Origin of the sequence: Terrabacter sp. C0L_2, assembly GCF_036352015.1 — a bacterium.
GTDB lineage: Bacteria > Actinomycetota > Actinomycetes > Actinomycetales > Dermatophilaceae > Terrabacter > Terrabacter tumescens.
The window spans coordinates 2,270,800-2,328,470 of sequence record NZ_CP143557.1 but is presented as its reverse complement, the minus strand read 5'-3'; the positions used below and the strand labels follow the sequence as shown (position 1 = coordinate 2,328,470).

General features: G+C 72.3%; 52 protein-coding genes and 1 riboswitch (2 of these 53 only partly in view). Of the genes, 25 read left to right on the top strand and 27 right to left on the bottom strand.

What is annotated here, in order from left to right; translation table 11 throughout:
* Both U5C87_RS10750 and U5C87_RS10745 read right to left on the bottom strand, forming a co-directional pair.
* Positions 1–306: the beginning of a DUF1116 domain-containing protein gene (locus U5C87_RS10750; protein ID WP_330476557.1), read on the bottom strand. It extends 2,712 nt beyond the left edge of the window; the window shows 306 of its 3,018 coding nt (coding positions 1–306); the start codon lies at positions 304–306; the stop codon falls past the left edge of the window.
* Positions 299–1,231: an oxamate carbamoyltransferase subunit AllH family protein gene (locus U5C87_RS10745; RefSeq protein WP_330476556.1), complete on the bottom strand. Its 933-nt coding sequence runs from the start codon at positions 1,229–1,231 to the stop codon at positions 299–301. The genes U5C87_RS10750 and U5C87_RS10745 overlap by 8 nt, the downstream gene beginning before the upstream one ends.
* A 175-nt stretch (positions 1,232–1,406) precedes the next feature.
* Between U5C87_RS10745 and U5C87_RS10740 the strand changes: the two genes are divergently transcribed.
* On the top strand, positions 1,407–3,134 hold the full coding sequence (locus U5C87_RS10740) for a helix-turn-helix domain-containing protein (protein WP_330476555.1): 1,728 nt from the start codon (positions 1,407–1,409) through the stop codon (positions 3,132–3,134).
* Positions 3,135–3,300: 166 nt separating this feature from the next.
* Here the strand turns inward: U5C87_RS10740 and U5C87_RS10735 are convergent, their stop codons facing one another.
* Positions 3,301–3,795 (bottom strand): hypothetical protein, encoded by a 495-nt coding sequence (locus tag U5C87_RS10735; protein ID WP_330476554.1) that lies wholly within the window; start codon positions 3,793–3,795, stop codon positions 3,301–3,303.
* A gap of 426 nt (positions 3,796–4,221) precedes the next feature.
* On the opposite strand from U5C87_RS10735, the gene U5C87_RS10730 reads away from it, so the two are divergent.
* The 6 genes from U5C87_RS10730 (at position 4,222) to U5C87_RS10705 (ending at position 11,288) form a co-directional block, all read left to right on the top strand.
* Positions 4,222–5,709 carry a uracil-xanthine permease family protein gene (locus tag U5C87_RS10730; RefSeq protein WP_330476553.1) on the top strand — a complete coding sequence of 496 codons (1,488 nt, stop codon included), beginning with the start codon at positions 4,222–4,224 and terminating at the stop codon, positions 5,707–5,709.
* Positions 5,710–5,857: 148 nt separating this feature from the next.
* The gene (locus tag U5C87_RS10725) at positions 5,858–6,742 is read left to right on the top strand and encodes an FAD binding domain-containing protein (RefSeq protein WP_330476552.1); all 885 of its coding nucleotides are present in this window, start codon (positions 5,858–5,860) and stop codon (positions 6,740–6,742) included.
* Positions 6,735–7,286 (top strand): (2Fe-2S)-binding protein, encoded by a 552-nt coding sequence (locus tag U5C87_RS10720; RefSeq protein ID WP_330476551.1) that lies wholly within the window; start codon positions 6,735–6,737, stop codon positions 7,284–7,286. The genes U5C87_RS10725 and U5C87_RS10720 overlap by 8 nt, the downstream gene beginning before the upstream one ends.
* Positions 7,283–9,715, top strand: coding sequence for an aerobic carbon-monoxide dehydrogenase large subunit (gene cutA / locus U5C87_RS10715; RefSeq protein WP_330476550.1), 2,433 nt, complete (start codon positions 7,283–7,285; stop codon positions 9,713–9,715). Before U5C87_RS10720 ends, cutA begins: the two co-directional genes overlap by 4 nt.
* Complete coding sequence (locus tag U5C87_RS10710; RefSeq protein ID WP_330476549.1) at positions 9,712–10,362, top strand: SRPBCC family protein; 651 nt, start codon at positions 9,712–9,714, stop codon at positions 10,360–10,362. The genes cutA and U5C87_RS10710 overlap by 4 nt, the downstream gene beginning before the upstream one ends.
* A 2-nt stretch (positions 10,363–10,364) precedes the next feature.
* The gene (locus U5C87_RS10705) at positions 10,365–11,288 is read left to right on the top strand and encodes a carbon-nitrogen hydrolase family protein (RefSeq protein ID WP_330476548.1); all 924 of its coding nucleotides are present in this window, start codon (positions 10,365–10,367) and stop codon (positions 11,286–11,288) included.
* A 17-nt stretch (positions 11,289–11,305) separates the two neighbouring features.
* Here the strand turns inward: U5C87_RS10705 and U5C87_RS10700 are convergent, their stop codons facing one another.
* From U5C87_RS10700 to U5C87_RS10675, 6 genes are all read right to left on the bottom strand, one after another.
* Positions 11,306–11,695, bottom strand: a complete 390-nt coding sequence (locus U5C87_RS10700; RefSeq protein WP_330476547.1) for a winged helix-turn-helix domain-containing protein — start codon at positions 11,693–11,695, stop codon at positions 11,306–11,308.
* A gap of 4 nt (positions 11,696–11,699) precedes the next feature.
* Positions 11,700–12,443, bottom strand: a complete 744-nt coding sequence (locus U5C87_RS10695; protein ID WP_330476546.1) for a hypothetical protein — start codon at positions 12,441–12,443, stop codon at positions 11,700–11,702.
* Positions 12,444–12,549: 106 nt separating this feature from the next.
* Entirely contained in the window at positions 12,550–13,074 is a 525-nt protein-coding gene (locus U5C87_RS10690) for an RDD family protein (RefSeq protein WP_330476545.1), read from the bottom strand.
* Positions 13,075–13,118: 44 nt separating this feature from the next.
* Positions 13,119–14,129 carry a hypothetical protein gene (locus U5C87_RS10685; protein ID WP_330476544.1) on the bottom strand — a complete coding sequence of 337 codons (1,011 nt, stop codon included), beginning with the start codon at positions 14,127–14,129 and terminating at the stop codon, positions 13,119–13,121.
* Between the two features lie 150 nt (positions 14,130–14,279).
* Positions 14,280–15,440: an RNA polymerase sigma factor gene (locus U5C87_RS10680; protein ID WP_443082130.1), complete on the bottom strand. Its 1,161-nt coding sequence runs from the start codon at positions 15,438–15,440 to the stop codon at positions 14,280–14,282.
* A gap of 56 nt (positions 15,441–15,496) precedes the next feature.
* Complete coding sequence (locus tag U5C87_RS10675; RefSeq protein WP_030196873.1) at positions 15,497–15,937, bottom strand: YciI family protein; 441 nt, start codon at positions 15,935–15,937, stop codon at positions 15,497–15,499.
* Positions 15,938–16,132: 195 nt separating this feature from the next.
* Between U5C87_RS10675 and U5C87_RS10670 the strand changes: the two genes are divergently transcribed.
* The 3 genes from U5C87_RS10670 to U5C87_RS10660 are packed head-to-tail and all read left to right on the top strand — an operon-like array spanning position 16,133 to position 21,133.
* A complete protein-coding gene (locus tag U5C87_RS10670; RefSeq protein ID WP_330476543.1) occupies positions 16,133–18,262 on the top strand; it encodes a hydantoinase/oxoprolinase family protein in 2,130 nt (709 codons plus the stop codon).
* Between the two features lies 1 nt (position 18,263).
* Positions 18,264–20,294: a hydantoinase B/oxoprolinase family protein gene (locus tag U5C87_RS10665; RefSeq protein WP_330476542.1), complete on the top strand. Its 2,031-nt coding sequence runs from the start codon at positions 18,264–18,266 to the stop codon at positions 20,292–20,294.
* A gap of 2 nt (positions 20,295–20,296) precedes the next feature.
* The gene (locus U5C87_RS10660; RefSeq protein WP_330476541.1) at positions 20,297–21,133 is read left to right on the top strand and encodes an SDR family oxidoreductase; all 837 of its coding nucleotides are present in this window, start codon (positions 20,297–20,299) and stop codon (positions 21,131–21,133) included.
* Between the two features lie 20 nt (positions 21,134–21,153).
* On the opposite strand, the gene U5C87_RS10655 is transcribed toward U5C87_RS10660, so the two are convergent.
* Entirely contained in the window at positions 21,154–21,399 is a 246-nt protein-coding gene (locus U5C87_RS10655; protein WP_030196864.1) for a hypothetical protein, read from the bottom strand.
* Between the two features lie 239 nt (positions 21,400–21,638).
* On the opposite strand from U5C87_RS10655, the gene arcC reads away from it, so the two are divergent.
* Positions 21,639–22,586 (top strand): carbamate kinase, encoded by a 948-nt coding sequence (gene arcC / locus U5C87_RS10650; RefSeq protein WP_330476540.1) that lies wholly within the window; start codon positions 21,639–21,641, stop codon positions 22,584–22,586.
* A 5-nt stretch (positions 22,587–22,591) separates the two neighbouring features.
* Positions 22,592–23,728 (top strand): ring-opening amidohydrolase, encoded by a 1,137-nt coding sequence (locus U5C87_RS10645; protein ID WP_330476539.1) that lies wholly within the window; start codon positions 22,592–22,594, stop codon positions 23,726–23,728.
* A 101-nt stretch (positions 23,729–23,829) separates the two neighbouring features.
* On the opposite strand, the gene U5C87_RS10640 is transcribed toward U5C87_RS10645, so the two are convergent.
* The 3 genes from U5C87_RS10640 to purN all read right to left on the bottom strand — a co-directional run bounded on the left by U5C87_RS10640 (position 23,830) and on the right by purN (position 26,865).
* A complete protein-coding gene (locus tag U5C87_RS10640; RefSeq protein WP_330476538.1) occupies positions 23,830–24,096 on the bottom strand; it encodes an OsmC family protein in 267 nt (88 codons plus the stop codon).
* Positions 24,097–24,449: 353 nt separating this feature from the next.
* Positions 24,450–26,075 carry a bifunctional phosphoribosylaminoimidazolecarboxamide formyltransferase/IMP cyclohydrolase gene (purH, locus tag U5C87_RS10635; RefSeq protein WP_330476537.1) on the bottom strand — a complete coding sequence of 542 codons (1,626 nt, stop codon included), beginning with the start codon at positions 26,073–26,075 and terminating at the stop codon, positions 24,450–24,452.
* A gap of 72 nt (positions 26,076–26,147) precedes the next feature.
* Positions 26,148–26,224, bottom strand: a riboswitch (ZMP/ZTP riboswitch).
* Positions 26,225–26,232: 8 nt separating this feature from the next.
* Positions 26,233–26,865 carry a phosphoribosylglycinamide formyltransferase gene (gene purN / locus U5C87_RS10630; RefSeq protein ID WP_330476536.1) on the bottom strand — a complete coding sequence of 211 codons (633 nt, stop codon included), beginning with the start codon at positions 26,863–26,865 and terminating at the stop codon, positions 26,233–26,235.
* Between the two features lie 76 nt (positions 26,866–26,941).
* On the opposite strand from purN, the gene U5C87_RS10625 reads away from it, so the two are divergent.
* Positions 26,942–27,334, top strand: a complete 393-nt coding sequence (locus U5C87_RS10625) for a hypothetical protein (RefSeq protein ID WP_330476535.1) — start codon at positions 26,942–26,944, stop codon at positions 27,332–27,334.
* 46 nt (positions 27,335–27,380) lie between these two features.
* Here U5C87_RS10625 and U5C87_RS10620 read toward each other — a convergent pair whose 3' ends face one another.
* The gene (locus U5C87_RS10620) at positions 27,381–28,616 is read right to left on the bottom strand and encodes a cell division protein PerM (protein ID WP_330476534.1); all 1,236 of its coding nucleotides are present in this window, start codon (positions 28,614–28,616) and stop codon (positions 27,381–27,383) included.
* Between the two features lie 244 nt (positions 28,617–28,860).
* Here U5C87_RS10620 and U5C87_RS10615 point away from each other — a divergent pair, with 244 nt between their 5' ends.
* The gene (locus U5C87_RS10615; RefSeq protein ID WP_330476533.1) at positions 28,861–29,574 is read left to right on the top strand and encodes a polysaccharide deacetylase family protein; all 714 of its coding nucleotides are present in this window, start codon (positions 28,861–28,863) and stop codon (positions 29,572–29,574) included.
* Positions 29,575–29,715: 141 nt separating this feature from the next.
* Here U5C87_RS10615 and sucD read toward each other — a convergent pair whose 3' ends face one another.
* The 3 genes from sucD to U5C87_RS10600 all read right to left on the bottom strand — a co-directional run bounded on the left by sucD (position 29,716) and on the right by U5C87_RS10600 (position 32,592).
* Entirely contained in the window at positions 29,716–30,609 is an 894-nt protein-coding gene (gene sucD / locus U5C87_RS10610) for a succinate--CoA ligase subunit alpha (RefSeq protein ID WP_030196821.1), read from the bottom strand.
* Between the two features lie 31 nt (positions 30,610–30,640).
* Entirely contained in the window at positions 30,641–31,825 is a 1,185-nt protein-coding gene (gene sucC / locus U5C87_RS10605) for an ADP-forming succinate--CoA ligase subunit beta (protein WP_330476532.1), read from the bottom strand.
* Positions 31,826–32,121: 296 nt separating this feature from the next.
* Positions 32,122–32,592, bottom strand: coding sequence for a cobalamin B12-binding domain-containing protein (locus U5C87_RS10600; protein WP_373286709.1), 471 nt, complete (start codon positions 32,590–32,592; stop codon positions 32,122–32,124).
* Between the two features lie 79 nt (positions 32,593–32,671).
* On the opposite strand from U5C87_RS10600, the gene U5C87_RS10595 reads away from it, so the two are divergent.
* Positions 32,672–33,667 carry an esterase/lipase family protein gene (locus tag U5C87_RS10595; protein ID WP_330476531.1) on the top strand — a complete coding sequence of 332 codons (996 nt, stop codon included), beginning with the start codon at positions 32,672–32,674 and terminating at the stop codon, positions 33,665–33,667.
* A 297-nt stretch (positions 33,668–33,964) separates the two neighbouring features.
* Positions 33,965–34,720, top strand: coding sequence for a M23 family metallopeptidase (locus U5C87_RS10590; protein WP_330476530.1), 756 nt, complete (start codon positions 33,965–33,967; stop codon positions 34,718–34,720).
* Positions 34,721–34,918: 198 nt separating this feature from the next.
* Here the strand turns inward: U5C87_RS10590 and pcrA are convergent, their stop codons facing one another.
* A complete protein-coding gene (gene pcrA, locus U5C87_RS10585; RefSeq protein ID WP_330476529.1) occupies positions 34,919–37,408 on the bottom strand; it encodes a DNA helicase PcrA in 2,490 nt (829 codons plus the stop codon).
* A 79-nt stretch (positions 37,409–37,487) separates the two neighbouring features.
* Here pcrA and U5C87_RS10580 point away from each other — a divergent pair, with 79 nt between their 5' ends.
* Genes U5C87_RS10580 through U5C87_RS10565 form a run of 4 tightly spaced genes read left to right on the top strand, consistent with a single transcriptional unit; the run spans position 37,488 to position 42,002 of the window.
* Complete coding sequence (locus U5C87_RS10580) at positions 37,488–37,976, top strand: GNAT family N-acetyltransferase (RefSeq protein WP_330476528.1); 489 nt, start codon at positions 37,488–37,490, stop codon at positions 37,974–37,976.
* Positions 37,977–39,425, top strand: a complete 1,449-nt coding sequence (locus U5C87_RS10575) for a wax ester/triacylglycerol synthase family O-acyltransferase (protein WP_330476527.1) — start codon at positions 37,977–37,979, stop codon at positions 39,423–39,425.
* Positions 39,426–39,435: 10 nt separating this feature from the next.
* Complete coding sequence (locus U5C87_RS10570) at positions 39,436–40,419, top strand: quinone oxidoreductase family protein (protein ID WP_330476526.1); 984 nt, start codon at positions 39,436–39,438, stop codon at positions 40,417–40,419.
* On the top strand, positions 40,416–42,002 hold the full coding sequence (locus U5C87_RS10565; protein ID WP_330476525.1) for an amidohydrolase: 1,587 nt from the start codon (positions 40,416–40,418) through the stop codon (positions 42,000–42,002). The genes U5C87_RS10570 and U5C87_RS10565 overlap by 4 nt, the downstream gene beginning before the upstream one ends.
* An 88-nt stretch (positions 42,003–42,090) precedes the next feature.
* On the opposite strand, the gene U5C87_RS10560 is transcribed toward U5C87_RS10565, so the two are convergent.
* From U5C87_RS10560 to U5C87_RS10545, 4 genes are read right to left on the bottom strand one after another with little or no spacing between them, the layout of a single operon-like run.
* Positions 42,091–42,300, bottom strand: a complete 210-nt coding sequence (locus U5C87_RS10560; protein WP_030196787.1) for a hypothetical protein — start codon at positions 42,298–42,300, stop codon at positions 42,091–42,093.
* Positions 42,301–42,330: 30 nt separating this feature from the next.
* Entirely contained in the window at positions 42,331–42,684 is a 354-nt protein-coding gene (locus tag U5C87_RS10555; protein WP_330476524.1) for a hypothetical protein, read from the bottom strand.
* A 52-nt stretch (positions 42,685–42,736) separates the two neighbouring features.
* Positions 42,737–43,447, bottom strand: a complete 711-nt coding sequence (locus U5C87_RS10550; protein ID WP_330476523.1) for an NUDIX hydrolase — start codon at positions 43,445–43,447, stop codon at positions 42,737–42,739.
* Entirely contained in the window at positions 43,444–44,568 is a 1,125-nt protein-coding gene (locus U5C87_RS10545; protein WP_330476522.1) for a glycosyltransferase, read from the bottom strand. Before U5C87_RS10545 ends, U5C87_RS10550 begins: the two co-directional genes overlap by 4 nt.
* A 35-nt stretch (positions 44,569–44,603) precedes the next feature.
* Here U5C87_RS10545 and U5C87_RS10540 point away from each other — a divergent pair, with 35 nt between their 5' ends.
* The 3 genes from U5C87_RS10540 (at position 44,604) to U5C87_RS10530 (ending at position 49,765) form a co-directional block, all read left to right on the top strand.
* Complete coding sequence (locus tag U5C87_RS10540; RefSeq protein ID WP_330476521.1) at positions 44,604–45,425, top strand: PIG-L deacetylase family protein; 822 nt, start codon at positions 44,604–44,606, stop codon at positions 45,423–45,425.
* 212 nt (positions 45,426–45,637) lie between these two features.
* On the top strand, positions 45,638–47,968 hold the full coding sequence (locus tag U5C87_RS10535) for a heavy metal translocating P-type ATPase (protein ID WP_330476520.1): 2,331 nt from the start codon (positions 45,638–45,640) through the stop codon (positions 47,966–47,968).
* Positions 47,969–48,088: 120 nt separating this feature from the next.
* Positions 48,089–49,765, top strand: a complete 1,677-nt coding sequence (locus tag U5C87_RS10530; protein WP_330476519.1) for a long-chain-fatty-acid--CoA ligase — start codon at positions 48,089–48,091, stop codon at positions 49,763–49,765.
* Positions 49,766–49,828: 63 nt separating this feature from the next.
* On the opposite strand, the gene U5C87_RS10525 is transcribed toward U5C87_RS10530, so the two are convergent.
* Positions 49,829–52,561: an asparagine synthase-related protein gene (locus tag U5C87_RS10525; RefSeq protein WP_330476518.1), complete on the bottom strand. Its 2,733-nt coding sequence runs from the start codon at positions 52,559–52,561 to the stop codon at positions 49,829–49,831.
* Between the two features lie 10 nt (positions 52,562–52,571).
* Positions 52,572–53,408 (bottom strand): phosphatase PAP2 family protein, encoded by an 837-nt coding sequence (locus tag U5C87_RS10520; RefSeq protein ID WP_330476517.1) that lies wholly within the window; start codon positions 53,406–53,408, stop codon positions 52,572–52,574.
* Between the two features lie 141 nt (positions 53,409–53,549).
* Between U5C87_RS10520 and U5C87_RS10515 the strand changes: the two genes are divergently transcribed.
* Positions 53,550–54,026, top strand: a complete 477-nt coding sequence (locus tag U5C87_RS10515) for a hypothetical protein (protein ID WP_330476516.1) — start codon at positions 53,550–53,552, stop codon at positions 54,024–54,026.
* Between the two features lie 193 nt (positions 54,027–54,219).
* Here the strand turns inward: U5C87_RS10515 and guaA are convergent, their stop codons facing one another.
* Genes guaA through U5C87_RS10500 form a run of 3 tightly spaced genes read right to left on the bottom strand, consistent with a single transcriptional unit; the run spans position 54,220 to position 56,958 of the window.
* The gene (guaA, locus tag U5C87_RS10510) at positions 54,220–55,809 is read right to left on the bottom strand and encodes a glutamine-hydrolyzing GMP synthase (protein ID WP_330476515.1); all 1,590 of its coding nucleotides are present in this window, start codon (positions 55,807–55,809) and stop codon (positions 54,220–54,222) included.
* A 10-nt stretch (positions 55,810–55,819) separates the two neighbouring features.
* Positions 55,820–56,215, bottom strand: a complete 396-nt coding sequence (locus U5C87_RS10505) for a DUF3817 domain-containing protein (RefSeq protein ID WP_030196760.1) — start codon at positions 56,213–56,215, stop codon at positions 55,820–55,822.
* Positions 56,212–56,958, bottom strand: coding sequence for an SURF1 family protein (locus U5C87_RS10500; RefSeq protein ID WP_330476514.1), 747 nt, complete (start codon positions 56,956–56,958; stop codon positions 56,212–56,214). The genes U5C87_RS10505 and U5C87_RS10500 overlap by 4 nt, the downstream gene beginning before the upstream one ends.
* A 71-nt stretch (positions 56,959–57,029) precedes the next feature.
* On the opposite strand from U5C87_RS10500, the gene U5C87_RS10495 reads away from it, so the two are divergent.
* Positions 57,030–57,671 carry the 5' portion of a DUF6636 domain-containing protein gene (locus U5C87_RS10495; RefSeq protein ID WP_330476513.1) on the top strand. Its footprint extends 33 nt past the window's final position, so 642 of the gene's 675 nt are visible here — the first part of the coding sequence; it begins with the start codon at positions 57,030–57,032; the stop codon falls past the right edge of the window.

The following is a 57,671-nucleotide window of genomic DNA, read 5'->3' as shown; positions in this document are numbered from 1 at the left end:
CGCCGGCGCTTCGCCGAAACCACCGGAACCGCCTGCGGCAGAACGGTTCTGCGTGAGGGCACTCTCCAGCGCAGCCAGCCCGGCGGCGATGCCGGCCTCGTCGCCGCGGATCGCGACCACGAGGTCGTTGGGCGCCGACTCCGGCACGTCGAAGCCCATCCCCCGGATGACCTCGAGGTTGAGCTCGGTCGCCATGGCGACCTGCGCCGCCTCGACCCCCGGGGCGGCGGCGACGGTGCGTGACACCTGCATCAGGGTCACGGAGTCCAGGTAGGCACCGGTTCTCAGCTCGACGTGGTCAGCCACGGTGGGCTCCTTCGTGGGGTGTTGGTCGGGGTGTGGTTGCAGCGATGGACGGGAGGGCGTCGACGGCACGCAGGGCGCCGCTGACGCCGGACAGCAGGTCTCGACCGGAGGAGTGCCCGATGGCGAGCACCCGGTCGACGAGGGCGAGGATCGCCCCGTCCGATGGGTCAGCCGGCCGGACCGAACCCGCCGAACTGGCCCGTGAGCCGGCTTCCGGCCCGTCGTTCCGGTCGGTCGACCCGGCCCCGACGACGAGGGTGACGAGGCGCGCGACGTCCGGCACGGCATACCCCGTCCCGGCAGCGACGAGCAGAGCAGCGGACAGGCTCGTCGTCCACGGCAGCACCTGGCGGACCGCGGTGCGCACCGACAACAGGGCGGCGCGCGCCTCCGGCCGGTCGACCGCGGCGAGCGTCAGGAGCACGCCGCAGAGCACGTCGTCGCCGCTCGGGGTCAGCCCGCGCCCGACGCCGACGAGGCCACGCACGCCCGCGTCGACAGGGCGGCCCGCGAGCGCGGCGGTCGCGAGGTCGTGGGCGAGGTCGCCGAGGAGTCCCGGCTCCGGAAGCGCAGCGACGCCAGCACCGCGCGGCAGCGGGCGCACCCGGGACGGCCGCGACAGCCGGGCGGCGACGACGTCGGCACGCGGCAGACGGACGCGCCCCTCCCCCACGACGACGAGGTCGCCGGGCTCGACGCTCCAACGAATCTCGGTGGACGGAAGCGCCAGGCGCAGGCCGATCGGCAGGGCGACCGCGTCCGAGGCGAGGACAGCGAGCACCCGCTCGTGCGTGCCGAGCCCGACATAGAGGCACGTCGGGAACGCCGCGAGCACGCGACACCGCCGGGCCGTCCCGGCCACCTCAGCCGCGACGAGCGGGGACACGGCGGCGGGCAGCAGCGTCAGGTCGAGACCTGCACCCATCCGCACCTCCTGTGTCGCGCGACCCGTCGGACCGGTGTCGTATGCCGTCCCGCCCGTCCCGGTCGGTCGCTCGGTCGAGTGCCCGGCCGGGCGACCGTCGGGACCGGACGGGGCCGCGAAGGACCACGGACCGGACCGTTGCGGTGACGCTACCGACGGTGGGTATGGTGCGCTCATGGTGAAAGTTGCCAACGATGTGCCTCTGTCCGAGGGTGACTTGCCAGCGGCGACGAGTCCCGGCGACCCCGAGCCCGAGGTGTCCGGCATCTCGCTGCGTCTCATCGCCGGCCTCGCCGCGACGGCCCACGGCGTCGTCCGCGCCGAGCCGCCGCGCCTCGACGTCAGCGTCGACAGCACGACGCAGCTGCGCTCGGCGGTGCGCGACGCCCGCAGCGGCGCCCGTCTGACCCACCGGCTCGTCCTCGCCGACGCGGCCGCCCTCGCGGACCAGGACGGCGACGCCGCCACGATCGGCGAGGTCGTCGCGACCCTCGACGCCTCCGGGTCCGCCGGGCTCGTCGTGTCCGGCCTCAGCGGCGGTCCGCTCGCGGCCCTCGTGGCTGCCGCCGAGTCGACGGGGCTCCCCCTCATCGACGTGCCGCTGGACCACATCGCCACCTTCACCACCGAGGTGCTGAGCGCGATCCTCGAGCACCAGACCGCGATCCTGCGCCGGCTCGAGGACGCCGACCGCGCCCTCGTGCAGATCGTCCTCGCCGGTGGGTCGCTCGACGACCTCTGCGAGCAGGTCGTCGGCTTCCTCGACGGCGCCGCGATGGTCACGACGACCGACGGCCGCGTCATCGCCCGCGCCGGGTCGCAGCGCGAGCTCGACCACGCGCTGTCGCTCGAGTGCTTCGACCGCACCGGCCGCCTGCTCACCGAGGCCGAGCCGATGGGCCCGCGCCCCGACGGCCCGACGGCCAACCGCTCCGCCGTGCGCATCGTCGCCGGTCACCTGGACCACGGCGTGCTCATGGCCTTCTGCAGCCATCGGCACCTGACGGTCGACGACGTGCGGCTGCTCGAGCGCGCCGCGACGGTCGCGGCCCTCGCCATCACCAAGGACCAGGCGGTCTCGGCGGTGGAGAGCAAGTACCGCGCCGAGTTCCTCCGCGACGCCCTCGCCGGACGCGCCGGATCCCCCGTCGACGCCGTCGCCCACGCCAGCTCGCTCGGCTGGGACATCGACCGCCCCATGGTCGTCGTCGTCGCCGAGACCGACGAGGACGACGACCGCTCGACGCGCGACGCCGACGAGGTCCGCTTCCTCCAGCAGCGCTTCGCCCGGGCCTGGACGCACGCCGTGGCGGTGCGCGACGCCCGTTCTCCCGTCATGGGATTCAGCCGCGAGGTCGTCGCGCTCATCGGCGTCCCGGCCGAGGCGGAGACCGACCAGATCATGCGGATCGTCGGCGAGTACGTCCGCGTCGTGCGCGGTGACGGCGGCGGCGGCCGTCGCTCGTTCTCGGCGGGCGTCTCGCGGCCGATCACGTCCGCCGCGGGCCTGCCCCACGCCTACGACGAGGCCCTGTCGGCCGTCACCGTCGGCCGGCAGATGCACGGCGACGGTGCGCTCACCCACGTCGACGGGCTCGGGATCTACCGCCTGCTCGCGCTCATCCCCGACGGCGCCGACCTGCGCCGCTTCGTCCACGAGTCGCTGCGCGAGCTCGCCACCGACGACTCGCCGGAGTACGCCGGGCTGCGCCAGACCCTGAGCATCCTCATCGACACGAACATGAACGTCGCCGAGACCGCGCGCCTGCTCTTCTTCCACTACAACACGCTGCGCTACCGCATCGGCAAGCTCGAGAAGATCCTCGGCCCGTTCACCACCGACCCCGACCTCCGACTGACCCTCGCCCTCGCGCTCAAGATCCACCAGATGCGCGGCATCTGACGCTTGACCCCGTCGCGTATGCCGTGTCGCGGCCGTGGAACATCCCACCCCCTCCCGGGGGTGGGACCTTCCACAGAACGGCCCTCTGTGGAGGGCCCGCCCGGGCACGGCTCGCGTACGGCGAGGATCCGACGATGGACGCACTGCTTCGGGCCCGGGCTGCCGGTCAGTCAGGCCTGCTGAGCCGTGCCCAAGCCTTGGCGGGAGGCCTCAGCCCAAGGCGGTCGAGCGGCGGGTGCGACCCGTGTCCGGAGTCGTCGTCGTCCGCAGCCGACATGCCGCCGAACGGGTCGATCCGACCGCCTGGCCGCACCGCTCGACCGTCGAGCACACGGTGCTCGACCTCGGCGCAGCACACGGGTCGGACCGCGCCATCGCGCTCGCCGCCAAGGCCATCGGGCTCGAGCTGACGACTCCCGATCGCCTGCGGGGCGCCGTGCTGCTCCGGCCACGTCAACGTGACCGGAGCCTCCTGCTGGAGGTTCTCGCCGATGTGACGGAAGGGTGCGAGAGCCCAGCCGAGCGGCGGTACGTCCGGGACGTCGAGCAGGCCCACGGCCTCCCCCACGGCCGTCGGCAGACGCCGTACGGCCTGTCCGGCCGGCGTGACGTCGAGTACGAGTGCGGCGTCGTCGTGGAGATCGACGGGCGCCTGGGCCACTCGGGGTGGGCCGACGTCCAGCGCGACGGCCGGCGGGACCGACGCACCCTGCCTCCGGGCGGGTCACGCTCCGGTGCTACTGGACCGACCTCGTGCCCACCGCCTGCGGCCTCGCGGGTGAGGTGTCCCGGGTGCTGCGCGACCGCGGCTGGGCCGGTCGCCCGCGCCGCTGCGGACCGAGGTGCACGCTCGATGTGGAACCCGTGTGGACGTTCGCACCCCGGTGAGAGGTCGTGAACTTCCACGACGCCGACCGCGCGGGGCGGACGGCCGCGCCACACGGCATACGTCATGACATGCCAGAGGGTCTCCGTCGGCGTGTATCAACGTTTGACGAACGCAATCCCCTGAGGTGGGAGTAGTTTTCGGCCATCCCGGTCTGGGACGTGACCCACATCACCGCATGTGGCAACCATAGGAGTCGGAATGGCTTTGGGCTGGAAACTGCACGGGGACGGCAAGACGATGGGCCCCGACGACGTCGTCGCACCTGACGAACGACTGTCGTGGGGCAAGACGATCGGTCTCGGTGCGCAGCACGTCGTCGCGATGTTCGGTGCGACGTTCGTCTTCCCCCTGATCATGGGCCTCAACGCGCAGCTCGCGATCATGATGAGCGGCATCGCCACGATCTGCTTCCTGCTGATCGTGGGCGGCAAGGTCCCGAGCTACCTCGGCACGTCGGCGAGCTTCGTCGGTGCCGTCGCGGCCATCCGGGCGCAGGGCGGCACCTCGCAGCAGGTGACCGGCGCGATCCTCGTCGCCGGCGTCGTGCTGGCGCTCGTCGGTGTGGCGATCCACTTCCTCGGCTCGTCGGTGCTGCACAAGGTGCTGCCGCCGGTCGTGACGGGCGCGGTCGTCATGCTCATCGGCTTCAACCTGGCGCCGGTCGTGGCCAACATCTACTGGCCGCAGGACCAGTGGGTGGCGCTGCTCGTCATGACCTTCACCATCATCTGCGCCGTCGCCTTCAAGGGCTTCGTGAGCCGCATCGCGGTGTTCCTCGCCCTCATCTTCGGCTACGTCATCTCGTGGCTCTTCGACAAGATGTTCGGCCAGATCACGTCCTACGACGCGGGTGCCGGCAAGGTCACGACGCACTTCCGCACGAACTTCGACAACCTCGCGAGCCAGCCGTGGTTCGGCCTCCCGCCGTCGACGACGACGGGCGCCGACGGCAAGGAGATCGTCGGCATCCACGCGCCGTCGTTCTCGATCGCCGCGATCCTGCTCGTGCTTCCGGCCGTCATCGCCCTCATCGCCGAGAACACCGGTCACGTCAAGGCCGTCGCCGAGATGACGAAGACGAACCTCGACCCGTACATGGGCCGCGCCATCGCCGCCGACGGTGTCGGCACCGTCATCGCGAGCTCCGTCGGTGGCTCGCCGACGACGACGTATGCCGAGAACATCGGTGTCATGGCCGCCACCCGCGTCTACTCGACGGCTGCCTACTACGTCGCGGCAATCGTCGCGATCGTCTTCGGCCTCTCGCCGAAGTTCGGCGCCCTCGTCGCCTCGGTGCCCGGCGGCGTGCTCGGCGGCATCACCGTCGTGCTCTACGGCATGATCGGCCTGCTCGGCGCGAAGATCTGGAAGGAGAACGGGGTCGACTTCGGCAACCCGATCAACCTCGTCCCGGTCGCAGCGGGCATCGTCATCGGCATCGGCAACGTGTCGCTCGTCTTCAGCTCGGACTTCTCGCTCGGCGGCATCGCGCTCGGCACGATCGTGGCCGTCGTGGCCTTCCACGTGGCCCGCGCCCTCGCTCCGGCCGACCTGCGTGAACGCGCCGACGCAGCAGGAGGCACGATGATCTCGCTGGGCGAACGGGAAGGCGACTACGGCGACGCCGACGGCATCGACGACCTCTACCAGGACCACCCCGGCGGACCGGACCTGCGCCGCCGCTGAACCAGCACACCTGAGCACCGGCCCGTGGGCCTCCGATCTCGGATCGGAGGCCCACGGTCGTTCAGGGCAGAAGTTGCCAAAAGCCCACGTGCAGCGATGCACAACCATCACTAGTCCCCACCGGGGGTCGGAAGGCAGGATCGGTTCGGTGAAGCCCGCCCCCTTCGAGCACCACGCACCGCTCACCGTCGAGCAGGCCGTCGCCGTCCTCACCGAGGTCGGACACGACGGCAAGGTCCTCGCCGGCGGTCAGAGCCTCATCCCGATCCTCAACATGCGCCTCGCGTCACCGGCCCACCTGGTCGACATCAACCGCGTCGCCGGGCTCGACACCGTCGAGGTGACACCCGATGCCGTCCGCGTGGGTGCCCTGGTGCGCCACGCCGGCCTCGAGCGCTCCGGGACTGCGTATGCCGCCCTCCCCCTCCTGCGCCAGGCGCTCGTCAACGTCGCCCACCCCGCCATCCGCAACCGCGGCACGACCGTCGGCTCCATCGCGCACGCCGACGCGGCCGGCGAGATGCCCGCGATCCTCGCGCTGACCGACGGCGTCGTCGAGGTCGCGGGCCCGACCGGGTCGCGCGAGATCGCCTGGTCCGACTTCTTCCTCGGCGCGCTCGAGACGTCCCTCGCGGCCGAGGAGCTCGCCGTGGCAGTGCGATTCGGCCGCCTCCCTGCCGGCACCGGGACCGCGTTCACCGAGGCTGCGCGCCGCCACGGCGACTACGCCATGGCCGGCGTCGGGGTGGCGGTGACCGTCGCCGACGGCGTCGTCTCGGGCGCCCGTGCCTCGTTCGTCTCCGTCACCGATGTGCCCTCGGTGCTCGACCTGGGCCCGGCGCTCGGTGGTGTCGAGCCGGGGTCGGGCGCGTGGGCCGCAGCCGTCGACGCCGCTGCCGAGGCGGTGCGCGACCACGTCGACCCCGAGGGCGACATCCACGCCAGCGCCGACTACCGGCGCATGCTCGTCACGGAGCTGACCCGCCGGGTCCTCCCCCAAGCCGCCGACCGTGCAGGAGCCAGCGATGACTGAGACGACGAGCGAGACCCTCCACGACGTGACGGTCACCGTCAACGGGGTGCGCCACTCGGCCGCCGTGCCCGCGCGCCGCCTGCTGTCCGACTTCCTCCGCCACGACCTCGAGCTGACCGGCACCCACGTCGGCTGCGAGCACGGCGTCTGCGGCGCGTGCACCGTCCTCGTCGACGGCCAGCCGATGCGCTCGTGCCTGATGTTCGCCGTGACCGCCCAGGACCACGCCATCACGACGGTCGAGGGGCTCTGCTCGGCTCCGGACGCCCGCGTGGCCCCGACCGGCGAGTCGATGAACCCCGTCCAGCAGGCCTTCGCCGAGTGCCACGGCCTCCAGTGCGGCTTCTGCACCCCGGGCTTCCTCACCACCGTCACGGCCTATCTCGAGGAGAACCCCTCGCCGACGAGCGAGCAGGCGCGAGAGGCGATCTCGGGCAACCTGTGCCGCTGCACCGGCTACCAGAACATCGTCAAGAGCGTGCTGCGGGCGGCCGAGATCAAGGCCGAGCGCGCCGGCGAGTCGACGTCCGAGGAGCAGTCATGACGACCCAGATGTTCGGCGCGCCGATCAGGCGCAAGGAGGACCCGCGCCTCGTCACCGGCGGGGGCCGCTACCTCGACGACCTCGGCCACGACGCCCTCGCGGCGGCCTTCGTGCGCAGCCCGCACGCCCACGCGCGCATCGTCGACATCGACGCGTCGGACGCCATCGACATCGAGGGCGTCGTCGGCATCTACGTCCACGAGGACCTGCCCCGCAGCGTCGGCGAGCCCATGCCCCTGCTCATCCCACATCCGACCCTGACCCACGGGCGCACGGGCTACGCCCTCGCCAAGGACCAGGTGAACCACGTCGGCGAGGCCGTCGTCATGGTCGTCGCGACCGACCGCTACGTCGCCGAGGACGCCTGCCAGCGCATCCGCGTCAGCTACGAGCAGCTGCCCGTCGTCGTCGGCATCGAGACGGCGCGCGACGGTGACCTGCTCGTCCACGACGACGTGCCGGGCAACGTCGCGGCCCACATGCTCCAGGAGGTCGGCGACGTCGACGCGGCCATGGCCGCCGCGCCGCACACCCTGACGCTCGACCTCGACATCGAGCGCAGCGCCTGCATGCCGATGGAGGGCAAGGGCGTCTACGCCCGCTGGGACACCGAGCGCGGCGAGCTGCGGATGTACTCCTCCACGCAGACCTCCACCGGCGTCCGCGCCGCGGTCGCCGCCCGGCTCGAGCTGCCGCTGGCCAAGGTCGAGTGCATCGCGCCCGACGTGGGCGGCGGCTTCGGCGTCAAGATCATGCACCCGTGGCCCGAGGAGGTCCTCGTCCCCTGGGCGGCGCGCCTGCTCGGACGGCCCGTCAAGTGGGCCGAGGACCGCCGCGAGCACTTCATCTCCTCGGCCCACGAGCGCGGCCAGCTCCAGCGCGTCACCGTCGGGTTCGACGACGAGGGCCACCTGCTCGCGCTCGACGTGAAGTTCTGGCACGACAACGGCGCCTACACCCCCTACGGCATCATCGTCCCGATCATCACGTCGACCCAGCTGCTGGGGCCGTACAAGCCGGGCACCTACCGCTGCGAGTTCTGGTCGCTCTACACGAACACCGTCCTCGTGACGCCCTACCGCGGCGCGGGACGTCCGCAGGGCTGCTTCGCCATGGAGCGCACGATGGACGCGATCGCCGACGAGCTCGGCCTCGACCGCGCCGAGGTGCGGTCGCGCAACTTCATCCTCCCCACCGAGATGCCCTGGGACCACGGCCTGCTCTTCCAGGACGGCCGCCCGCTCAAGTACGACTCGGGCGACTTCCCGGCGAGCCTCGCCAAGCTGAAGGAGCTCGTCGGCTGGGACGACTTCGCCGACTACCGCCGCGCCGCCGAGGCCGAGGGCCGCAAGGTCGGGCTCGGGATCGGCTGCTACGTCGAGGGGACCGGCGTCGGCCCCTACGAGGGCGGGCACATCCAGATCGAGACGAGCGGTCGCGTCAACGTGTCGACCGGCCTGACCTCCCAGGGCCAGGGCCACGAGACCGTCTTCGCGCAGATCGTCGCGCAGGAGCTCGGCGTGCGGATGGAGGACGTCCACGTCACGACGGGCGACACCCGCAAGATGGCGTATGCCGTGGGCACCTTCGCGTCGCGGGCCGCGGTCATGAGCGGCAGCGCCATCGCCCTCGGCGCCCGCAAGGTGCGCGAGAAGGCACTGCGCATCGCCGCCGACGCCCTCGAGGTCTCGACCGACGACCTCGAGATCGTCGAGGGCACGGTGCGCGTCAAGGGTGCGCCCGCGACGTCGATGAGCCTCGGCACGGTGTCGGTGCTGTCCAACCCGCTGCGCTACGCGTTCGACGAGGCTGCCAAGGCCGCAACGCAGTTCGCCGGCACGTTCGACCCCGACAAGCCGCCGGTCGCCGAGGGCGAGGAGCCGGGCCTCGAGGGCAAGGGCTTCTACTCCCCCACCCAGGCCACCTTCGCCAACGGCATGCACGCGGCGATCGTCGAGACCGACCCGGTCACCGCCGAGATCAACATCCTGCGCTACTGCGTCATCCACGACTGCGGCACGATGATCAACCCGATGATCGTCGAGGGCCAGGTCCACGGCGGCGTCGCGCAGGGCGTCGGCGGCGCCCTCTACGAGCGGATGGCCTACGACGAGTCGGGTCAGCTGCTCAACGCCTCGTACATGGACTTCCTCATGCCCTACGCCTCCGAGGTGCCGACGATCGAGGCCGACCATCTCGAGACGCCGAGCCCGCTGAACCCCTTGGGCATCAAGGGCGCCGGCGAGGCGGGCTGCATCCCGGTCACCGCCGTCATCGCCTCGGCCATCGAGGACGCCGAGGGCTTCCCGATCACCCGCATGCCGATCTCGCCCTACGAGCTCTGGGAGCTGCGCCGCCGCCACGCCGACGGCGAGATCCCGTCCCTGCACCGCCTCTCACGCACGTCATCGAAGGAGCCGTCCGCATGAAGATCACCGGATCCGCCACTCTCGCGGCCGACCCGCAGCAGGTGTGGGACGCCTTCCACGACCCGGCCGTGCTCGCGCGCTGCCTGCCGGGCTGCGAGCGCCTCACCGAGCTCGGCCCGGACCACTACGCGATGACCGTCACGGCGGGCGTCGCCGCGATCAAGGGCACCTACGACGGCGAGGTCTCGCTGCGCGACCCGCAGCACCCGGGCTCCTTCACGATGAAGGCCTCGGGCGCCGGCGCGCCGGGCACCGTCGACGCCGACGTCGTCGTGCGCCTCGCCCCCTCCACCGGCGGTGGCACCGACCTCACCTACGACGCCGACGCGTCCGTCGGTGGCGTCATCGGCGGCGTGGGCCAGCGGATGCTCGCCGGCGTGACGAAGAAGATGGCGGGCCAGTTCTTCTCGGCTGTCGACGCCGACATCTCGGGCGTCCGCGTCGCGGCCCCGAGCGCTCCCGCACCCGTCCCGGTGACCGCGGCACCCGGCATACCCAGTGGTGCCCCTGCGCCCGTGTCGTATGCCGGCCGCCCCACTCCCGCAGGCCCGTTCGCCGGGCGCGACTTCGCCCTCGGCGTCGTCACGGGCGGCGTCGTCGCGCTCGTCGGCGTCGTCGTCGGCTGGGCCGTCGGACGGAAGGGCTGACGATGCGCGCGTTCACCGCCGCGGCCGTGCAGGTCGCCCCTGTGCCGGCTCCGCTCAGCGCCGAGACGATCCGCACCAACCTCGAGACGTGCGTCGAGATGACGCGCCGGTGCGTCGAGGCCACGGGCGCCGAGCTCGTCGTGCTGCCCGAGACGGCGAGCACGGGCTTCACCCCCGGCTGCTCCAAGGAGGAGCTCTGGGACCTCGTCACCGAGCTGCCCGGCGCGATGATCGAGCCGATCCAGGCCGTGGCCCGCGAGCTCGGCGTGCACGTCTGCTTCGGCACCTACGAGCGCGGGCCCGAGCGGGGCGTCGTCTACAACTCGTCGGTGCTCATCGGCCCGTCGGGCGACCTGCTCGGCACCTACCGCAAGACGCACCCGTTCTGCTCCGAGATCGTCTCGGGCGGCGGGTGGGTCACGCCGGGCGACACCGTCACGGTGTGCGACACCGAGCTCGGTCGCATCGGCATGATCATCTGCTTTGACGGCGACTATCCCGAGCTGTCGCGGATCCAGGCGCTGCAGGGCGCCGAGGTCATCTGCCGCCCGTCGGCGCTGCTGCGCTCGGCCGACATCTGGGACCTCACGTCGCGGGCACGTGCCTACGACAACCACGTCTACGTCATCGGCGCCAACGCCGTCGGCGCCGACCCGGCGGGGGTGCTCTACTTCGGCAACTCGCACATCGTCACCCCGATCGGGCACATCGTGGCCAAGGCGGCGACGCACCCGGGCTGGGTGACGGCGCGGCTCGACCCGGCCGAGGCGCTCTCGTCGCTGACGCCCGGCTCCAACGTCGGGCAGGCCTTCGACCACCTGCGCGACCGCAACCTCGACCTCATCCGCAACCACCGGGCCGAGCTCGAGGGCGCCGCGGAGACGTCCTTCCCCCACGCCCCGATCCACCGCGGCGACGCCGGCTGAGCCACCCCCGACGTGGGTCAGCCGGCGCCGCCGGACTCGAAGCGCCGGAGCAGCTCGCGGATGGCAGCCATCTCCTCGTCGAGGGCCCGGCGCCCGGCCCTGGTGATGGTGACCCACGTGCGCGGCCGCTTGCCGGCGTAGCCCTTCTCGACGTGCACGAGACCACTGCCGGCGAGGACCTCGATGTGGCGGCCGAGGTTGCCGTCGGTGAGCTGGAGCAGCTTCTTCAGATAGGTGAAGTCGGCCTTCTCCGTCTCGGCGAGCACTGCGAGGATCCCGAGGCGTGCCTTCTGGTGCACGACGTCGTCGAGACCGCTCGTCGGGTGCGGCGTCTCGTCAGGCACGTCGTGCACCGGGCCGGGCACGGCACCGGTCACCTCGGTGGGTGGTGCGTCGCGAGCGCTCACGGCGTCACCGGCGCGCCTGGTCCGCTCGGCGGGCGCGCAGCCCCGCGACGACCATGGCGACGCCGAGGGCGACCTGGGCGATCAGGTCTCCCCAGCCACCCACCGCCAGGACGACGTCGGTCGGGAGCCGCACCAGGGTCAGCAGGTCGTAGAGGCGGTTGTCGAAGAAGCCGAGCGAGGCCAGCACCGTGACCACCCCGAACCCCAGCGCCCACGCGGCAAGGCGCCCGTTGTGTCGGCGCCAGGCCACGAGCAGCAGCGCCAACGCGATGACCGCGCTGGGCGCCAGCACCGACACCATCGTCAGCGGCATGAGGAACGGCACCCACACGAAGATGCCGTTGTAGGCCACGAGGACGAAGACCGCGACGGCCGCCGCCACCCACGCACCGGCTCCGGCGCCGGCACCGAGCCGCCGGCTGCGCACGCCGAACCAGAGGCCGATGGCGAGCAGCCCGAGGGCGCCGACCGTGCCCCAGTACGTGTCGACGATGTTCGTGAAGGCCATCTCGCCGTCGGTCGCGCTGCGGCTCTCCCCCGGGTCGAGGTCGCGAACCACCCACCACAGCCAAAGACGTTGCAGGGCAGCGGCAGCCACGGTCAGCGGGCCCAGGACGAGCAGCGGGATCGCGAGTCCCTGGGCGTCGCGCCGGGCGACGCGCCGCAGGTGCTCCGTGCGCGCGAGAGCCTCCTCGGCGGCAGCCACCTCCGCGGCTCGCGCCGGCGGGGTGGGGTGGGTCTCGTTCATCGGAGCATCCTTCCGTCACCGGAGCGCCCCTGTGCGCTCGATGCGCTCACTCTGCATCGCAGAGTAGTCGTGCGTCAAGAGTTCTCGGCGACGTCGACCTCTGCGGTCACTCGTCGTGGGGCAGCACGATCGGCGGTGGGGTCGTCGTCGGCTCGCTCCCCCGCCGGCCACCCGAGGTCCAGTCGTAGACCACCGACGTGCGCAGCAGCACGTCCGGCAGCGACCGGTTCTCGGGGCTGACGAGCACCCAGAAGAGCAGGACCGGGAACGCCACGCACAGCAGCGCACGGAGTAGCGCCCGCACGAAGCCGACACGAACCGACCCGTCGCCCACGACGCGTAGGCCGAGCAGGCGGTTGCCGACCGTCCGTCCCGTGGTGGCCCACGCGACGGTGAGGTATGCCGTGAGCACCCCGAGCACGAGGAAGAGCAGTCTCAGGCCGCCCGGGTCGGGGAAGTGGAACGACGCGGGCCCGAGCACGAAGACGGCCCGGGACCACACGGCATACCCCATTGCGACGCCCACCACCGCGACGACGAGGTCGACGGCCCCCGCCGTGGCGCGCGTGACGATCCCGGCGCGGTGCCCCTGGACCGAGCGGGCCGGACCGGGCAGCACGATGCGGGACATCGGACCGCGATCAGGGGTGGGTGAGGTCATCGCGGCCTGCCGGATCAGACCGTCGTGCCGGGGATGACGGGACCGCCCGGTATCTCGGTGCCCGGCAGAGTGGGCCCGGGCGTGCGCGGCCGACGACGGAGCATGCGGTCGACGACGTGCGCGACCCGCTCGTCGGCGCTGACGCCCTGCCACCGGACCTCGCGGATGCTCTCGGAGGCCATCGCCCCGGACGAGCTCTGGATGATGCCGGGCAGGTCGATCCCCTCGACGACGAACTCGGCGAGCGCCACGAGGTCGAGCCGCGCGACGACGGCGTCGAGGTCGAGTCGCTGCGCGATCGCGTCCACGTCGACGCGGTCGACGATGGCCTGGATGTCGACGCGCCCGACGGCCCGGTCCAGGTCCGCCCGCGCCACCACCGCATCCACGTCCACCCGATCGAGGATCGCCTGGATGTCCACGCGCTCGACGGCCCGATCGAGATTCGCCCGCGCCACCACCGCATCCACGTCCACGCGGTGCAGGATCGCCCCGATGTCGACGCGCTCGACGGCCCGGTCCAGGTCCGCCCGCGCCACCACCGCATCCACGTCCACCCGATCGAGGATCGCCCCGATGTCCACGCGCTCGACCGCTTGGTCGAGGTCCACCGCCCGCACGACTGCGTCGAGGTCCACGTGGTCGAGCACGACGTCGGTGAGGTCCACGAGGTCGAGCACGGCCTCCACGACCGCGGCAACGACCCGTCGCTCCGCCTCCTCCGCGCGCAGACCGAGCTCCCGACGCCGCGACCGACCGGTCCGGAGCACGTCCTGGGTCCGGTCGTCGTTCCAGACCCGTTCGCCCAGACGGCTCAGTGCGGACATCACCGACGACGTGACGACGCCGGCAACGGCCGTGACGAGGACCGGAGGTCGAGCCCGGTCCACGACCCGGCCGGCGGCCTCGGCGCCGACCGTGGCGAGCCCGAGCAGCAGGTCGGCGACGTCCGTCGGCGTCAACGGCGCGAACCGTGTGACGGTCCGGGCTCGCCCGGCCCCGTGCGCCGCCGCGGTGTCGTCCATGCATCGTCCTCATCGGCTCGGGCGCCGCGACCGGACGGGCGGCGCCGGTGACTCGTCCTGTCTCCAGCATGCGACCGGCGGCGGCGCACGACATCACCCTCGACGAGTGAAGCCGGGCACACGGCCCGCCACGACCCGCCGGTCGTGGGTTCAGGACGACGCGGCGCGCAGCTGCGCGGCCCGCCCGGCGAGATGGCGCTGCTCTGCCTCGTTCGTCGCGGTCGCGGCAGCCCGTTCGAGCAGGTCTGCTGCCGCGTCCGTCTCGCCCGCCATCTCGAGCAGCTGGCCGCGGACGGCGAGCCACCGGTGCGTCGTGCCGAGCCGGCTCTCGACCCCGTCGACGACGTCGAGGGCCGCCCGAGGTCCCTTGGCCATCGCGACGGCCACCGCGCGGTTGAGCGTCACCACCGGGTTGCCGGTGACGTCCTCGAGCAGCTCGTAGAGCGAGAGGATCTCGTCCCAGTCGGTGTCGGCCGCCGTCGCCGCCCGGTCGTGGACGGCGGCGATGGCCGCCTGCAGCTGGTACTCCCCCACCGCTTCATGTGCCATGGCCCGCCCGAGCAGCTCGGTCCCCTCGGTCACGAGTCCGCGGTCCCAGCTCGAGCGGTCCTGCTCGGGCAGCGGCACGAGCCGACCCGACGCATCGCTTCGTGCCGGACCACGTGCCTCGAGCAGCAGCATCAGCGCGAGCAGCCCGAGCGCCTCCGGGTGGTCCGGGACCGCCGCGACGAGCATCCGCGTGAGCCGAATCGCTTCGCCCGACAGCGCAGTCCGCTGCAACGAGGCGCCGTGCGAGCTCGCGTACCCCTCGTTGAAGAGCAGGTAGAGGACGTGCAGGGCGGACCGCAGGCGGGCGTCCCGGTCGTCAGCGGACGGCATACGAAAGCCTGCGCCGGAGGCGGGGATCGTCGCCTTCGCGCGGCTGATCCGCTGGGCCATGGTGGCCTCGGGCACGAGGAAGGCCCGTGCGATCTCGGCCGTCGTCAGACCGCCCACGGCGCGCAGCGTGAGCGCGATCGCCGACGCCGGTGTGAGCGACGGGTGGCAGCAGAGGAGCAGCAGAGTGAGGCTGTCGTCGTGGTCGACGGGGTCGTGCGCCGGCACCTCCCAGGCGATGACGCGCGCCTCGCGGTCGCGCCGGGCCGCGTCGCTGCGCCACAGGTCCACGAGGCGCCGCGAGGCCGTCGTGACGAGCCACGCCCGCGGCTCGTCGGGCAGGCCGTCGACGGGCCAGTGCCGGGCGGCCGCGAGCAGCGCCTCCTGGACGGCGTCCTCTGCCGAGTCGAAGTCCCCGAAACGCCGGCTGACGATGCCGACGACCTGCGGCGCGAGCGTGCGCAGCAGGTCGTCGACGGTGTGTTCAGCGCTCAGCGGGTGCCACCGGCGGTGCGCAGGAAGGCGTCCATCTCCTCGGTGTCCGCCGGCGCCTGCTCCATGACCTGGCGCACGTGGATCGGCTGCCGGGTCGGCACACCGCCGCGGCCGGGCACGGCCGACATGCGCGACGCGATCTCGAGGGCGCGCTCCTCCGAGTCGACCTCGACGACCTGGAAGCCGGCCAGCCACTCCTTGAACTCCTGGAACGGCCCGTCCGTGACGACAGGTGCCACCCCGTCCGACCGGACGATCTTCGCGAGGTCGGGCCCGGTGAGGATCGTCGACGAGACGAGCTCGCCGTTGGCCTCGAGCTCCCCGAGGAGCTCGCCGTAGTAGTCGAGGTGCGCCTGGACCTCCTCCGGCGTCCAGTCCGACATCGGGGCCGGGTCGTCGCCGGCCTGGAAGTCCACTCCGATGAGGTACTGCGTCATGTCCCACTCCTTCGTCGCGTCGTGCCAGCGTGGCACGCTCACCCGGGGGACGGAGCCCAGGGCGCGCCCTCGACATCCGTATCGGTCCAGGCGAGGCCATCGGGCGATCTCTGTCGAGGATTGGCCCATAACCGGGCAGGTGTTGGCACGATGTGCCAACGCCCGGCAGGTGCCCGCGCCGGTTGAATCCTCACCATGACAGCGAGCACCTCCCCCGTACGCCGGATCCGCATCGGCATCGACACCGGTGGCACGTTCACCGACGTCGTCGCGCTCGACGAGGACTCGGGCGAGCTCGTCACGACCAAGACCCCCTCGACCCCGAGCAACCCGGCCGACGGCTTCCTCAACGGCGTCCGCAAGGTGCTCGACCTCATGGGCGCGAGCGGCGACGACATCAGCGCCGTCTCGCACGGCACGACCGTCGCGACGAACAAGCTGCTCGAGGGCAAGGTCGAGGCCCTGGGCTTCGTCACGACCGAGGGCTACGAGTTCATCCTCGAGATCGCCCGCCAAGCCGTCCCCGACGGCTACGGCAACTCCTACTTCTGGGTCAAGCCCCCGCGCATCGTCCCGGCCGACTACGTCAAGACCGTCGGCGGCCGGATGGACTTCGAGGGCAACGAGATCCGGCCCTTCGACGAGGAGCGCGCCGTCGCGGTGGCCCGCTGGTTCAAGGACCGCGGCATCACGACGATCGCCGTCTGCTTCCTGCACTCCTACGCCGACGACAGCCACGAGCTGGCGATGCGCGAGGTGCTCCGCCGGGAGCACCCCGAGGCCGTCGTCTCGATCAGCTCGGAGGTGCTGCGCGAGTACCGCGAGTACGAGCGGTCGATGACGACCCTCGTCGATGCTGCCGTCAAGCCCAACGTCTCGCGCTACGTCCGCAACATCCACGACCGGCTCGACGAGTTCACCGGCGGGGCGGCGATCCCCTTCTACGTCATGAAGAGCAACGGCGGCGTGCTCTCGGCCGACGAGGTCGTGCACCAGCCGATCACGACGGTCCTCTCCGGCCCGGCGGCCGGGGCTCTGGGCGCCGGCCTCATCGCCAGCCGCGCCGGCTTCGACAAGGTGCTCACCTGCGACGGCGGCGGCACCTCGACCGACGTCTCGGTCGTCCTCGCCGGAGAGCCGACCCTGACGACCGAGGGCAGCGTCGGCGCCTACCCGAGCAAGATCCCGATGATCGACGTCGTCACCGTCGGCGCCGGCGGCGGCTCGATCGCGTGGATCTCCCCCGAGGGCTCGCTCAAGGTCGGCCCGCAGTCCGCGGGCGCCGACCCCGGACCGCTCTGCTACGGCAAGGGCGGCACCGAGCCGACGATCACCGACGCCCACGTGACGCTCGGCCGCATCCCCCCGCACCTGCTGGGCGGTGAGATCCCCCTCGACGTCGACGCGGCCCGCGCCGGCATCACGGAGCTCGCGGGCCGGCTCGGCCTCGACTTCGAGCGCTGCGCGACCGGCATCCTCGAGATCTCCGCGTGGAACCAGGCCAACGCGCTGCGCCAGGTCAGCGTCAAGCGGGGCCTCGACGTCCGCGACTTCATGCTCGCGACGTTCGGCGGCTCCGGTTCGCTGCTCGCCTGCCGCCTCGTCGACATCCTCGGCCTCGCCGGCGTCGTCGTGCCGCAGAACCCGGGCAACGTCTCGGCCTTCGGCCTGCTCACCGTCGACGTCAAGAACGACTACGTCCAGACCGCCGTCTCGCGCCACTCCTCTCTCGACCACGCCGCGGTGCAGAAGACCTTCGACGACCTGACGGCCAAGGCCGCGAGCGCCCTCGACGGCGAGGGCTTCTCGCGTGACAGCCACCGCTACACGCGCACCGTCGACCTGCGCTACTTCGGCCAGGCCTACGAGGTCCGCGTCGCCGCCCCCGAGGGTGACGTCGACGAGGCGTATGCCGCGGGCGTCGCCTCACGCTTCCACGACGAGCACCGCGCGCTCTACGGCTACGACTTCCGGAACGACCCGACGCAGCAGGTCGAGTGGGTCAACCTTCGCGTGACCGGCGTCGGTCCGATCACGCGGCCGGAGCTGCGGGACCTCGCGCCGTCCGACGGCGCCGCCGACGTGCGCGAGCGGGCCCACCGCTCGGTCCGGCCCGTCTGCTTCGACCCGGAGGACGGCTACGTCGACACCGACGTCTGGTGGCGCCCGGACCTGCTCTCCGGCGACGTCATCGAGGGCCCCGCGATCGTCGAGGAGTTCGGCTCGACCGTGCCGGTCCACCCCGGCTTCGCCGTCCGCGTCGACGCGCTCGGCAACCTCGTCATCACCCGGACCACCGCCCCGACGACCGAGATGGAGGCCTGACATGTGCTTCTCCTGCCAGACCGCCGCGACCCGCCTCGCCCCCGTCGACGCCGCCACGGGGTCGCAGCACCCTGACGCGTCGGTCGCCCACGACGGCGCCCCGGTCAACCCGGCAGGGCTCCCCACGGCCTACGAGCACGGCAACCGCCTGACGCCCGAGGGCAGCTCGGTCGACCCGATCCTCGTCGAGATCGTCGAGGGCACCCTCGCGAGCGTCGAGATGGAGGTCGAGACGGCCATCGCGCGCACGTCCCGCTCGCCCATGATCCGCGACGCGCACGACTTCCGCGCCGGCATCCACGACCGCCAGCTGCGCAAGCTGACCGGCCGCTCCTACAGCGCGCTCGTGCACCCCATCGCCCGCGACTTCCCGCTCGACGAGATGAGCGAGGGCGACGTCTTCTTCCACAACGACGTCTACGAGTCCGAGGGCGGCATCGGCCACCTGCCCGACCTCTGCGTCACCGTCCCGGTCTTCTCCGGCGGCGAGGTCGTCGCGTTCGTCCAGGCGTTCGGCCACCACGACGACATCGGTGGCGCCGTGCCCGGATCGATGCCGAGCAACGCGCAGACGGTCTTCGAGGAGGGCCTCTCGGTCCCGCCGATCAAGCTGTGGGACAAGGGTGTTCCCAACCAGGCGGCGCTGCGCATCATGACGCGCAACAGCCGCATGCCCGACAGCCTCGCCGCCGACCTCGACGCCGAGTGCTCGGCCTGCCTCATGGGCGCCCGCCGCCTCGGCGAGCTCTTCGAGCGCTACGGCCGCGACACCATCGAGGCCGCCTTCGACGCGATCCTCGACAAGACGACCGAGACCTACCGCCGCGAGATCCTCAGCAAGATCCCCGACGGCACCTACGTCTGGGAGGACTACGCCGAGCACGACGGCGTGGACGAGCCGATGCTGCACACGCAGCGGATCACCCTGACGAAGCAGTCGACCGGCGGCCCCGGCCCCGGCGACGGCGGGCCGAAGCTGATCATCGACTTCACCGGCACCGCCAAGCAGGCCAAGGGCCCGATCAACCACTGCGGCGACTACGTCGGCGGCAACTTCCTCAAGAAGTGGCTCGCGCCGATCCTGCGCAACCTCGCCGACACCCCCGAGCGGATGGCCGAGCTCGACGTCAACGAGGGCATCGTGCCCCTCATCGAGATGAAGTTCCCCGAGAAGGGCACGCTGCTCACGCCGATCTACCCGGCGCCGACCAACGCCCGCACCTTCGTCATCCTGCGCCTGCTCGGCGTGCTCGCCGGCGTCGTCGCCAAGGCCGTCGACGGCAAGATGCCGGCCGACCAGGAGACGATCCGCTACACCGGCGTCTACGGCAAGGACCGGGACGGCAACGACTACCTCATGCGCGAGGTGCTCGGTGGCGGCTCGGGCGGGCGCTACTACGCCGACGGCGAGGACACGATCCACGTCGTGCCCGACAGCCGCAACCTGCCGACCGAGTTCACCGAGAGCCGCTTCCCGTTCATCGTCGAGCGCCTCGGCCTCGCCGTCGACTCCGGCGGCGCCGGCCGCCACCGCGGCGGCCTCGGCTACGAGAAGCACATCCGCATGCTCAAGGACGCCAACTTCATGTCGATCGCCGACCGGTCGATCCTCGCCTGCTGGGGCGTCAAGGGCGGCAAGGCCGGTCGCCCCTTCGAGGTGACCGTCGACGTCGGCGGCCCCGAGGAGCGCACCGTCGACGCCCTCGCCGACGCCGAGGTCGTCAAGGCCGGGCAGGTCATCCGCATCCGCACGACCGGTGGCGGCGGCTGGGGCGACCCGCTCGACCGCCCGTACGACGAGGTCGAGCGCGACCTCCGCTGGGGCAAGGTGTCGTTCGAGGGCGCGCGCCGCGACTACGGCGTCGTCGCGACCGGTGACCTCGAGAGCCCGGTCATCGACACGGCCGCCTCGGACGCGCTGCGGGAGCAGCTTCGTGGCGAGCGGGCCGAGGAGCAGCCGTTCTTCGACCGTGGGCCCGGCTACGCGACGCTCGCCGCCGGACAGACGGCGGCGGATGTCGACTGGGTCTGACCATGACGACGGTCCTCGTGATCGGCGCGGCCGGCAAGACCGGTCGCGCCGTCACGGCCGCCCTCACCTCACGTGGTGTCGACGTGCGCGCTGCCGTACGGTCGGCGCGACGCGCCGAGACAGCGTATGCCGTTGGGGCCCGGTCGATCTCGGTCGTTGACCTCGAGACGGGGTCGGGTCTCGACGAGGCCGTCGCGGATGCCGACGCGATCTACCACCTGGCGCCGAACGTGCACCCGGACGAGGTGGGCATCGCCGACCGCATCGCCTGCGCCGCTGCACGAGCAGGCCTGTCCCGCTTCGTCTTCCACTCCGTGCTGCATCCCGACGACGCGTCGATGCCGCACCACGTGCGCAAGGCGGCGGCCGAGAAGGTCGTGCGCACCCACCTGCCCGGGGCCACGGTGCTGCGCCCCGCGGCATACCACCAGAACCTCGTCGACGCGGCTCTGGCTGGGCGGATCTCGGTCCCCTACTCGCTCGACTCCCCGTTCACCAACGTCGACCTCGTCGACGTCGCCGAGGTGGCGGCGACGGTGCTGACCCGCCCCGGCCACGAGGGCGTGACGTACGACCTCGCCGGCCCCGAGGTCCTCTCCGTGCGCGACCAGGCCCACGTCGCGTCGGACGTGCTGGGACGTCCCGTGGAGGCCGTTCGGGTCGAGATCGCAGACTGGGTCGCCGGGCCCGGCGCATCCCTGACCGCGCAGGCGCGCGACGACCTGCTCGCGATGTTCGCCAGCTACGACCGGGGCGGGCTCGTGGGCGACTCCTCGACGCTGCGCCGCCTGCTCGGGCACGAGCCCAGCACCTGGGCGCAGGCGCTCGAGCCGGCCTGACGGACGGATCCGTCGACGCGTCAGTCGATGTCGCGTTCCTCGATGGTCTGTCGCACCGTGCTCGTGGGCGTCGTGGCGCCCCCCGGACGCTCCTCGCGCGTGATGACGCGCTTGCGCTGGGTGCCGTTGCGCCCGTGCCAGATGAGCAGGCCGCCGGCGACCATGAGGATGATCCCGACGGTGGGCAGACTGATGACGGACGTGTTGGCCCGGACCGCGAAGGTCAGGATGGCCCCCACGACCGCGAGCAGGACTCCGACTCCCACGTGTGCCCACCTCTTCGCTCTAGCGATGACGCCGGACGGCGCCTCCCGACATTATCCCCTCGTACCCCGCGCACGACCACGGCGCACGTCGGGACCGACCGCCCGTCGCCCCTCCCGGCCCGACGGCATACATCTGCCAATGTGGGCGCCCGCATTGGGCAGGAGGTGACAACGCGGGCGCTCGTCCGCGCTCCCTAGGCTCACGCCATGACGACGGCCCCGACAAGCAAGGACGTGCCATGAGAGTGCTCGTGGCACTGGGCGGCAACGCCATGACGGGCCCCGACGGCAGCGCGACGCCCCAGGCGCAGCTCGACGCCATCGCCGTCGCGAGCCACCACCTCGCGGAGCTCGTCGCGGCCGGGCACGAGGTCGTCATCACCCACGGCAACGGCCCCCAGGTCGGCAACCTACTCGTCAAGAACGAGCTCGCCGCGCACGTCGTGCCGCCGGTGCCGCTCGACTGGTGCGGTGCCCAGACGCAGGGCACCATCGGCTTCACGCTTCTCGACACGCTCGAGTCCGCGCTCGCCGCCCGCCACGTCGAGCGACCGGTCGCCGCCATCATCACGCGCACCCTCGTCGACGCCGACGACCCCGGCTTCACGCACCCGACGAAGCCGATCGGGCGCTTCCTCCCCCGCGAGCAGGCCCAGACCCTCATCGACCACGGCGAGCGCTGGGAGGACCGCGGCGACAAGGGCTGGCGCCGTGTCGTCGCCTCCCCCGAGCCCGTCGAGGTCCTCGAGACGCACACGCTCCACACACTCCTCGCCGCCGGTTACGTCGTCGTCACGGCCGGCGGCGGGGGCATCCCCGTGGTCCGCGACGGCGACGGCGCCGTCCACGGCGTCGAGGCCGTCATCGACAAGGACCTGACGGCCGCCCTGCTCGCCCGCGCCGTCCACGCCGACGCGCTCGTCATCGCCACCGACGTCGCTCACGCGGTCGCCGGCTGGGGCACGCCCGACGCCCACGACATCGGCCGGGTCACGCTCGACGAGATGGAGGCGTATGCCGCGCAGGGCCACTTCGCGTCGGGCTCCATGGGCCCGAAGGTCGAGGCGGCGATGCGCTTCGTCCGCGCGGGCGGCTCCCGCTCGATCATCACGGCCCTCGACCAGCTCGCCCCGGCCATCGACGGCCACGTCGGGACCGTTATCGAAAACCCTGAAAGAGAAAGGTGATTCACGTGCCCGAAGCCATTGAGGTGCGCAAGGTCCCCATCCACTCGGTCGCCGACGCGTCGGAGCTCGCCAAGCTCATCGACGACGGCGTCATGGAGGCGAGCCGCGTCGTCGCCATCATCGGCAAGACGGAGGGCAACGGCGGCGTCAACGACTACACGCGCATCATCGCCGACCGCGCCTTCCGCGAGGTGCTCGTCGAGAAGGGCGCCCCGGCCGACCAGGTCAAGCAGGTCCCGATCGTGTGGTCCGGCGGCACCGACGGCATCATCAGCCCCCACGCCACGATCTTCGCGACCGTTCCGGCCGACAAGGCCGAGCAGTCCGACGAGCCGCGCCTCACCGTCGGCTTCGCCATGAGCGAGCCGATCAAGCCCGAGGAGATCGGCTACGTCGCGATGGTGAGCAAGGTCGCCGACGCGGTCAAGGTTGCCATGGAGCGCGCCGGCATCACCGACCCCGCCGACGTGCACTACGTCCAGACCAAGACGCCGCTGCTGACGATCCACACGATCCGCGACGCGAAGTCCCGCGGGCACGAGGTCTGGACCGAGCACACTCACGAGTCGATGGACCTCTCCAACGGCACGACCGGCCTCGGCATCGCCGTCGCCCTCGGCGAGATCGAGATGCCGACCGACGCGGACATCATGCACAACCGCTCGCTCTTCTCCTCCGTCGCATCCTGCTCCTCCGGTGTCGAGCTCGACCAGGCGCAGGTCGTCGTCGTCGGCAACGCCAAGGGCGTCGGCGGCCGCTACCGCATCGGCCACTCCGTCATGCAGGACGCGCTCGACGCCGACGGCGTGTGGGGCGCGATCAAGGACGCCGGGCTCGACCTGCCCGAGCGCCCGCACAGCAGCGACATCCAGGGCAGGCTCGTCAACGTGTTCCTCAAGTGCGAGGTGAGCCAGGACGGCACCGTGCACGGGCGGCGCAACGCGATGCTCGACGACTCCGACGTGCACTGGCACCGCCAGATCAAGTCGGCCGTCGGCGGCGTCACGGCGTCGGTGACGGGCGACCCGGCGGTCTTCGTGTCGGTCTCGGCCGCGCACCAGGGCCCCGACGGCGGCGGCCCCGTCGCCGCGATCGTCGACCTCGGTGAGGGCGAGCCCACCGGCTACCGCTGGACCCGCTGACGCCCGGCGAACGTCGAGAGGCCACGTTCGGCCCACCGGAGCGAGTCGAGAGCCTGTCGGCCGTCCTCAGGCGTCGAGGAGGCACGTCGTCGGCGCGTCCGTCAGGGGGTGACGAGCTGGATGTCGACGACGGGCTCGTGCTGGAGCGTGCTGTGCACCGTGCAGTGGTCGACCATCGCGAGAAGGGCCGCGTGCCGCTCCGGCGGGACTCCTTCGGGCACCACCACGCGCACGTCGAAGCGGGTGACCCGCGAGGGGCGGGTGCCCATCTCGTAGCTCGTCTCGACGCGGAGCCCCTCGACGGGCAGGTCGTGCCGGGAGAGGAAGCGGCGCGCGTAGAAGGCCGTGCACGAGGCGAGGCTCGCCACGAACAGCTCCGTCGGCGTGGGAGCGGTGTCCTCGCCCCCCCATCGCCTGCGGCTGGTCGACCGTGACGACGTGGTCGCGGACGGCGATCTCGAACCGGTCACCGCCGAGGTGGCTGACCGACACCGTGGCCGGCTGGGGTTGGGGCTGGGTGGGACGGGTGACGACGGAAGCCTGGCTCATGACGTCCTCCTTGGGTACCGAACGCTCACCTCCACGCTAATACCCTCCGGGGCATCATGCTGTGGGGCTGGAGGCGTTCTCCGTCACACGGACCCAGCGGGGCGACGTGGCCTCTCGACGTGGCCACGTGCCCACTCGACCGGACGTCGAGTGGGCACGTCGACACCAGCTGTCAGTGCGCGAAGTGGCGCGTCCCGGTGAAGTACATCGTGACGCCGGCCGCCGTGGCCGCCTCGATGATCTCCTCGTCGCGGATCGAGCCACCCGGCGCGACGACGGCGCGCACACCGGCGTCGAGCAGGATCTGCAGGCCGTCGGCGAACGGGAAGAACGCGTCGGACGCGGCGACCGAGCCACGGGCGCGCTCCTCACCCGCGCGGCGCACGGCGAGGTAGCAGGAGTCGACGCGGTTGACCTGGCCCATGCCGACACCGACGGCCGCGCCGTCGTTGGCGAGCAGGATCGCGTTGGACTTCACGGCGCGGATCGCGCGCCATGCGAACTGCAGGTCGGCGATGGTCGCGTCGTCCGCGGCCTCGCCGGAGACGAGGCGCCAGTTCGCGGCGTCGTCTCCACCGGTCACGGCGTCGCCTTCGCCGCGCACGACGGCGTCGACCTTGTCGACGGTCTGCACGAGCAGGCCACCGCTCACGGCGCGGGTCTCGATCGGGTCGGCCGCCTCGGCCATGCCGGCAGGCAGGCGCAGGACGCGGAGGTTCTTCTTGGCCGTGAGGATCTCGAGGGCCTCGGGCTCGTAGTCGGGCGCGATGATGACCTCGGTGAAGACCGGCTTGGCAGCTGCCGCCATCGCCGCAGTCACCGTGCGGTTGGAGGCGATGATGCCGCCGTAGGCGCTCACCGGGTCGGTCGCGTGGGCCCGCTCGTAGGCCTCCTCGATCGTGGCGCCGACGGCGATGCCGCACGGGTTGGCGTGCTTGATGATCGCGACGGTCGGCTGGTCGCCGTGGTCATGAGCGGCGCGCACGGCGGCGTCGGTGTCGACGTAGTTGTTGTAGGACATCTCCTTGCCGTGCAGCTGCTCGGCCGAGGCCACGCCCGGACGCCAGTGACGGTAGAGCGCCGCCTGCTGGTGCGGGTTCTCGCCGTAGCGCAGCGCCGCCGCGCGGTCGAAGCTCGCGCCCGTCCAGGCCGGGAAGCCGGTGCCGTCGGTCGTGTCGGCATAGGCGTTGCCCATCCAGCTCGCCACGGCGACGTCGTAGGAGGCCGTGTGCACGAAGGCCTCGGCCGCCAGCCGCTGGCGCTGCTCGAGCGTGAAGCCGCCGGCTCCCAGCGCCTCGACGACCTGGTCGTATGCCGTGGGGCTCGTCACGATCGCGACGCTCGGGTGGTTCTTGGCCGCGGCACGCACCATCGACGGACCCCCGATGTCGATCTGCTCGATGCACTCGTCGGGCGTCGCGCCGGAGGCGACGGTCTCGCGGAACGGGTAGAGGTTGACGACGACGAGCTCGAACGGCTCGACCCCGAGGTCGGCAAGCTGCTGGACGTGGTCGTCCTTGCGGGTGTCGGCGAGGATGCCGGCGTGCACCTTGGGGTGCAGCGTCTTGACGCGGCCCTCGAGGCACTCCGGGAAGCCCGTGAGCTGCTCGACCGGCGTCACGTCGATGCCGAGCGCGGCGATGGTCTTCGCCGTCGAGCCGGTCGACACGATGCCGACGCCGGCGGCGTCGAGCGCGCGGGCGAGGTCCTCGAGGCCGGTCTTGTCGTAGACGGAGACGAGGGCCCGCCGGATCGGGCGGCGGCCGTCGGTGCTCGGCGCGGACGGGACTGCGGTCATGGGTGCACTCCTGGTTCGGTGACATCGGTCGCGGCGTGCCGTGGGTCGGTGGACCCGACGGCTTCCGTTCTCGCGAGGCACCCAGGCGGTCGATGCTCCCGACGTCACTCCCCGGTGGTGTCCCACCCGCGCCAGTCGTGTGCGACCAGCGTAGCGGTCAGGCCCCGCCGATCCGAACCCGTCGGCCGTCGACGGCGAAGCCCTCACGGGCGAGACGCCGCACGACGTCGACGAGCAGCTCGCGCTCCTGGACCTTGATCCGCTCGTGCAGGCTCTCCTCGGTGTCGTCGTCCTCGACCGCGACGACGCGCTGCTCGATGATCGGCCCCGTGTCGACCCCGGCGTCGACGACGTGGCACGTCGTGCCGGTCACCTTGACCCCGTAGGCGAGGGCGTCGCGCACGCCGTGGGCGCCGGGGAAGCTCGGTAGCAGGGCGGGGTGGGTGTTGACGACGGGCTGGGCACCGAGCGTAGCCGGCCCGAGGATCCGCATGAAGCCGGCCGTCACGACGAAACGGGGTCCCGCGGCCGCGACCTGCTCCGCGAGGGCGACGTCCCAGGCGGCCCGGTCCTCGAAGTCGGCCGGGCGCACGACGAACGTCGGTATGCCGGACCGCTCGGCCCGCTCGAGCCCCGCGCACGGGCGGTCGGCCCCGACCGCTGCGACGCGCACGCCGTAGGCGGGGTCGGCCGACGCGTCGAGCAGGGCCTGCAGCAGCGTGCCCGACCCTGAGACGAGGACGACGACCGGTGTGGGCTCGGAGGTGCCGGAGGCAGCGGGGGGCGTCACGCGCCAGACTCTAGCGGCCCGACCATGCGACTCCCCCGTGTCATCCGACCGCCGGCCATGGGCGAGGATGGTCCGCATGACCGAGCCCCAGCTGGAGCAGGAGATCACCTTCGCCCGCGAGAAGGCGAAGCGGACGCTGCCCGTCGCGCTGCTCGTGCTGCTCGGGCTCATCGCCACGTCCCTACCGCTGCCGAAGCGCTTCGTCGCGGTGCTGCCGCTGGTGCTCGCCGTCGTGCTGACGTTCCGCCTGCTGCGCTTCCTCTCGGCCCGCGCGGGCAAGGAGAAGATCTGGCCGGTCGTCACGCTCGTCATCACCGGCGTGCTGCTGTCCGGCCTCGCCCTGCAGGCCGTCTTCTACGACACGGTCAGCGCCTACGAGGCGTGCCTCGACGGGGCACAGACCTCCATCGCCGCGGGCAGCTGCGCCCAGCTGCGCGATGCCGGGCTCTTCGGCCTCGTCGTGCGCTGACCGCCGGGAGCGACCTGAGACCGCCGCATTCAGCCGTCGGCCTTCGTCAGTCGGTGGTGGAGTCCGGGTCCGCCGTGGTCGACGACTCTCCCGTCGTCGCGTCGTTCCGCTCCTGACGACGCTCCCGCAGCACGAGCGCTCCCGCGAGGAGCACGGCGCCGCCGACGACCTCGGCGAGCAGGGCGGCGGCGAACGCCGCGAGCGGCACCCCGACGGCTGAGAGCCGGTCGACCCCCACAGCCCCGTTGCCGAGCGCCGTCACGGCGACGACGACGGCGACGGCGAGCACGGCCGCCGTGCCCGTGGCCGCGAGGCGGGCCCGGGCGTTGCCGAAGAACTCGAGCTGGGCGTCGACCCGGCGGCCCAGCCAGGCGCCGAGGAGCACGGGAGCGAGCAGGACGGCATACATCATCGCCGGGTAGTCGGCCGCCTGTGGGAGGGCACCGAGCACGGGCACGAGCGGAAGCAGCCCGGGCTGGGCGGCGGCCGGCGTGATCGCCGAGCCGAGCGCGACCTGGAAGCCGGGACCGGCGAGGAACGACAGCGCCCACGTGGCCGTGTTGCCGAGGAGGGCGAGCTGCGTCAGGGCGATGACGACGAGGGCGCCGACGTTGGCGCCGTACTGGTCCTGGATGTCGGCGACGGCCGACCACGAGGCGACGAGACGCACGAGCGCGACCACGAGGCCGAGCGCGAGCAGCAGGCCGGCGCCGCGCCAGCCGGTGCGCCAGACCGTGGGCAGCCACGTGGGCCCGCGACGGAACCACGTGCGCACGAACGCCGGCGCCGCCTCGTCGTCGGGGCGGACGAGGACGAAGCCGAGCGCCGCCACCGGGACGAGGAGCGAGCCGATCACGGCAGCGACACCGGGGGTCGCCGGGCCGCCGAGCGTGAAGAGGGCGATGACCGCCGACACGAGGCCGTAGCCGATGACGAAGCCCGGCACGACGCCCCACTGGGCCACCCTGCTCCAGTCGGCCGTGCCGACGCGCAGCCGCTCGGTCGCGGCGAGGCGGCGGGCCCAGCGCACCGCGACGTAGACGAAGACGAGCAGGAGCAGCAGGGGTGTCACGGAGATCGAGACGGCGCCGGCACCGACGGACTGGCCGTGCCCGAGGAACCAGATCGCGCTCGCGACCGACACGGCCGAGAACCACCCGACGGACGTCTCCGGGGCGGCGACCCAGCCGACGAGGGCCGGCAGCACGACGACCGACCACGTGCCGACCGCGGCGAGGGCTCCGGCGCGCAGGGCGGCGGGCATGGCCGTCGAGGGACTCACCGAGGTGGTCGCCGCGGCGGTCGTGGTGGTCGTGCTCGGCGGGGCCAGTGGTCTCACTCCTGCGCTGCGCGGCGGTCGGGCCGGTGGTCGGCTCCGGTGTTCGTCCCATGGTCACAAGATCCCCGCCGCGGAGCGAGCACCCACGCCGATGGCGGCCGGTCCCGGTGTGAGGCAGGGATCTGCCGCATTCCCCGACGCCTGCGCTCACCGGAGCGCACACTGACAGTGAAAGGGATGAATCATCATGAGCAGCAAGATCCTCCACGTCCTGACGCCCCTGCTCGCAGCACTCGCGCTCACCGCCCCGCTGGCAGCCCCTGCCTCCAGCTCCGCCCCGGCGTCCCCGCCCGGCGCGGCGGCCCAGGTGGCCACGGCGCCCGCGGAGATCGCTGCGGGCCCGGTCGCCTACGCCGGGACCGTCTACTTCACCTTCGACGACGGGCCGAGCTACACCTACACGCCGAAGGTCCTCGCCGTCCTGCGCAAGTACGGCGTCAAGGCCGTCTTCTTCGAGGTCGGCCAGAACGTCTCGTGGTACCCGTCGATCACGCGCAGCCTGCGCTACTACGGCAACAAGATCGGCAACCACACCTGGAGCCACCCGAACCTGACGACCCTGTCGACGGCATCCGTGACGTGGCAGCTGAACCGGATGGAGTCGGCCCTCGGCTACCGGCCGAGGTGCGTCAGGCCGCCCTACGGCGCCACGAACTCGCGCATCGCCACGATCATCGCGAACCGCGGCCAGCGGCAGATCCTCTGGACCGTGGACCCTCGAGACTGGTCGCGCCCCGGCACGTGGACCATCGTCAACCGGGTCCTGGCCAACGTCCGGTCGGGCTCGCGGATCCTCATGCACGACGGCGGCGGTGACCGTTCCCAGACCGTCGCGGCGCTCAACATCCTGATCCCGAAGCTGCGGGCGCGTGGCTTCGTCATCGGCCTCATGGCCTGCTGACCTCGTCGTCGGATGCAGGCGGGCGTATGCCGTCACGGGCCTCGCCGACCCGGGCCAGGCGGCATACGCCCTCGTTCTCGGACACGCGAGCGGGCGGCCACCCGGAGGTGACCGCCCGCTCGTGAACGCTTGTGACGCAGGTCAGCCCGCGAGACCCTTCATGATCTCGCGCATGAGGTCAGCCGTCTCGGACGGCGTCTTGCCGACCTTGACGCCGGCGGCCTCGAGGGCCTCCTTCTTGGCCTGCGCGGTGCCCGAGGAGCCGGACACGATGGCGCCCGCGTGGCCCATCGTCTTGCCCTCGGGAGCGGTGAAGCCCGCGACGTAGCCGACGACCGGCTTGGTCACGTGCTCCTTGATGTAGGCCGCGGCGCGCTCCTCGGCGTCGCCGCCGATCTCGCCGATCATGACGATCGCGTCGGTGTCGGGGTCGGCCTCGAAGGCCTCGAGGCAGTCGATGTGCGTCGTGCCGATGACGGGGTCGCCACCGATGCCGACGGCCGAGCTGAAGCCGAAGTCCCGCAGCTCGTACATCATCTGGTAGGTCAGCGTGCCCGACTTGGAGACGAGGCCGATGCGGCCCGTGCCCGAGATGTCGGCCGGGATGATGCCGGCGTTGGAGACGCCCGGGGTGATGAGGCCGGGGCAGTTCGGGCCGACGATGCGCGTCGTGCCCTTCTCCTTGGCGTAGTTGTAGAACTCGGCGGTGTCCTTGACCGCGACGCCCTCGGTGATGACGACGGCGAGGGGGATCTCGGCGTCGATCGCCTCGACCGCGGCGGCCTTGGTGAACTGCGCGGGGACGAAGATGACCGAGACGTTGGCGCCGGTGGCCTCGATGGCCTCCTTGACCGTGCCGTAGACGGGGACGGACACGCCGCCCTCGAAGTCGACCGTCGTGCCGGCCTTGCGGGGGTTGACGCCACCGACGATGTCGGTGCCGGACTTCAGCATGCGCTGCGTGTGCTTCATGCCCTCGGACCCGGTCATGCCCTGGACGATGACCTTCGAGTCGGCGTTGAGGAAGATAGCCATGGTTAGTCGTTCTCTCTCTGGAGGCTCGGGGTCAGTTGGAGGGCCGGGCGGCGAGCTCGGCGGCGCGACGCGCGGCGCCGTCCATCGTCGGCTCGATCGTCACGAGCGGGTGGTCGCGCTCCTGCAGGATGCGGCGGCCCTCCTCGACGTTGTTGCCGTCGAGGCGCACGACGAGCGGGCGGTCCTCCTCGTCACCGAGCGCGTCGAGGGCGCCGACGATGCCGTTGGCGACCGCGTCGCAGGAGGTGATGCCACCGAAGACGTTGACGAACACGCTCTTGACCTGCGGGTCCGAGAGGATGATGTGCAGGCCGTTGGCCATGACCTCGGCGCTCGCGCCGCCACCGATGTCGAGGAAGTTCGCGGGCTTCTGGCCGCCGAACTCCTCACCGGCGTAGGCGACGACGTCGAGGGTGCTCATGACGAGACCCGCGCCGTTGCCGATGATGCCGACGGAGCCGTCGAGCTTGACGTAGTTGAGGTCCTTGGCCTTGGCGGCCGCCTCGAGCGGGTCGGCGTGCGCCTTGTCCTCGAGGGCCTCGTGGTCGGCGTGGCGGAAGCCGGCGTTCTCGTCGAGCGTCACCTTGCCGTCGAGGGCGACGATCTCGCCGTCCTCGGTCTTGACGAGCGGGTTCACCTCGACGAGCGTCGCGTCCTCGTCGCGGTAGACGGTCCAGAGCTTCTGGATGGCGTCGGCGATCGCCGGCTTGTCGGCGTCGTCGAAGCCCGCGGCGTCGACGATCTCCTGCGCCTTGGCCGCGTCGATGCCCGTGTTGGGGTCGACGGCGATGCGGGCGAGGGCCTCGGGGCGCTCGACGGCGAGCTCCTCGATCTCCATGCCGCCCTCCTTCGAGCACATGGCGAGGTAGGTGCGGTTGGCCCGGTCGAGCAGGATCGAGAAGTAGTACTCCTCGGCGATGCGGGCGCCCTGGGCGATCATCACGGTGCCGACGGTGTGGCCCTTGATGTCCATGCCGAGGATGGCCTCGGCGGCGGCCTGCGCCTCGTCGGGGCTCTTCGTGACCTTGACGCCGCCGGCCTTGCCGCGGCCGCCGGTCTTCACCTGTGCCTTGACGACGGTGACACCGCCCGACTTCGGCCCGATCTGCTCGGCGGCCGCTCGGGCCTCCTCGGGGGTGGTGGCGATGGCGCCGGCCAGCACGGGCACGCCGTGCTTCTCGAACATGTCGCGGGCTTGGTACTCGAAGAGATCCACGGGTGGGGTCCGTCCTCGTCGTCGATTCGTGTCGTCGTCGATCGCGTCGCTGCGGCGTCCCGGGGCACCCGTGCTCGCGCTCGGACGGGCCCTGCGCCGTGGCGCAACCGAATCAGGCTGTCGCTCGGACTCTAGTGGCTCTGACCTGTGGCGACGGCATCGGGTCCGCCCGACCGGACAAAGATCACACCGGTCGGCGGCCTACTGACCGGTACACGGGTTGCGGGCCCGAACGGCTGGCGCACCGCGAGTGCGAGCCCCGGCGGCGCGGCGCAGCCGGGGACCCGCGGCGGAGGTCAGGCGGGGTGCACGTGCTCCCGGACCCAGGTGACGATCTCCATCGTCGTCGCACCGGGCGTGAAGACCTTGGCGACCCCGAGCTTCTCGAGCTCGGCGATGTCGTCCTCGGGGATGATGCCGCCACCGAAGACGACGATGTCGCTCGCGTCGCGCTCGGCGAGCAGCTCGACGACCCGCGCGAACAGCGTCAGGTGCGCCCCGGAGAGCACGGAGAGCCCGACGACGTCGGCGTCCTCCTGGATGGCCGCCTCGACGATCTGCTCCGGCGTCTGGTGCAGGCCGGTGTAGATGACCTCCATGCCGGCGTCGCGCAGCGCCCGCGCGACGACCTTGGCGCCGCGGTCGTGGCCGTCGAGACCCGGCTTGGCCACGACGACACGGATGACGTCGGTCGACACGGGACCCGCGCCGCCCGCGCTCTCGTCGGCAGTCACGGCAACGGCGTCGGCACCCTGGGACTCGCTCATGCCGGGCACTCTAGCCAGCCGCGTGAGACGCGACGCGCAATAGTGACGCATCGCCCACCGGTCGGGGTACGTTCGGGACGTGGCACTGGCAGCACGTGCGGCGACGACGCCGCAGCAGGCAGGCACCCCGACGGGGGCCGCGAAGGGCCCCCGAGCCTTCCTCGCGGCGGTCGGGGAGGTCGCCGGTGCGCTCCTGACGCCGACCGGTCTCGCCGGCGCAGCGGTGGAGGCGTCCTGGATGGGGCTGCACCTCGGGCTCTACCCGTTGGGTCTGCTGGGAGCCCGCGCGAGCGACCGGCGCCAGGGCTACCGACTCGGTCACCTGCCGCCCAGCCAGCGCGGACTCGCCATCCAGAACGTCGAGGCCGCCGAGACCCCGATCCTGCTCGTGCACGGCATGGTCGACAACCGCTCGATCTTCACCGTCCTGCGCCGCGGCCTCGTGCGACGCGGCTTCGGGCGCATCGAGACGATCAACTACTCCATCTTCACCGGCGACGTGCGTGCTGCGGCGGCCGACCTCGGCGCCGAGGTCGAGCGCATCGTCGAGGAGACGGGCTACGAGCGCATCCACGTCATCGGGCACTCGATGGGCGGTCTCATCGCGCGCTACTACGTGACCCGGCTCGGCGGTGACGCCCACGTGCACACCCTCGTCACGCTCGGCACCCCCCACCAGGGCAGCTACCTCGCCTACACGTGGAACAACGGCCTGACCCGGCAGCTGCGTCCCGGCAGCGCGCTCATGAAGGAGCTCGCGGCCCCCGTCGCCGAGTGCCAGACGCGCTTCCTCGTCTACTCCTCCGACCTCGACCAAGTCGTCGTCCCCCAGCACAACGCCGCCCTGCACCACCCGGACCTCAACGTCCACAACGTCGTGCTGCACGGGGTGGGCCACATGAGCCTGCCCATCACGAGCAGCGTCGTGCACGGCATCTCGACCGCGCTCGCCCACCTCGACACCTCGGGTGCGACGGTCACCCCGGGGGTCAGCTCGCTCGGCACGCGCCGCGCCGCACCGGTGAGGAAGCCGCGGACTGCCGGCACGACGAGGCGGGCGACCCAGCCCCGCTGAAGACCCTCCGGCGCAGCGACGACAGGCCTTCAGGTTTTGCGCAGATTTGCCTGTGCAAAACCTTTTCCGCACCGTTGTCATGCCCTAGTGTCGAGCGCAGTCGCGACCCTCCACCGCGATGCTGGACCGTCCAGAGACGTGGCGTGATTTTGGATAACGAAATGGTCACGTTAGGCTGACGGCTCGCATCATCTGTGACCGATAGGTATTTCTTTCGTGCCCAAAACCAGTTACACCGGCCGGCATCGACCGGCAGCCAAGCCTTCGCGGGGTCGACAGTTTGTCGTCCCCGTCGCCTTGCTCTCCTCGACCGTCGCCGGTGGCCTCGTCATCCGTGACGCCGGAGCGAGCCAGCTGAGCCCCGAGGCCGCTGCCATGAAAAACGTCTCCAACTCGGTCGCCGGGCTCGGCCTCGCGGCAGACCCCGAGGCGGTGTCGGCAGCCGCCGCCAACCGCGCCGGTGCACGCTCCTCCCGCGACATGGCCCGCGACGCCAAGACGCTCATCGTCGGCGCCACGCAGACCGCCACCCAGAGCGCTGCCGAGGCCCAGGCCGCAGCCGTGAAGGCCGCCGCTGACCGCGCCGCCGCCCAGAAGGCCAAGGCTGCAGCCGCCGCTAAGGCCAAGCAGGCCGCCGCCGCGCGGGCCTTGGCCAAGGCTCACCGTTGGGTCTCCCCCGTGGCGGGCTACACCCTCACCTCCGGCTTCGGCTTCCGCTGGGGCAAGATGCACCCGGCACAGGACCTCGCCTGCCCCGTCGGCAGCCCGGTCCACTCACTCTCCAGCGGCACGGTGATCTTCGCCGGCTGGTCCAACGAGGGCTACGGCAACTTCGTCAAGATCCGCTACTGGGACGGCACCGTGTCCTGGATGGCCCACAACAGCCGCCTGCTCGTGTCCGTCGGCGAGACGGTCACGCCCGGCCAGGTCGTGGCCTACAGCGGCAGCACCGGCAACTCCACCGGTCCGCACGTACACCTCGAGATCCACCCGGACGACGGCGCCGCGGTGGCCCCGATCACCTGGCTCGCCAAGCACGGCGTCATGCTCTGACCGGCACCTCAGCTCGTCACGAGGCCCGTCCCTTCAGGGGACGGGCCTCGTCGCGTTCATGCCCCTGCGTGCTGAACCACGCGGGCGTATGCCGTTGCCGCACAACGGAGCTCGCGTGGGCACGTCGGCGACCACGCGGCATACGCGATGCGTTGGCCGACGCTGGGCGCACGGACGGGCTGCCGCCCCTGCGGACCCTCAGAGCTTGACGAGCGGCGCGTATCGCAGCAGAAGGCGCTTCGTGCCGGTGTCGGCGCCGAAGTCGACGTGCGCCATCGACTTGTCGCCCTCACCCTCGACCCGCACCACGGTGCCGAGGCCGAAGGAGTCGTGCGTGACCCGGTCGCCCGACTGCAGTGAGATGACCGGCCGCTTGCCGGCGCTGCGCACGCCCGGGCGGGCCGCCAGCGTTGCCACGGCGGGACGGTCCGAGCCGCGGGCGCCGCTGAACGAGGGACCGAGCCGCTGCCAGTCGAGCAGGTCGCCGGGGATCTCGTCGAGGAAGCGTGACGGCGGGTTGTACTGCGGCGCGCCCCAGGCCGACCGCACGGCTGCCCGCGAGAGGTAGAGCCGCTCGCGCGCACGGGTGATGCCGACGTAGGCCAGGCGCCGCTCCTCCTCGAGCTCCTTCGGGTCACCGAGGGCGCGCATGTGCGGGAACGTGCCGTCCTCCATGCCGGTGAGGAAGACGACGGGGAACTCGAGGCCCTTGGCGGTGTGCAGCGTCATGAGGGTGACGACGCCCTGGGCCTTGGCCTCGGGCTCGTCGGGGATCTCGTCGGCGTCGGCGACGAGCGAGACCTGCTCGAGGAACTCCTCGAGCGCGCCTGCGGGACCGACGTCCTCGGGCTCGACCCCCGGCGCGAGCTCACCACCGGACTCGGCGAGCTCGGCGGCGCGGCGGTCGTCGTACTCCTGCGCGACGGCGACGAGCTCGGCGAGGTTCTCGACGCGGGTCTCGTCCTGCGGGTCGTGGCTCGCGCGCAGCTCGGCGAGGTAGCCGCTCTCCTCGAGCGTCATCTCGAGCAGGGCCGCGACGCTGTCGTCGGCCTCGTAGGAGGTGCGGAGCTTCTCGAGCAGCGCGGTGAAGCCGTTGATGGCGGCGACCGAGCGGGTCGCGATGCCCGGCGCGTCCTCGGCCCGACCGAGCGCCGCGACGAAGGGGATGCGCTCGCGCTCGGCCAGCGCCGCCACGCACGCCTCGGCGCGGTCGCCGATGCCGCGCTTGGGGGTGTTGAGGATGCGGCGCAGGTTGACGGTGTCGGTGGGGTTGGAGACGACCCGGAGGTAGGCCAGGGCGTCCTTGACCTCGCGACGCTCGTAGAAGCGCGTGCCGCCGACCACCTTGTAGGGCAGGCCGACCCGGACGAGCACCTCCTCGATCGCGCGGCTCTGGGCGTTGGTGCGGTAGAAGACGGCGACGTCGCCGGGCTTGACGCCCTTGTCGGCGAGGTCGTCGATCTCCTTGGCCACGAAGGCGGCCTCGTCGTGCTCGTTGTCTCCGACGTAGCCGGTGATCATCGCGCCGTCGCCGGAGTCGGTCCAGAGGTTCTTGGCGCGGCGGCCCTCGTTGCGGGCGATGACGGAGTTGGCGGCGCGGAGGATGCGCTGCGTCGAGCGGTAGTTCTGCTCGAGCAGGATGGTGCGCGCGTCGGGGTAGTCCTGCTCGAACTCGAGGATGTTGCGGATCGTCGCGCCGCGGAAGGCGTAGATCGACTGGTCGGAGTCGCCGACGACGCACAGCTCGGCCGGCGGCACGGCATAGGCGCCCTCGGGGCCCTTGACCTCGCCGACGAGCTCCTTGATGAGCTGGTACTGAGCCTGGTTGGTGTCCTGGTACTCGTCGACGAGGACGTGCCGGAACCGGCGGCGGTAGTACTCCGCGACGTCGGGGAAAGCCTGCAGGATGTTGACGGTCATCATGATGATGTCGTCGAAGTCGAGGGCGTTGGCCTGGCGCAGGCGGCGCTGGTACTGGGTGTAGGCGTCGGAGACCGTGCGCTCGTAGTGGTTGCCCTCGGTGACCTGCGCGGCGTAGGTCTCCTCGTCGATGAGGTCGTTCTTGAGGTTGCTGACCTGCGCCGAGAAGCCGCGCGGCGGGTAGCGCTTGGGGTCGAGGTCGAGGTCGCGCAGGACGAGGCTCATGAGGCGCTGGCTGTCGGCGGCGTCGTAGATCGAGAAGGTGGACTTCATGCCGACCTTGGCGGCCTCGCGGCGCAGGATGCGCACGCAGGCGGAGTGGAAGGTCATGACCCACATGGCGCGGGCCCGCGGGCCGACGAGGGCCGCGACGCGCTCGCGCATCTCGGCCGCAGCCTTGTTGGTGAAGGTGATGGCGAGGATCTGGCCCGGCTGCGCGCCACGCTCGCCGAGCAGCCACGCGATGCGGTGCGTCAGCACTCGGGTCTTGCCCGAGCCGGCACCGGCCACGATGAGCAGCGGCGTGCCCTCGTGGACGACGGCCTCGCGCTGCTGCGGGTTGAGCCCCTCGAGCAGGGCCGCCGGGTCGAGGTCGACGCGGTCCTGCGGGTCCGCGTCGACGCCGCCGCGCGCGGCCGCCTCGGCCCACGTGGGGACGCCCTGCTCGGTGACGTCGGCTCCACGCCCCGAGCGACCGGAGCCGCCCGAGGGCGTGCCCTGACCGTGCTCGAAACCGGGGATGGGGAGGTCGTCGAAGAGCGTGCTCATGATCGGCCAAGCCTACGTCGAACCGCCCACAGTCCCCGACCACGACGCACAGCCGCGCGGGCCGGGAGAGGATGGGCGCGTGACCGACGTACTGATCCGTGAGGCCGACCCTGCCGACGTGCCCCACCTCATCCGCCTCGTGCAGGAGCTCGCCGCCTACGAGAAGGAGCCCGACTCGGCCACGGCGACACCCGAGCAGTTCCGGGAGGCCCTCTTCCCCGCCCACGGCGACCCCACGGCATACGCCCTCGTGGGGGTGCGGGAGGGCGCCGTCGTCGCGATGGCGATCTGGTTCCGCAGCTTCTCGACGTGGACCGGGCAGGCCGGGATCTGGCTCGAGGACCTCTTCGTCGAGCCAGAGCACCGCGGCCACGGCCTCGGCAAGGCGCTCCTGGCCCGCCTCGCGCAGCTGTGCGTCGAGCGCGGCTGGACCCGGCTCGAGTGGACGGTGCTCGACTGGAACACCCCCTCGATCGACTTCTACCGCGCCCACGGCGCCCGCTCGCTCGACGACTGGACGACGTTCCGGCTCGACGGTGACGCGCTCTCGCGACTGGCGGCTCCGTAGGTGCGCGGCACGTCCCGGCGGATGGGCTCCGCCGACATCCTCTGGCTCACCATGGACCGCCCGACCAACCTCATGGTCATCGTCTCGGTGGTGATGCTCGAGTCCGTGCCGGACTGGGACCGCGTGCTCGAGCTGCTGCGGACCCGGATCATCGAGCCCTACCCCGTCTTCAGCCAGCGACCCCGACGGCCCCGGCACGCCGTGGGCGGCTACCGCTGGGAGGACGCCCCGGACTTCGACCTCGAGCACCACCTCCGCCGGGTGACTCTCTCGCGCAAGGGAACCGCGGCCGAGGCCGACGCCGAGCTGCAGGCCTACATCGAGGACCAGCTGCCACGCCCCTTCGACCACACCCAGCCGCTCTGGGAGGCACACCTCGTCGACGGGCACGGGTCGGGGGCCGCGCTCGTCTTCCGCATCCACCACGCGCTGGCCGACGGGATCGCCCTGACGCGAGTGCTGCTCGGCCTCACCGAGGATGCCGACGGTGTCCCCGGAGACCTCGTCGGACCTCCTGCGACCACCGACCTGGCGACCCTGCCGCTGGGGGCGCCCGAGACCTCCGGGGTGGTCGCCTCGAGCTTGAAGCTCGCGAGGGCCACCACGCGCTCCGCGTGGGATCGCCTGCGCTCCAAGGGCGCTCGCGCTGCAGTCACCGATGCGGCCAGCCTCACCCTGCGCACCGGCCAGGTCGTCTCCGACCTGCTCCTCACGACGAACCCCGCCAGCGCCGTCGGCGGCACCCCCGGTCACCGCAAGCGGGTCGTCTGGACCCAGCCGCTGCCCCTCGCGGGGCTCAAGCAGGTGGGCCGCCTCGTCGGCGCCACCCTCAACGACGTCCTCATGAGTGCCGTCGCGGGCGCCCTGCACACCTACCAGGACGAGCACGGCCGGGACCCGGTCGACCTCGTGACGATGGTGCCGGTCAACGTGCGCCCGCTCGACGAGCCGCTGCCGCGTGAGCTCGGCAACCGCTTCGCCCTCGTCTTCTTGCGCTTCCCGAGCCGTGACGCCACTCCTCTCGGCCGCCTCGCCCTGTCCAAGGCGCGGATGGACTGGCTCAAGGCCTCGCCCGAGGCCGCCCTCACCTTCGCCCTGATCTCGGTCATCGGCCGCTTCCCGGCCGCGGTCGAGCGACGGGTCGTGGACTTCTTCGCCGACAAGGCGATCGGGGTCACGACCAACGTCGCCGGCCCCCGCGAGGGCCGGTATCTCGCGGGGGTGCCCGTGACCGGCGTGCTGGGCTGGGTCCCGGGCTCCGGCCGCCACACGCTCGGCTTCTGCATCGTCACCTACGACGACACCGTGCGCATCGGGATCATGGCCGACGAGTCGGTCGTGCCGGACCCCGAGGCGCTGCTCGTGGCGCTCGAGGACGAGGTGGACGTGCTCGTGCGGATCGGGGCCGCCGGGCCCTCCGCCCGGAGGCGCCGCCGCCACCGGTCGTAGGGTGACAAGCATGATCCGAGCGACCAGCGTCTTCGTCTCCGAGCCCGGCGACCGCAGTGTGCTGCAGGTGCGCGACCACGACCTCCCCGACCCTGCAGCGGGCGAGGTCCAGGTCGAGGTCGCAGCAGCCGGCGTCAACTTCATCGACGTCTACAAGCGCCAGGGCGTCTACCCCGTGCCGACGCCGTTCGTGCTCGGAGAGGAGGGCGCGGGCACGGTCACGGCCGTCGGAGCCGGTGTCACCGACGTCGCCGTGGGCGACCGGGTCGCGTGGTGCCAGTCGGCCGGCAGCGAGTCCACGGTCGTCAACAAGCCGGCGCACCTCGTCGTGCGAGTGCCCGACGGCGTCGACCTCGAGGTGGCCGCTGCGGCCATGCTCCAGGGCCTGACCGCGCACTACCTCGTCACGAGCACGTATGCCGTGGGCCCGGGTGACATCGCGCTCGTGCACGCGGCGGCGGGCGGGGTCGGGCAGCTGTTGGTGCAGATGGTGACGACCCGCGGCGGTGTCGTGGTGGCGACGGCCGGTTCCGACGAGAAGCTCGAGATCGCAAAGGCGCTCGGTGCGCAGCACCTCATCAACTACTCGACGGTCGACGACCTGGCTGCAGCCGTGCGCGAGGCCGCCGGTCGCGGTGTCGACGTGGCCTACGACGGCGTCGGCAGGTCGACGTTCGACGCCTCCCTGGCGTCGCTGCGGCCCCGGGGGATGATGGTCCTCTTCGGCGGCGCGAGCGGCCAGGTGCCGCCCTTCGACATCCAGCGGCTCAACAGCGGCGGGTCGCTCTTCCTGACGCGACCGACCCTCGCGCACTACGTCGCCGAGCGCGAGGAGTACGAGTGGCGGGCCCGCGAGGTGCTCGACGCCGTCGCCGACGGATCCTTGAAGATCGACGTCGGCGGGCGCTACCCGCTGTCCGAGGCGGCTGCGGCCTACGAGGCGCTCGAGGGCCGACGCACCACGGGCAAGCTCATCCTGGTGCCCACCGCATGAGCCGCACGCTCTTCCGGCACGACCGCATCTGGACCGGCGACACCGGCCGCTCGGGGAACCCCTGGACCGACGCCCTGCTCGTCGAGGACGGGCGCATCGTCGCCATCGGTGCCGAGGCGGTCGAGACTGCCGAGGCTGCCGGCGACGCCGAGTCCGTCGACCTGCCGGGCGCCGTCGTCATGCCCGGCCTCCACGACGCCCACATCCACACCGAGTGGCTGTCGCGCGACCTGTCCTCCGTCGACCTGCGCGAGGCGCGCTCGCTCGAGGAGGCCCTCGAGCTCGTGCGGGCCCACGCCGAGGGGCTCCCAGACGATGAGTGGCTGCACAGCGGACGCTGGAACCACAACCGCTGGGCAGTTCCCGTGCAGCCCGACCGGCACGCCCTTGACTCGGTCTCCGGTGACCGCGTGGCGGCGCTGTCGAGCGTCGACGGACACACGATCTGGGCGAACTCGCTTGCGCTGCAACGGGCTGGGATCACCCGAGACACGCCCGACCCCGTCGGTGGCGAGATCGTCCGCGACGCGTCCGGCGAGCCGACCGGCATCCTGCGCGAGTCGGCCCAGGAGCTGCTCGACGTCATCCCGCGCGACGAGTCGCCCCTCCGGCCGTGGCTCGAGCGCTGCCAGGACTGGCTGCTGTCGGTCGGCCTGACGAGCATCACCGACATCGACGGCGAGGACGCGCGGGCGGCCTACGCCGAGCTGCACGCCGACGGAGCGCTGCGACTGCGCGTCACCAAGTGCACCCGGGACCCCGACCTCGAGCTCGCGATCGCCGAGGGACGCCGCTCGGGCCAGGGCGACGACGTCTTCCGCGTCGGGCCGGTCAAGTTCTTCAGCGACGGCGCGCTCGGGTCGCACACGGCACACATGACCGAACCCTTCATCGGCCACGAGGGCTGCGGCATCGCGGCGATGCCCTACGACGTGCTCCTCGAGCGCACCCTCCTCGCCGCTCGCAACGGCCTCGACGTCGTCACACACGCCATCGGCGACGAGGCCAACCGCCTCGTGCTCGGCACCTTCGAGGCGGTCCGTGCCGACGGGCTCGACACCCTGCTCCGCATCGAGCACGCACAGCACGTGCTGCCCGTCGACGTCCCCCGCTTCCGCGCACTCGACGTCGTTGCCTCGATGCAGCCCAGCCACTGCACGGCCGACCTCGAGCTGGCCGACGAGATCATCGGCCCGCGCCGGCTCGCGTCCTACGCCTGGCGCACCTTCCTCGACGCCGGCGTGCGCGTGGCGTTCGGCTCCGACGCCCCGGTCGAGGACCCGAACCCCTTCTACGGCCTGCACGCCGCCGTGACGAGGCAGCGGGCCGACGGTCATCCCCTCGGCGGCTGGCGGCCGGAGGAGAAGGTCACGCTCACCGAGGCCGTGCACGCCTTCACCGTCGCGGCGCACGAGTCGGTCGGGCGCACCGACGTCGGGCGCCTCCTGCCGGGCCAGCTCGCCGACCTCGTGGCCGTCGACCGGGACCTGTGGGCCCTCGAGGAGTCCTCCCCCGCCGACATCCGTGACACCGTGGTGCTCCAGACATGGGTGGGCGGCGAGCTCGCCCACGAGCGGGGCTGAGCCACACGGCATACGCCCTCCCGCCGAGGATCGCCTGCCGACGAACGACCGTTGGTCGCCGTTCCCGGGTCGCTCGCGTCGCCGCGCCCTAGCCGGGGACGACGGCGAGCAGGAGCGTGGCGAACCAGGTGAGGCCGCCGACGACGAGCAGGAAGATGCCGATGACGGCCATGTTGCCCGCGCCGTCGGCACGCGACACCTGCCGGCGACGACGCCCGACGACCACGAGGGTCAGGCCCACGACGAGCCAGACCAGGCCGATGAGCAGGCCGGCGAGAACGCCTGCGTTCCAACGCATCTCAGCCGCCTGTCGCGCTACGTGCTGCGATCACCAGATGGCGGCGACGAGGACGTTGACGACGGCCGCGCCGCCGGCGACGTCGAGCAGGTTGCCGGTGTCCTTGCCCTTGCGACCGCGGGCGGCCCCGATCTCGGCGGCGGCGAGCACGACGAGCGCGATGACGAGCTTGACCGCGATCTTCGTGTTGTTGACCGTGTGGTCGTCGTCCTTGATCGCCGACGCGATCCCCACGAGCGCCAGACCGGTGACGAGCTGGGCCCGGGCACCCCAGACGATCGGCGCAATGACGGTGCGGCCACTGCGGACGGCGATCCAGCCTCCGACGACCGCGGCCATGCCGAGCAGGTGGAGGGCGACGAGGAGGTTGTAGACGAGGTCCATGGCCGACATCCTACGGAGCGTCGTACTGCTGGCGAGCCGGACCCTCCCGACGTCAGGGCGTGCCGTGCCCGGCCAGGTCGTGCAGGGCCGCCAGACGCCGCCACGACGACGACAACCGGTAGTCGCCGATCCGGTCGGCCGGCACCCAGCGGGCATCGGACGTCGTGCCCCCGACGTCGTGGATGACGACCTCGGTCGGCTCGGGACACGTTGCGGCATAGACGATCCGGACCGCATGGAAGTCCTCGAGGGCTCCCGACGGCGCCCGCCCGACCCAGTGCTGCGACTGGACCGTCACGAGGTCGCCGAGCTCGATGCGCTGCCCCGTCTCCTCCCACACCTCGCGGTGCACGCCGTCGACCGGGGTCTCGCCGTCGTCGAGGCCGCCGCCCGGCAGCCCCCAGTCCCCCGCGACGTGGGTCTGCGAGTTGAACTGCGTGAGCAGCACGCCCCGCTCGCTCGTCACGACGGCATAGGCAGCGATGCGCTGGTAGGGCTCGCCGACCTCGTCGTCGCCGACGCCCGGGTCCCGCGACACCCGCTCGGCCCGAGGACGTATGCCGTCCAGCGGGCGCACGCGGTAGGCCACCTCGAGCGTCCCGCCGTCGCGCACGGTCGCGAAGACCGGTGAATCGGCGAGCCAGCCGGCGGCCGCGAGCACGACGTCCGGGTGTTCGCCGTGACCGAGGCGCGCCTCGGCGAGACGCCGCCCGTCCGCGTCCAGTGCGACGACGACGAGGCCGCCCGGCACGTTGGTCCTCACCGGCGCACCAACGCCACGGCGCGTTCGTACTCGGCCACGGCCAACGCCGCCACGTGCGACCACTCCTGCTCGGGCGCATGTGTGAGGTTCCAGGCCCGCATGCGAGCCACCTCATCAGGATCCTTGGCCAGTCGAGCAACTGCCGCAGACATCTGCGAGTCACTCGACACGACAAGCCCGTTCACACCGTCGTCCACGAACTCGCCCACACCAGAGCCGGATCGGCCGATCACCGGCAGCCCGACCGTTCGCGCCTCGAGTGCGGCGATCCCGAACGACTCGAGACGCGCGGGCGAGAGGTAGACGTCGGCGGCGGCATACAGCTCGCGCAGCTCTTCACGGGGCACACGTCCCGGTAGCGACACCCAGTCGAGACCTCGCTCGCGCACGAGCGACTCCACCTTGCGGCGGTCCGGGCCCTCCCCGAGCACCGTCAGCGACACCGAGCCGGCGCCCGCGACGCGCTCGGCAGCCGCGACGAGCTCGACGAGCGCCGCGGGGCGCTTGCGGGCCGCGAGCCGCATCGCGGTGACGAGACGCAGTGGTCCCGGCTCGCGCACGACGGGGCCGACGCGCCAGCGCGCGACGTCGATGCCGTTGGGCAGCACGCCCACGCGGGCCCCCGACCCGACGAGGCGCCGAAGCGGCTCGGCGGCGACATCGGAGACGGCCGACATCGCCACGCCGCGCGACGCCCACCGGCGCACGAAGCGGGCCGCCCGGAAGACCGGTGCGACGCCGGCGAGCATGCAGTGCCAGGTCATGGCCGTCGGCAGGCCCAGTCCGACCGTGACCCGGGTGCTGTCCCAGGCGAACGGCGAGACCACCCCGGTCTGCACGTGCGCGACGTCGAAGCCGCCTCCGACGAGCCGGCGGCGCAGCTCTGCAGGGGCGAACGGGTTGACGGGCAGCTCCCACGGCATCCGCGCCGCGAGGCGGTGCACCGGCACGCCGTCGACGACGGTCACCTCACCGTGCATCTCGCCGGACGCGCCGCGCGTGGCGGTGAACACCTCGACCTGGTGGCCGGCCGCCTGCAGGTGCTGCGCGAGGTCGTGCGTCTGGACCTCGATCCCGCCCAGTCGGGGCAGGTAACAGTCCGAGAGCAGCGCCACCTTCACGGGAGACACTGTGCCATGGGCCAAGATGGGTGACTGTGCCGCACACGCTCCTCGCCTTCCACGCACACCCCGACGACGAGGCCCTGCTGACCTCGGGGACGATGGCGCGCGCCGCGGCGGAGGGTCACCGGGTCATCGTCGTCGTCGCGACCGACGGTGAGCTCGGCCTGGCCTCGAGCGACTACACCGGCGAGGGCGCCCTGGCCGCCACCCGGATGGACGAGCTGCGCGCGAGCGCCAAGGCGCTGGGCGTCGCCCGCGTCGAGCACCTCGGCTACGCGGACAGCGGTCTCGGCCCGGAGGTGGCACCCGACCCGCCGGGCTCGACGCGGTTCGTGCGCGCCGACGTCGACGAGGCGGCCCAGCGGCTCGCCGCGATCCTGCGCGAGGAGCACGTCGACGTGCTCCTGCACTACGAGCCCAACGGCGGCTACGGCCACCCGGACCATCGGCAGGTGCACAGGGTCGGCCGGCGCGCCGCCGAGATCGCCGAGACCCCCAAGGTCCTCGAGGCGACGGTCCCGCGCGACACGATCTGCCGCGCCATCGACCTGGCCGCGAAGGTCTACCGCTTCCCGCGCGAGTTCGACCGGTCCAGCTTCGACCGCGCCTTCTCGGCCCGGAGCGAGATCACCCACCGCATCAGCGTGCGCCGCCACATCGCCGCCAAGCGAGCGTCGATGCGCGCGCACGCCTCGCAGGCGACCGCCGATGGTGGCGCCGACCGCACCCTGGCTGCCTTCCTGCGCATCCCCCGCCCGCTCTACGACCTCGTCTTCGGTCGTGAGTGGTTCGTCGACCGCTCGCTGCCCGCGGGATCCGCGATCCGCAGGGACGTCTTCGCCGACCTCCTCTGACGGCGCGGTTGGCCTCTCGACGGTGAAGCCGGGGCGCGACGTGGCCACTCGAGGGTGGAGGACCCGCAAACTCTGGCCGCTCGACGGTGGAGGACCCGCAAACTCTGGCCTCTCGACGGTGGAGGACCCGCAAACTCTGGCCTCTCGACGGTGGAGTGTGATGCCGGTCCCGACCGGGCTCCGGGTGGTCCGTGGCGGCGGATGATGGAGGTGTGACCTGGTGGCGCGGCCGCTCACCCGCGGTCTTCTTCGTCGCGTCGGCCCTCCTGCTCGCCGGCGGCGGGATCGCCGCCGTCACGGGCGCCGGGACCGTCTCGTCGGTGCTGTGGGTCACCGCGACGGTGCTCGGCCTCGCGCTCTCGCTGCTGTGGACCATCCGGTCCGTCGCGGAGCGTCGCGCGTCGGTCGACGTCATCGCCGTGCTGGCCCTCGCGGGCGCGCTGTGGGTCGGTGAGGAGTTCGCCGGCGCGATGGTGACGCTGATGCTCGCGAGCGGCCGCCTGCTCGAGGCACGCGCGGCCGCGCGCGCCGACCGGGAGCTGCGACTGCTCGTCGAGCGCACCCCGCGCACGGCCCGGCGGCGCGACGGGGACCGGATCGACGGCATACCAGTCGAGGACGTCGACCCCGGTGACGTGCTCGTCGTCGGCACCGGCGAGGTCGTCCCCGTGGACGGCCGGCTGCTCGCGACCGGCACGTTCGACGAGTCGGCCCTGACGGGCGAGCCCATGCCCGTGGAGCGCCCGAGCGGCGACGACATCCGCAGCGGGGTGGTCAACGCCGGCGCGCCGGTCGACGTCGTGGCCACGTCGTCGGCGTCCGAGTCGACGTATGCCAACGTCGTGCGCCTCGTCGAGCAGGCCCAGGCGACGTCGGCCCCGTTCGTGCGCACGGCAGACCGCTTCGCGGCGCTCTTCGTGCCGCTGACCCTCGCGCTTGCCGGGCTGGCGTGGGCCATGGCGGGGTCCCCCGTCCGTGCCGTCGCCGTGCTCGTCGTCGCGACGCCGTGCCCGCTGCTCCTGGCCGCTCCGGTGGCGATCATGTCCGGGCTGTCGCGGGCCTCGCGCATCGGGGTCGTCGTCAAGGGCGGCGCCGCTCTCGAGGCGCTGGCCGCCGGCGAGGTCGTGCTCTTCGACAAGACGGGCACGCTGACCCGCGGGCGTCCGGAGCTGGCCTCCGTCGTCACCGCCCCGGATGCTCCCTCCGCCCTCGACGTGCTGCGCCTCGCGGCCTCCCTCGACCAGGTCTCGCCCCACCCCCTCGCCAGCGCGCTCGTCGGCGCCGCCCGCAACCGCGGTCTCGACCTCGTACTGCCGACAGATGTCCGCGAGGTGCACGGCTACGGCCTCGAGGGCTCCGTCGGCGGTGTCGACATCCGGCTCGGCAAGGCGCGCTGGATCGTCGGCGACGTCGACCCGGCCTGGCTCCGCCAGGTGCGGCGCCGGGCTGCGCTCGACGGCTGCCTGACGATCTTCGTCGCGGTCGACGGCCGGCCTGCCGGCGCCTTCCTCCTCGAGGACCCGGTGCGACCCGACGCCCCACGGATGCTGGCGGCCCTGCGCGAGGTCGGCATCCGGCGCACCGTGCTGGTCACCGGCGACCGCGCCGACATCGCCGAGACGGTGGGGCGCATCGTCGGCGTCGACGCGGTCCTCGCCGACCGCGACCCGGCCGACAAGCTGGACGCGATCCGGGACGAGTCGGCCGCCGGGCGCACCATCATGGTCGGCGACGGGGTCAACGACGCCCCGGCCCTCGCCGCTGCCGGTGTCGGGGTCGCGCTCGCCGCGCGCGGGGCGACGGCCAGCTCCGAGGCCGCCGACGTCGTGCTCACCGTCGACCGGGTCGACGCCATCGCCGATGCGATCCTCATCGCGCGCCGGTCGCGCCGGATCGCGCTCGAGGCCGTGCTCGTGGGCATGGGCCTGTCGCTTGTCGCGATGGTCGCCGCAGCGGCCGGCCTGCTCCCGCCTGCCGCCGGCGCCGTGCTGCAGGAGGGCATCGACGTCCTCGCGATCGGGATCGCGCTGCGCGCCCTGCTGCCGACGCGCCTGCACACCGTCCCGATGTCCGAGGAGGACGTCGCCACGGCCCGGCGCCTGCGCAACGGCCACGACGTCGCCATCGCCGCGGTCGAGCAGATCCGCACCGTGGCCGACGGGCTGCACACCCGCGACTGCCGACTCGAGCCGGTGCACGCCCTCCTCGACCGCCTCGAGCAGGACCTCGTGCCGCACGAGCGGGCCGACGAGGACGAGCTGATGCCCCTCGTGGCCCGGGCGATCGGGGGCGCCGCCACGGCGACCATGCGACGCACGCACGCAGAGATCGAGCACCAGGTCTCGCGGCTGCGCCGGCTGCTCGACGGCATCGACCCCGCGCAGGTGACGCCGGAGGACGTGACGGAGCTGCGCCGCCTGCTCTACGGCCTCTACGCCGTGTGCCGCCTGCACAACAGCCAGGAGGAGGAGGGTGCCTTCGCGCTCGTGCCCTCGGCCCCCTCCCCCGCCGGTCGCACGGGTCGCCGACGTGCCCACGGCTGACCGCACCGACGACGTATGCCGTGGGGTGCCACCGCGCCCGTCGGTCCCCGCGTCCCGGCGGACCACCGCCATACTGGGCCTGCCGCACGGCGCGGCAGCAGACCGGCGACGGAGGCTGGCATGACCACGGGACTGGAGCACACCTGGGTGGCCCACTACGCCGAGGGGGTGCCCGCCGAGATCGCCCAACCGACAGGCTCGCTCGTCGACCTGCTCACCGAGGCCGTCGCCACGTACGCGCATCGGCCGGCACTCGAGTTCTTCGGCGCCGAGGTGACCTACGCGGAGCTGGGACGTCGCGTCGAGCGCGCGGCCGAGGGGCTGCGACGGCTCGGCGTGCAGTCGGGCGACAGAGTGGGCCTCGTGCTGCCGAACTGTCCCGAGCACATCGTCGCGTTCTACGCGGTGCTCCGCCTCGGGGCGGTCGTCGTCGAGCACAACCCGCTCTACACGCCGACCGAGATGGCCCACCAGTTCGAGGACCACGGGGCCACCGTCGCGGTGGCCTGGGACGTGGTCGCCACGGATGTCGCGCGGCTTCCCGGCGTCGAGCACGTCGTGGCCGTCGACCTGACCGCGTCGATGCCGTGGACGAAGCGACTGGCTCTGCGGCTGCCGCTCCGGCGAGCACGCGAGCTGCGCGCCCGGCTCACCGCCCCGTCGACGGGGACGACCCCGTGGTCCGACCTGCTGGGCCACGGACCCCTCGACCCCTCCGTGCCGCGTCCGAGCGTCGACGACCTCGCGGCGATCCAGTACACGAGCGGCACCACCGGCGTGCCCAAGGGCGCGATGCTCACCCACCGCAACCTCGTCGCCAACGCCGCCCAGGGCCGGGCCTGGGTGCCAGGGATGAGGCCGGGGCAGGAGGTCGTCTACGCCGTCCTGCCGATGTTCCACGCCTACGGGCTGACCCTCTGCCTGACCTTCGCCATGAGCATGGGCGCCCGCCTCGTCCTCTTCCCGCGCTTCGACGTCGACCTCGTGCTCGACGCCGCGAAGAAGCACCCGCCGACGTTCCTGCCGGCCGTGCCGCCCATCTACGAGCGGCTCGCCAAGACTGCCCGTGATCGTGGGATCGACCTGACCGCAACGAGATTCGCCATCTCCGGCGCGATGGCACTCCCCCGCGAGACTCTCGAGCTGTGGGAGGAGGTGACCGGCGGCCTGCTCGTCGAGGGTTATGGCCTCACCGAGACCTCACCCGTCGCGGTCGGCAACCCCATCGGCCGGGAGCGGCGACCGGGTGCCGTGGGCGTCCCCTTCCCGAGCACCGACATCCGCGTCGTCGACCCGGAGGACCCGACCCGCGACCGGCCCGTCGGTGAGCGCGGCGAGCTGCTCATCCGTGGGCCGCAGGTGTTCAGCGGCTACTGGGGCAAGCCCGACGAGACCCGGGCCGCCCTCCTCGACGGCGGTTGGTTCCGCACCGGCGACATCGTCGTCGTCGACGAGGACGGCTTCGTCTCGGTCGTGGACCGCATCAAGGAGGTCATCATCACCGGCGGCTTCAACGTCATGCCGTCGGAGGTCGAGGCTGTGGTGCGCACCGTCTCCGGCGTCACCGACGCCGCTGTCGTCGGCCTGCCGAAGCCCGACGGCAGCGAGGAGGTCGTCGCCGTCGTGACGACCGAGCCCGGCGCCCAGGTCGACCTCGAGGCCGTGCAGGCCCGGTGCCGGTCCGACCTCGCCGCCTACAAGGTGCCCCGGCGCGTCGTCGTCGTCGACGAGCTGCCCCGCTCGCAGATCGGCAAGGTGCTGCGCAAGCAGGTGCGCGACTCGCTCATCGCGAGCTGAGAGACCACGTATGCCGTGTGGCCGGGCGCGCTCGCCCGGCCACACGGCATACGCGAAGAGCCTTCAGGCAGAGGGCGTCTCGAAGACGACGGCCATCGGGGTCTGCTCGGAGCCCTGCCCGAGCGGGTTGTCGGCGAACATCAGCTCGTAGCGCTCCTTGGAGCCGGGGGCGTCCTTGCCGAGCACGTTGCGGCCGATGTCGTTGGCGTCCATGACCACGGTGCCACCGAACGTGTCGCGGTAGGCCGCGGGCACCCGCGCGCGGATCGCCGCCGAGAGCCTCGCGGCGACGTCGTCGGGGTCCTTGGGGCCGAGCTTCGCCGACACGTTGGCCGGGTAGACGGAGTACTCGGTGGGACCGTCGATGGCGCGGATGTCGCCCCCGACGAGGTCGTAGAACAGGCCACGCTTGCCGAGCACCTTGCCCACGGCGCCGCCCGCCGAGGCGAAGAGCACCCGCGGCAGCCCGGCCTCCTCGATGGCGAGCTGCATCGTGAACGGCGAGCCCAGGCCGATGCCGGCGGGGGTGCGCGTGACGTAGCGGCTCAGCAGCCGAGCCGGGCGACCGACCTTGATGTCCCAGATGAAGAAGGACCGACCCTGGGTGATGGCGACGATCTTCTCGGAGATGAAGAAGTACCAGCGCCCACCGGTGGCGGCGGCGTGCTCGGGGCCGGCGTCGGGAAGACCGGCGAAGAAGCGGTCGATGTAGCCGAGCGTCTTGGCCTCGAGGTCGTCCTCGCGGGCGTAGAGGTCGGTGCGCAGCGGGTAGCGGCGCACGGCGGTGCCGTCGGCCGTCACGAGGTCGAGCTGCTTGCGGGCGTTCGGCTCGTAGTCGCTCTTGACGTGCTCGACGACGTCGTCGGCCTCGGGGGCGCGCTCGTCGAAGAACTCCTGCAGCCACAGCTCGACGTTGAGGATGCGCCAGATCGTCATGGAGTCGACGGAGTTGGTGCCCTTGATCCAGCCCTCGAAGGCGTGCAGCACCGCCGTCTGGTCGAAGTAGGGGCGGTTCGCGAACGACTCGGAGAGGAACTCGCCGTAGATGTGGTTCTTGAGGCGCATGAACCAGTCGGCTTGCGGCGTGGTCGAACCCACCTTGTCGCGGCGATCGACGACCGAGTCGGGCAGCAGGCCGCGCATCGCGTCGCGCAGCACGCGCTTGCCGAGTCCGTCCTTGATGAGGGCCGCGTCGTCGAGGCCGAAGACGAAGCGCGCCAGCTCGCGGTCGACGAACGGCAGCCGCACCGACACGCCGAACCGGCGGGCGTTCTTGTCGGTCGAGCGAAGCCGCGACGGCAGCGAGTCGACGAAGAGGTCGTCGACGAGCCGCTTGCGCAGGTCGGTGCGCTCGGCCTCGTGCGTCTCACCGGCGTGCGCACGGGCGAAGTCGGCGCCGAGGAGCGAGGTGACGGCGACGGCCTTGCGGCCGCGCAGCCGGTTTCCGACGTGGGGGCGACCGCGCCGGACGAGCACGTCGAGGGAACGACCCAGCTCGGAGGCGGCGAGCGCCGCGCTGCGTCCCTTGAGCCCGCGCAGGTGGATGAGGTGATGGGCCCCGAACCCGCCGAGGAGCTCGTCCCCGCCGAGTCCGTCGAGCACGACCGCGTCGCGCTGCGCGGCCTCCTGCAGCACGCGGTACTGCGTGTAGGGGCCGGTCGAACCGAGCGGCTCCTCCTGGGTGCGCACGAGATCGCGCATGTCCTTCTTGAACTCCGACGGGGTCGGCTCGAAGCGGTGCGCGTCGACGCGCGACCCGAGCGAGGCCGTGACCGCCTCGACCTGCGCTTGCTCGTCGATGCGCGAGGCCGGGTAGACCGCGGACCACGTGTCCTGCTCGTCCGAGCCGCCCGCCTCCCGCTCGACCACGTCGACGAGCGAGGCGATGGCCGCCGAGTCGAGGCCACCGGACAGCGCGGTGCCGACCCGGCCCGACGAACTCGAGCGGCGGCGCACGGAGTCGGTCAGCAGCGCGCGGAACTCGGTGGCGGCCGCGGACGTGTAGCTCCGCGGCGAGCGCGCGAGCGCCGTCAGCTCCTCGCGCAGTCGCGAGTACGGGTGCCGCTCGATGCCACCGGGCAGGTCGTCGCCGAGGGTGACGACCTCGCCCGCGCCGACGCGCTCGATACCGGCGAAGAACGTGGCGGGCCCGTCGTCGTGGACGCGGAAGCGAAGGTAGCGGTAGATGGTGCGGTCGTCGGGGCGGCGCTCGTGCAGGCCGCTGGCGAGGATGCCGCTGATCTCGCTCGCGACGAGCCAGCCCTCACCGGCACGTGCGATGTAGAGCGGGCGCACCCCGAACGGGTCGCGCGCCAGCGTCATGCGCCGGGTGTCCCGGTCCCAGACGACGACGGCGAAGGCACCGTCGAGCCGGTCGAGGCCGTCGGTGCCCCACTCGGTGAAGGCGGCGAGGGCGACCTCGGCATCGCTGCCGACGCCGAAGTCGTGCCCGAGGGTCTCGAGGTCGCCGCGCAGCTCGGCCCGGTTGAAGAGCTCGCCGTCGAGGGCCAGCGTGAACCGGCCGCCGGGGGCCACCGCGAGCCGCGCGACGTCGCCGCCACGGCCGCCGTCGGAGCCACGGGCATCAACGGCACCACCGACACCACCGACACCACCGACGCGGTCGGCGTCCTCGGGTGACGCGGACGCCCGCACGGGACGTCCCTCCCGGACGCCGAGCCCGGCGTCTCCGTCGGTCACCGTCGCCGCTGGACCCGCTTCCGGGTGCGTCGCGAGGAGTCGTTCGAGGAGGGCCTCGTCGGCCTCCAACCCTCGATAGGCCGCGATTCCACACATGGCCTCAACCCTAACGGGCCCCGGACCGATCCCAGTCCAGCCACGGCGGGCCGAGACGCCCTGCCTCCCGGCCGCGCCCCGCGCCATCGGCGCCTGGACGGCCGACGGGCAGCGGCGACGCAGGGGTCTCGAGCCGGGCCCCCAGTCGCGCCGGCCACCGCAGGAGCAGCCACAGCACGAGGGTGGCGAGGAGCGCCGACCCGACGACGTCGCTGAGCCAGTGGAAGTGCAGCCACAGCAGGGCACCGGCGACGAGCGTCGTCCACGTCGCCGCTGCTGCCCGTGCGAGCCTCCGCCGAGCGGGCTGCAGCCGGGACAGCAGCTCGGCGGCGACCCCGGCACACACGAGCGCGGTGGCGGTGTGCCCCGACGGGTAGGACCCGTCGCCACCGAGCATCCCGGGGACGTCGGGCGCCGAGCGGGTGATGACGGCCTTGCCGAGCAGGACCGACCCGGACACGAGGACGAGGGCCGGACCGGCCACGACGAGCGGCGTCCACCGGCCCGTGCGCAGGCAGACGGCGAAGGTGACGGCGCACAACACGGCGACCGAGAGCACCGGGGTCGCGAGGTCGACGATGCCCAGGGCCACGAGCTCCGCAGCCCGAGGCCCGCCGCCCCGGCCCGGCGTCAGCGCCAGGACGCGGTCGTCGAGCATGAGGAGCGCGCCGCCGCTCACGACGCCCACGGTGACGAGCACGAGACCGACCGCCAGCAGCAGCGCGACGAGGGGCCCGTAGCGCCGATGACCCGGGCTCCCCGACTCCCGCGTGCTCACCGTCCTCCGCGTGCTCCCCGGCCGCCGCTGCTCCCGCGTCGCGGGGCGGGCGGTCGGGCGGGCGGTCATGACCACAACGGTAACGAGGCAGCCTGTGTCGTCGCTGCACGTCCTTCGCCGTCCCCGAGGACCGCCGTGAACCGTGGCGCGCCGCGCCGTCGTCCTCGAGGAGGGGCAACCGTCCCCCCGTCACCACGTCAGGAGCACGACATGCACGCGATCTCCCGTACCGCCGCCTTCCTTGCCGGGGCCGTCATCGGCGTCTCCGCGCTCGCCGCGACCTCGAGCGCCTCCGCGGACAGCGGCGGCGTGCCGCGCAGCGACATCCTGCGCGCGCCGTTGCAGGGCAGCCAGCTGAGCGACCCACCGCTCTTCGGTCTCGTCCGCGGCGGGGCGCCCTGGGTCATCTCCGAGGGCACGGCACGCCTGCGCGCCGACGGCGACCTCCAGGTCGAGGTCGAGGGCCTCATCATCCCGACGCGCGGCGACAACCCGCTCGCCACCCTCTCGGCCACGGTCGTCTGCAACGGCAAGGACGTGATGATGACGGCGCCCGTGCCGTTCAGCGCCGCGGGGGACGCGCGGATCGAGACCCGCGTGAGCCTGCCCACCCGTTGCCTGGCGCCGGTCGTCCTGCTCAACCCGCTGAGCAACGCCGGCGCCTACATCGCCGCGACCGGCCGCTGAGCGCTCCCGGGCGTATGCCGGGTGGCCGGCCACCCGGCATACGCCCCCTCCCCGACCGTCGAGGCCACGACGTGCCCCTCGGGACACGTCCAGAGGCCACGTCCTGGGTACGGACGTGGCCTCTCGACTGCGCCGAGGGGGCCAGACGTGGCCTCTCGACGGTTTCAGCGCTGGGGTGGCCGGGCGGGCGTGGTCACTCCCACTCGATGGTGCCCGGCGGCTTGCTCGTGACGTCGAGCACGACCCGGTTGACCTCTTCGACCTCGTTGGTGATGCGCGTCGAGATCGTCGCGAGCACGTCGTAGGGCACGCGGGCCCAGTCGGCGGTCATGGCGTCCTCGGAGGCCACCGGACGCAGCACGACCGGGTGGCCGTAGGTGCGGCCGTCGCCCTGGACGCCGACCGAGCGGACGTCGGCGAGCAGCACGACGGGGCACTGCCAGATGTCGCGGTCGAGCCCCGCGCGGGTCAGCTCCTCGCGGGCGATGGCGTCGGCGCGGCGCAGGATCGCGAGCCGCTCGGCGTCGACCGCACCGATGATGCGGATGCCGAGGCCGGGGCCGGGGAACGGCTGGCGCCACACGATGACCTCGGGGACCCCGAGCTCGAGACCCACCTGGCGCACCTCGTCCTTGAAGAGGGTGCGCAGGGGCTCGATGAGCGAGAACTGGAGGTCGTCGGGCAGGCCGCCGACGTTGTGGTGGCTCTTGATGTTGGCCGCGCCCTCGCCGCCGCCGGACTCGACGACGTCGGGGTAGAGCGTGCCCTGGACGAGCCACTTGACGGGGTGCTCCTCGTCGCCGCGGTCGTGGACGACGTCGCGCGCCGCCTGCTCGAAGACGCGGATGAACTGCTCGCCGATGATCTTGCGCTTGGTCTCGGGGTCGGTGACGCCGGCGAGCGCCTCGAGGAAGCGCTCGCGCGCGTCGATGACGACGAGGTCGACGCCGGTCGCCTCGACGAAGTCGGTCTCGACCTGCTCGGCCTCACCCTCCCGCAGCAGGCCGTGGTCGACGAAGACACAGGTCAGCTGGTCGCCGATCGCCTTCTGCACCAAGGCTGCCGCGACGGACGAGTCGACGCCGCCGGAGAGGGCGCAGAGGACGCGGTCCTCGCCGACCTGCTCGCGGATCGACTCGACGAGGTCCTCGACGACGTGGCCGGGCGTCCAGTCGGGCGTGATGCCGGCGCCCTTCCAGAGGAAGTTCTCGAGCACCCGCTGGCCCTGCTCGGAGTGCAGCACCTCGGGGTGCCACTGCACGCCGTAGAGCCGGCGCTCGTCGTCCTCGAAGGCGGCGACGGGCGTGCCGGCGGTCGTCGCGGTGACGGCGAAGCCCTCGGGGGCGGCGCTGACGGAGTCGCCGTGCGACATCCAGACGGTCTGGCTCGGCGGCTGTCCGTCGAAGAGCGTGGACTCGACGTCGCTGATGGCTGCGTCGGTCTTGCCGTACTCGCGGGCGCCGGTGCGGGCCACGGTGCCACCGAGGGCCTGGGCCATCGACTGGAAGCCGTAGCACATGCCGAAGACGGGGACGCCGGCCTCGAGCAGGGCCGGGTCGAGGCGCGGGGCGCCGTCCTCGTAGACCGAGCTCGGCCCGCCGGACAGGATGATGGCCGCCGGCTGCTTGGCGAGGATGTCGGCCGCCGCCATCGAGTGCGGCACGACCTCGCTGTAGACCTGGGCCTCGCGCACGCGGCGGGCGATCAGCTGGGCGTACTGCGCGCCGAAGTCGACGACGAGGACGGGGTGGCTCTGCAGGTCGGTCGGGTGCGCTTCGCTCACGGGCGCAAGCCTAACGGCCCGACGGGCGCTCCTCGGACGGCGTCCCGTCGCCCGCGACGTAGGCGCGCGAGAGCAGCGCCTCGGTCTCGGCGGTGTTGCGGCGCTCGGCGATCCACGGCACGACGGGCACGAAGCCGGCGAGGAGGTTCTTGACGATGCGGACCGGGCCCCACGCGGCCTTGAGGCCCAGGTTGGCGACGGACACGGCATACGCGAAGTAGATGATCCCGTGGATCGGGCTCCAGTACTCCGTCAGCACGTTGGTCTGCTTGAAGCCGTACTTCATGACCATCTCGAGGATGAGCACGAACAGCGCGATGCCGGCGATGATCGCGAGGACGCGGTAGGTCGACAGGGCCGAGCGGATCTGCTGCGGCTTGGCCAGGGTCTGGGGATACGTGCTCACGTCGTGACGCCTTCTCTCGGTGCGGCGACGGGCTCGCCCGCCTGCTGCTCTGCTCGGAACATCTTCCACCACATCCAGATCGCGAAGATCCCGAAGACCCACCACTGCACGGCGTAGGCGGCGTTGCGCAGGTTGAGCGGGGCGTCGAGGTCCGGAGGGGGCACGCGGGTCAGGCCGTCGGCCGGGCCGGTGGACTCGGCCGACGCCAGCACGACGACGTTGTAGAGGTCGCCCGGCCACTCGTTGACGAGCGAGGCCAGGTCGATGGAGCGCACCTGGGGTGCGGGCAGCGGGGCGCCGTCCCTCGGGGACTCCCCCGGGCCGAGCGTGCCGGTGACGGTGACGACGCCGGCCGGCGGCTGTGGCACGGAGGCGGGGGTGCCGTCGACGAAGCCGCGCAGCACCGGCACGGTGCCGCCCTGCGTCTCGAGCGGCGTCACCACCCACGACCCGACCCGGCCGTCCAGCCTGCGGTCGACGACGAGCAGGGTGCGCTCGGCGGCATACGTGCCCGTGACGGTGACGGCACGGTTGGAGTAGTCGGCCTGGAAGTCGCTGTGCGGCTTGGTCACCTGCTGCAGCGGCGCGCGCTCGAGCGTGGACGCGGCAGCCACGGCGTCCTGGCGCCCGGAGTCGCGGGCCACGCCGAGCTGCCACAGGCCGAGCAGGACGCACGCGGCGACGACCACGACCAGGCCGGCGAACATGCCGACCCAGCGAGGGGTGAGCAGGCGCCGGAACACGCCCCAAGGGTAGGTCACCTCGCTGGCGCCGACCTGACCCGGGGCGGCCACCCGTGCCAGAATCCTTCGCCATGTCACCGATGCCGCCGCCGCGCCACCGCCGATCAGGTATGCCGTGTCGCTCCGTCGTCGTCCTCGCCTCCGTCGCCGTGGCGTGCCTGCTCGCCTCCTGCGGAGCCACCGACATCCCCGCCCCACGGCGCACCGTGACGGTCACCGTCGACGCGCCTGCCGCATCGTCCGGTGGCGCCCCGGCGACGAGCACCCCGGCGCCGACGGCGAGCCCCACCTCCGCGGCCGTGCCGACGGTCCTCGCGGTCGGCAAGCAGCGCGGGGCGCCGAAGTCCTTCGCCGAGGCCAAGGGCCGGATCGACGCGGCGAAGCCGGCGGCGTCCGGTGGCGGCGCCTTCCGCAGCCCGTCGGGCAACATCGTGTGCCGGCGCGGCGCGGGTCCTGCCGTCTCGTGCGAGGTGCGGGAGGGTCGGATCAAGCCGCCGCTGCCCACCATCTGCCCGGAGGGCGGCGCGAAGGACATCGGCCGCATCGAGCTGGGGGCGGCTGGGGCGCGGCCGGTCTGCAACACCGACACCATCCGGACGGGTTCGGAGCCCGCGCTCGGTTACGGCTCGCGCACCCAGCCGTCGGGCACGACGGCCTGCCTGAGCGAGAAGACCGGCATGACGTGCATCGACGAGGCGGGGCGACACGGCTTC

Coding starts and splice junctions, on each gene's coding strand:
- U5C87_RS10745 (WP_330476556.1), bottom strand. CDS start 1,231: ATGGGTGCAGGTCTCGACCTGACGCTGCTGCCCGCCGCCGTGTCCCCG.
- U5C87_RS10740 (WP_330476555.1), top strand. CDS start 1,407: ATGGTGAAAGTTGCCAACGATGTGCCTCTGTCCGAGGGTGACTTGCCA.
- U5C87_RS10730 (WP_330476553.1), top strand. CDS start 4,222: ATGGCTTTGGGCTGGAAACTGCACGGGGACGGCAAGACGATGGGCCCC.
- U5C87_RS10720 (WP_330476551.1), top strand. CDS start 6,735: ATGACTGAGACGACGAGCGAGACCCTCCACGACGTGACGGTCACCGTC.
- cutA (WP_330476550.1), top strand. CDS start 7,283: ATGACGACCCAGATGTTCGGCGCGCCGATCAGGCGCAAGGAGGACCCG.
- U5C87_RS10710 (WP_330476549.1), top strand. CDS start 9,712: ATGAAGATCACCGGATCCGCCACTCTCGCGGCCGACCCGCAGCAGGTG.
- U5C87_RS10705 (WP_330476548.1), top strand. CDS start 10,365: ATGCGCGCGTTCACCGCCGCGGCCGTGCAGGTCGCCCCTGTGCCGGCT.
- U5C87_RS10695 (WP_330476546.1), bottom strand. CDS start 12,443: ATGAACGAGACCCACCCCACCCCGCCGGCGCGAGCCGCGGAGGTGGCT.
- U5C87_RS10690 (WP_330476545.1), bottom strand. CDS start 13,074: ATGTCCCGCATCGTGCTGCCCGGTCCGGCCCGCTCGGTCCAGGGGCAC.
- U5C87_RS10685 (WP_330476544.1), bottom strand. CDS start 14,129: ATGGACGACACCGCGGCGGCGCACGGGGCCGGGCGAGCCCGGACCGTC.
- U5C87_RS10675 (WP_030196873.1), bottom strand. CDS start 15,937: ATGACGCAGTACCTCATCGGAGTGGACTTCCAGGCCGGCGACGACCCG.
- U5C87_RS10670 (WP_330476543.1), top strand. CDS start 16,133: ATGACAGCGAGCACCTCCCCCGTACGCCGGATCCGCATCGGCATCGAC.
- U5C87_RS10665 (WP_330476542.1), top strand. CDS start 18,264: ATGTGCTTCTCCTGCCAGACCGCCGCGACCCGCCTCGCCCCCGTCGAC.
- U5C87_RS10660 (WP_330476541.1), top strand. CDS start 20,297: ATGACGACGGTCCTCGTGATCGGCGCGGCCGGCAAGACCGGTCGCGCC.
- arcC (WP_330476540.1), top strand. CDS start 21,639: ATGAGAGTGCTCGTGGCACTGGGCGGCAACGCCATGACGGGCCCCGAC.
- purH (WP_330476537.1), bottom strand. CDS start 26,075: ATGACCGCAGTCCCGTCCGCGCCGAGCACCGACGGCCGCCGCCCGATC.
- U5C87_RS10625 (WP_330476535.1), top strand. CDS start 26,942: ATGACCGAGCCCCAGCTGGAGCAGGAGATCACCTTCGCCCGCGAGAAG.
- U5C87_RS10615 (WP_330476533.1), top strand. CDS start 28,861: ATGAGCAGCAAGATCCTCCACGTCCTGACGCCCCTGCTCGCAGCACTC.
- sucD (WP_030196821.1), bottom strand. CDS start 30,609: ATGGCTATCTTCCTCAACGCCGACTCGAAGGTCATCGTCCAGGGCATG.
- U5C87_RS10600 (WP_373286709.1), bottom strand. CDS start 32,592: ATGAGCGAGTCCCAGGGTGCCGACGCCGTTGCCGTGACTGCCGACGAG.
- pcrA (WP_330476529.1), bottom strand. CDS start 37,408: ATGAGCACGCTCTTCGACGACCTCCCCATCCCCGGTTTCGAGCACGGT.
- U5C87_RS10570 (WP_330476526.1), top strand. CDS start 39,436: ATGATCCGAGCGACCAGCGTCTTCGTCTCCGAGCCCGGCGACCGCAGT.
- U5C87_RS10565 (WP_330476525.1), top strand. CDS start 40,416: ATGAGCCGCACGCTCTTCCGGCACGACCGCATCTGGACCGGCGACACC.
- U5C87_RS10560 (WP_030196787.1), bottom strand. CDS start 42,300: ATGCGTTGGAACGCAGGCGTTCTCGCCGGCCTGCTCATCGGCCTGGTC.
- U5C87_RS10555 (WP_330476524.1), bottom strand. CDS start 42,684: ATGGACCTCGTCTACAACCTCCTCGTCGCCCTCCACCTGCTCGGCATG.
- U5C87_RS10530 (WP_330476519.1), top strand. CDS start 48,089: ATGACCACGGGACTGGAGCACACCTGGGTGGCCCACTACGCCGAGGGG.
- U5C87_RS10525 (WP_330476518.1), bottom strand. CDS start 52,561: ATGTGTGGAATCGCGGCCTATCGAGGGTTGGAGGCCGACGAGGCCCTC.
- U5C87_RS10520 (WP_330476517.1), bottom strand. CDS start 53,408: ATGACCGCCCGCCCGACCGCCCGCCCCGCGACGCGGGAGCAGCGGCGG.
- U5C87_RS10515 (WP_330476516.1), top strand. CDS start 53,550: ATGCACGCGATCTCCCGTACCGCCGCCTTCCTTGCCGGGGCCGTCATC.